Annotated in this window: 42 protein-coding genes, 1 tRNA gene and 3 pseudogenes (1 of these 46 only partly in view); 10 read left to right on the top strand and 36 right to left on the bottom strand. The window is 32.6% G+C overall.

Annotation, left to right across the window (positions count from 1 at the left end):
* Positions 1-53: 53 nt before the first annotated feature.
* Entirely contained in the window at positions 54-380 is a 327-nt protein-coding gene (locus B0E34_RS20525; RefSeq protein WP_123956726.1) for a hypothetical protein, read from the bottom strand.
* Positions 353-694 (bottom strand): annotated as a pseudogene (locus B0E34_RS21665) (IS1595 family transposase); the annotation flags it as partial. The gene B0E34_RS20525 and the pseudogene B0E34_RS21665, both read right to left, overlap by 28 nt.
* A 59-nt stretch (positions 695-753) precedes the next feature.
* On the opposite strand from B0E34_RS21665, the gene B0E34_RS20510 reads away from it, so the two are divergent.
* Complete coding sequence (locus B0E34_RS20510) at positions 754-1,257, top strand: TlpA family protein disulfide reductase (RefSeq protein WP_165763038.1); 504 nt, start codon at positions 754-756, stop codon at positions 1,255-1,257.
* On the opposite strand, the gene B0E34_RS20505 is transcribed toward B0E34_RS20510, so the two are convergent.
* The 3 genes from B0E34_RS20505 to aceB all read right to left on the bottom strand — a co-directional run bounded on the left by B0E34_RS20505 (position 1,249) and on the right by aceB (position 4,768).
* A complete protein-coding gene (locus B0E34_RS20505; RefSeq protein ID WP_087712416.1) occupies positions 1,249-1,635 on the bottom strand; it encodes an acyl-CoA thioesterase in 387 nt (128 codons plus the stop codon). The genes B0E34_RS20510 and B0E34_RS20505 overlap by 9 nt on opposite strands.
* A 98-nt stretch (positions 1,636-1,733) precedes the next feature.
* On the bottom strand, positions 1,734-3,014 hold the full coding sequence (gene aceA, locus B0E34_RS20500) for an isocitrate lyase (protein WP_087712415.1): 1,281 nt from the start codon (positions 3,012-3,014) through the stop codon (positions 1,734-1,736).
* 179 nt (positions 3,015-3,193) lie between these two features.
* The gene (aceB, locus tag B0E34_RS20495) at positions 3,194-4,768 is read right to left on the bottom strand and encodes a malate synthase A (RefSeq protein WP_087712414.1); all 1,575 of its coding nucleotides are present in this window, start codon (positions 4,766-4,768) and stop codon (positions 3,194-3,196) included.
* Between the two features lie 125 nt (positions 4,769-4,893).
* On the opposite strand from aceB, the gene B0E34_RS20490 reads away from it, so the two are divergent.
* Entirely contained in the window at positions 4,894-6,369 is a 1,476-nt protein-coding gene (locus B0E34_RS20490) for a helix-turn-helix domain-containing protein (RefSeq protein ID WP_087712413.1), read from the top strand.
* A gap of 342 nt (positions 6,370-6,711) precedes the next feature.
* Positions 6,712-7,362 carry a ComF family protein gene (locus B0E34_RS20485; protein ID WP_306460668.1) on the top strand — a complete coding sequence of 217 codons (651 nt, stop codon included), beginning with the start codon at positions 6,712-6,714 and terminating at the stop codon, positions 7,360-7,362.
* A gap of 40 nt (positions 7,363-7,402) precedes the next feature.
* Here the strand turns inward: B0E34_RS20485 and B0E34_RS20480 are convergent, their stop codons facing one another.
* The 6 genes from B0E34_RS20480 to der form a co-directional block, all read right to left on the bottom strand.
* The gene (locus B0E34_RS20480) at positions 7,403-8,602 is read right to left on the bottom strand and encodes a cytochrome-c peroxidase (protein ID WP_087712411.1); all 1,200 of its coding nucleotides are present in this window, start codon (positions 8,600-8,602) and stop codon (positions 7,403-7,405) included.
* A gap of 380 nt (positions 8,603-8,982) precedes the next feature.
* Positions 8,983-9,432 carry a Spy/CpxP family protein refolding chaperone gene (locus B0E34_RS20475; protein ID WP_087712410.1) on the bottom strand — a complete coding sequence of 150 codons (450 nt, stop codon included), beginning with the start codon at positions 9,430-9,432 and terminating at the stop codon, positions 8,983-8,985.
* On the bottom strand, positions 9,425-9,709 hold the full coding sequence (locus tag B0E34_RS20470; RefSeq protein ID WP_087712409.1) for a hypothetical protein: 285 nt from the start codon (positions 9,707-9,709) through the stop codon (positions 9,425-9,427). Before B0E34_RS20470 ends, B0E34_RS20475 begins: the two co-directional genes overlap by 8 nt.
* On the bottom strand, positions 9,699-10,226 hold the full coding sequence (locus B0E34_RS20465) for an RNA polymerase sigma factor (RefSeq protein WP_087712408.1): 528 nt from the start codon (positions 10,224-10,226) through the stop codon (positions 9,699-9,701). Before B0E34_RS20465 ends, B0E34_RS20470 begins: the two co-directional genes overlap by 11 nt.
* 134 nt (positions 10,227-10,360) lie before the next feature.
* Entirely contained in the window at positions 10,361-11,014 is a 654-nt protein-coding gene (gene upp, locus B0E34_RS20460; protein ID WP_087712407.1) for a uracil phosphoribosyltransferase, read from the bottom strand.
* Positions 11,015-11,096: 82 nt separating this feature from the next.
* Positions 11,097-12,407 carry a ribosome biogenesis GTPase Der gene (gene der / locus B0E34_RS20455; protein WP_087712406.1) on the bottom strand — a complete coding sequence of 437 codons (1,311 nt, stop codon included), beginning with the start codon at positions 12,405-12,407 and terminating at the stop codon, positions 11,097-11,099.
* Between the two features lie 302 nt (positions 12,408-12,709).
* Between der and B0E34_RS20450 the strand changes: the two genes are divergently transcribed.
* A tRNA-Gln gene (locus tag B0E34_RS20450) sits at positions 12,710-12,780 on the top strand.
* A gap of 241 nt (positions 12,781-13,021) precedes the next feature.
* Here B0E34_RS20450 and B0E34_RS20445 read toward each other — a convergent pair.
* From B0E34_RS20445 to B0E34_RS20335, 23 genes and pseudogenes are all read right to left on the bottom strand, one after another.
* A pseudogene (locus tag B0E34_RS20445) lies at positions 13,022-13,668 on the bottom strand (ATP-binding cassette domain-containing protein); the annotation flags it as partial.
* Positions 13,669-13,827: 159 nt separating this feature from the next.
* Entirely contained in the window at positions 13,828-15,003 is a 1,176-nt protein-coding gene (locus B0E34_RS20440) for a zinc metalloprotease (RefSeq protein WP_076551416.1), read from the bottom strand.
* Positions 15,003-15,686 (bottom strand): prenyltransferase/squalene oxidase repeat-containing protein, encoded by a 684-nt coding sequence (locus tag B0E34_RS20435; RefSeq protein WP_087712405.1) that lies wholly within the window; start codon positions 15,684-15,686, stop codon positions 15,003-15,005. The genes B0E34_RS20440 and B0E34_RS20435 overlap by 1 nt, the downstream gene beginning before the upstream one ends.
* A gap of 57 nt (positions 15,687-15,743) precedes the next feature.
* Positions 15,744-16,112: a hypothetical protein gene (locus B0E34_RS20430; protein ID WP_123956724.1), complete on the bottom strand. Its 369-nt coding sequence runs from the start codon at positions 16,110-16,112 to the stop codon at positions 15,744-15,746.
* A gap of 20 nt (positions 16,113-16,132) precedes the next feature.
* Positions 16,133-17,044 (bottom strand): IS481 family transposase, encoded by a 912-nt coding sequence (locus B0E34_RS20425; protein ID WP_087712428.1) that lies wholly within the window; start codon positions 17,042-17,044, stop codon positions 16,133-16,135.
* Between the two features lie 36 nt (positions 17,045-17,080).
* On the bottom strand, positions 17,081-17,869 hold the full coding sequence (locus tag B0E34_RS21515) for a hypothetical protein (RefSeq protein WP_185117473.1): 789 nt from the start codon (positions 17,867-17,869) through the stop codon (positions 17,081-17,083).
* Positions 17,859-19,007 (bottom strand): hypothetical protein, encoded by a 1,149-nt coding sequence (locus B0E34_RS20415; protein WP_028123564.1) that lies wholly within the window; start codon positions 19,005-19,007, stop codon positions 17,859-17,861. Before B0E34_RS20415 ends, B0E34_RS21515 begins: the two co-directional genes overlap by 11 nt.
* Positions 19,004-19,297: a hypothetical protein gene (locus B0E34_RS20410; protein WP_028123565.1), complete on the bottom strand. Its 294-nt coding sequence runs from the start codon at positions 19,295-19,297 to the stop codon at positions 19,004-19,006. The genes B0E34_RS20415 and B0E34_RS20410 overlap by 4 nt, the downstream gene beginning before the upstream one ends.
* 352 nt (positions 19,298-19,649) lie before the next feature.
* A pseudogene (locus B0E34_RS20405) lies at positions 19,650-19,934 on the bottom strand (transposase); the annotation flags it as partial.
* 41 nt (positions 19,935-19,975) lie between these two features.
* On the bottom strand, positions 19,976-20,572 hold the full coding sequence (locus B0E34_RS20400) for a hypothetical protein (RefSeq protein ID WP_087712402.1): 597 nt from the start codon (positions 20,570-20,572) through the stop codon (positions 19,976-19,978).
* Between the two features lie 60 nt (positions 20,573-20,632).
* Positions 20,633-22,765: a catalase gene (locus B0E34_RS20395; protein ID WP_087712401.1), complete on the bottom strand. Its 2,133-nt coding sequence runs from the start codon at positions 22,763-22,765 to the stop codon at positions 20,633-20,635.
* A gap of 62 nt (positions 22,766-22,827) precedes the next feature.
* On the bottom strand, positions 22,828-23,361 hold the full coding sequence (locus B0E34_RS20390) for a ferritin-like domain-containing protein (protein WP_087712400.1): 534 nt from the start codon (positions 23,359-23,361) through the stop codon (positions 22,828-22,830).
* A gap of 144 nt (positions 23,362-23,505) precedes the next feature.
* Positions 23,506-24,408: a magnesium transporter CorA family protein gene (locus B0E34_RS20385; RefSeq protein WP_087712399.1), complete on the bottom strand. Its 903-nt coding sequence runs from the start codon at positions 24,406-24,408 to the stop codon at positions 23,506-23,508.
* A 61-nt stretch (positions 24,409-24,469) separates the two neighbouring features.
* Positions 24,470-25,375, bottom strand: coding sequence for an IS1595 family transposase (locus tag B0E34_RS20380; RefSeq protein WP_087712398.1), 906 nt, complete (start codon positions 25,373-25,375; stop codon positions 24,470-24,472).
* A gap of 209 nt (positions 25,376-25,584) precedes the next feature.
* The gene (locus B0E34_RS20375) at positions 25,585-26,148 is read right to left on the bottom strand and encodes a hypothetical protein (protein WP_028123567.1); all 564 of its coding nucleotides are present in this window, start codon (positions 26,146-26,148) and stop codon (positions 25,585-25,587) included.
* Between the two features lie 5 nt (positions 26,149-26,153).
* Positions 26,154-27,008 carry a relaxase/mobilization nuclease domain-containing protein gene (locus B0E34_RS20370; protein ID WP_051259716.1) on the bottom strand — a complete coding sequence of 285 codons (855 nt, stop codon included), beginning with the start codon at positions 27,006-27,008 and terminating at the stop codon, positions 26,154-26,156.
* The gene (locus tag B0E34_RS20365) at positions 27,005-27,475 is read right to left on the bottom strand and encodes a plasmid mobilization protein (protein WP_076551422.1); all 471 of its coding nucleotides are present in this window, start codon (positions 27,473-27,475) and stop codon (positions 27,005-27,007) included. The genes B0E34_RS20370 and B0E34_RS20365 overlap by 4 nt, the downstream gene beginning before the upstream one ends.
* A gap of 136 nt (positions 27,476-27,611) precedes the next feature.
* Positions 27,612-28,499, bottom strand: coding sequence for a DUF8464 domain-containing protein (locus B0E34_RS20360; RefSeq protein ID WP_028123569.1), 888 nt, complete (start codon positions 28,497-28,499; stop codon positions 27,612-27,614).
* Between the two features lie 249 nt (positions 28,500-28,748).
* Positions 28,749-29,918 carry a VapE domain-containing protein gene (locus tag B0E34_RS20355; protein ID WP_028123570.1) on the bottom strand — a complete coding sequence of 390 codons (1,170 nt, stop codon included), beginning with the start codon at positions 29,916-29,918 and terminating at the stop codon, positions 28,749-28,751.
* A 47-nt stretch (positions 29,919-29,965) separates the two neighbouring features.
* On the bottom strand, positions 29,966-30,271 hold the full coding sequence (locus tag B0E34_RS20350; RefSeq protein WP_028123571.1) for a DUF3853 family protein: 306 nt from the start codon (positions 30,269-30,271) through the stop codon (positions 29,966-29,968).
* A gap of 196 nt (positions 30,272-30,467) precedes the next feature.
* The gene (locus B0E34_RS20345) at positions 30,468-31,421 is read right to left on the bottom strand and encodes a hypothetical protein (RefSeq protein WP_028123572.1); all 954 of its coding nucleotides are present in this window, start codon (positions 31,419-31,421) and stop codon (positions 30,468-30,470) included.
* On the bottom strand, positions 31,418-32,761 hold the full coding sequence (locus tag B0E34_RS20340; RefSeq protein WP_123956722.1) for a site-specific integrase: 1,344 nt from the start codon (positions 32,759-32,761) through the stop codon (positions 31,418-31,420). Before B0E34_RS20340 ends, B0E34_RS20345 begins: the two co-directional genes overlap by 4 nt.
* 243 nt (positions 32,762-33,004) lie before the next feature.
* Positions 33,005-33,601 (bottom strand): antirestriction protein ArdA, encoded by a 597-nt coding sequence (locus tag B0E34_RS20335; RefSeq protein WP_228423120.1) that lies wholly within the window; start codon positions 33,599-33,601, stop codon positions 33,005-33,007.
* Positions 33,602-34,696: 1,095 nt separating this feature from the next.
* On the opposite strand from B0E34_RS20335, the gene B0E34_RS20330 reads away from it, so the two are divergent.
* The 4 genes from B0E34_RS20330 (at position 34,697) to B0E34_RS20310 (ending at position 37,730) form a co-directional block, all read left to right on the top strand.
* The gene (locus tag B0E34_RS20330; RefSeq protein ID WP_087712397.1) at positions 34,697-35,710 is read left to right on the top strand and encodes a hypothetical protein; all 1,014 of its coding nucleotides are present in this window, start codon (positions 34,697-34,699) and stop codon (positions 35,708-35,710) included.
* Between the two features lie 476 nt (positions 35,711-36,186).
* On the top strand, positions 36,187-36,636 hold the full coding sequence (locus B0E34_RS20320) for a hypothetical protein (RefSeq protein WP_087712395.1): 450 nt from the start codon (positions 36,187-36,189) through the stop codon (positions 36,634-36,636).
* A 4-nt stretch (positions 36,637-36,640) separates the two neighbouring features.
* Complete coding sequence (locus tag B0E34_RS20315) at positions 36,641-37,018, top strand: hypothetical protein (RefSeq protein ID WP_087712394.1); 378 nt, start codon at positions 36,641-36,643, stop codon at positions 37,016-37,018.
* Between the two features lie 109 nt (positions 37,019-37,127).
* Positions 37,128-37,730: a hypothetical protein gene (locus B0E34_RS20310; RefSeq protein WP_087712393.1), complete on the top strand. Its 603-nt coding sequence runs from the start codon at positions 37,128-37,130 to the stop codon at positions 37,728-37,730.
* 60 nt (positions 37,731-37,790) lie between these two features.
* Here the strand turns inward: B0E34_RS20310 and B0E34_RS20305 are convergent, their stop codons facing one another.
* Positions 37,791-38,738 carry a DNA-methyltransferase gene (locus tag B0E34_RS20305; RefSeq protein ID WP_087712392.1) on the bottom strand — a complete coding sequence of 316 codons (948 nt, stop codon included), beginning with the start codon at positions 38,736-38,738 and terminating at the stop codon, positions 37,791-37,793.
* Positions 38,739-38,848: 110 nt separating this feature from the next.
* On the opposite strand from B0E34_RS20305, the gene B0E34_RS20300 reads away from it, so the two are divergent.
* Positions 38,849-39,598 (top strand): helix-turn-helix domain-containing protein, encoded by a 750-nt coding sequence (locus tag B0E34_RS20300; protein ID WP_087712391.1) that lies wholly within the window; start codon positions 38,849-38,851, stop codon positions 39,596-39,598.
* A gap of 34 nt (positions 39,599-39,632) precedes the next feature.
* Positions 39,633-40,682: a phospholipase D family protein gene (locus tag B0E34_RS20295; RefSeq protein ID WP_087712390.1), complete on the top strand. Its 1,050-nt coding sequence runs from the start codon at positions 39,633-39,635 to the stop codon at positions 40,680-40,682.
* A gap of 57 nt (positions 40,683-40,739) precedes the next feature.
* Here B0E34_RS20295 and B0E34_RS20290 read toward each other — a convergent pair whose 3' ends face one another.
* Positions 40,740-41,530, bottom strand: the end of a protein-coding gene (locus B0E34_RS20290) for a UvrD-helicase domain-containing protein (RefSeq protein WP_087712389.1). It continues 1,030 nt past the right edge of the window; 791 of the gene's 1,821 nt are visible here — the last part of the coding sequence; its start codon lies off the right edge, out of view; its stop codon occupies positions 40,740-40,742.

The following is a 41,530-nucleotide window of genomic DNA, read 5'->3' as shown; positions in this document are numbered from 1 at the left end:
GATATTTTGGAGAAAAGTTATTTGAAAGGCTGATTATTGCTAATATCACAGCTTTAGGTTAGAAAACGGATATTCAAATTTACTTTTGATTCTTTGTCTGTCTTAATCTTTTTATTAAGTTTTTTAAAAGCTAAAACACAAACTTTTATGGTACGCAATAAAATAGATTGGTTTTCAAGATAATCCAAAGGTTCGATTTTGTCTAAATCCCGCCCATTTTTGTTTAACTCTTGTAGCAAGTCACTATCTTTTATAGTATTCAGTACATACGTTTTAAAGAATTCGTTTATAAGGCTGTTATCTTTAAATTTCTTGTTGCATTGCTTCTTGTATTCTTGAAATACTCTTTCTTTCATGTCTTCGCTGTTAACGATTGCCAAGTTAATCTTTTTTGTTGAGTTTTTTCTAAGTACATTTCAAATCTTTTGTCTGTTCGTAGCTCTTTAGTATTATATCTAAATGTCATTTCATCAAGATATAACTGTAAATGCTTCTTACTTGTCTTGTAATACATACCGATAATAGAACGTTTCAAATGTGACCAAAAACATTCTATTGCATTGGTTGTTGTTCCTTCATCGGCTTATTGCTTCTTTCCGTGGTCAACATAAGTGTGATTGTGGAAATAGTCTCCTATATTTTTGTAAGCCGTCCATTCATCTGTCATTACATGAGAATCTTGTTTTATATGCTCATGTAATAATGGTTGATGTCACTGCCAAAATAATATTGAAGAAGAACCGTTACTTCATCATGAAAACAATAACCTTATTATTAATCTTTTTCAGCGTAATCTTTAATGCTCAAAAGAGACAGTTTTGGACTTACCCCGATCTGGAAAATAAAATAGGAACCCATTTTCCGATTGAAAACTATAAAAATTCTGAAGGAAAAAATTTCAATTCCAATGATTTAAAAGGGAAAATCTCTTTTATCAATTTTTGGTCAACTCACTGCGAACCCTGTCTTGAAGAGCTTCCCTATCTTAATAAACTGAAAGAACTTTCAGGAGAAAAAGTCAATTTTATAGCCATTACATATGACAGTAAAGAAAAAGTTAATCAATTTTTAACCAAAAAACCTTTCAATTTTCAGCACATTACAGATTCCGGACAGGAGCTGAAATCCTACTTTACACTGCTGAGAAATCCAATGACTTTTATGGTTGACAAAAACGGAAATATTCAGGAAATCACTGGAACCATCGAAGAAACAAAGTTTGAAATCCTGCAAAAAATTGTAAAGGAATCATTTTAGCTTTTCCAGCCAGTCACTTTCCAGTCTTTTGATTTTCTGCGTTTCGGCATCTACCAAAACCCACAATGTGGTAGAATCCACAACGAGTTGCCCGTTACAGTAAAACTCCACTTTTCTGGGCTGACGAATTCCTTCAGGAGATTTCGGATAGGTTTTTACGGTAATGATGTCGTTAAGATAGACCTGCTTTTTGTATTGAATATGATGATCCAGAAGCATCCAGATATCTTTCGGATATTCGGTTTTATGTTTTACAAAATCCCAGTGCGCTGCTGCAATTTCTTCCACCCAATGCACATACTGAACGTTATTTACATGATTATTTCCATCAATATGCTGCTCTGTAACCTGTATCTGTTTTTCAAAAATCAAACTCATCTCCTTCAAATATAAATTCAAAATTAGCACATAAAAATTAAAACCTTCCCAAAATCGAGAAGGTTCTAACAATTAAATTTAATTAAAAACGGAACTTTTTAGTGAAATTGTGCGGTCTCGGTAGAATCTTTCATGGCAACCGTTGCAGAAGAGCCGTTGGTAACAATATTCTGTACCTCATCAAAATAGCCAGTTCCTACAAACGACTGATGTTTTACTGCTCTGAAACCTTTTTGCTGCAACGCAAACTCACGCTCCTGCAATTCAGAATATCCTGCCATTCCTTTTTCTTTATAAGCTAAAGCCAGCTCGAACATCGCGGTATTTAACGCATGGAAACCCGCCAAAGTAATAAACTGGAATTTGTACCCTAATTTTGCCAGCTCTTCACGGAAATTCTGCATTTCTTCCACAGAAAGCCTTGCTGCCCAGTTGAAGGATGGAGAACAGTTGTACGCCAACATTTTATCAGGAAATTTCGCATGAATGCCTTCTGCAAATCTTCTTGCCTGTTCCAGATCAGGATTAGAGGTTTCCATCCAGATAAGATCAGCGTATGGCGCATAAGATAAACCTCTGTCGATTCCCTGCTCTACTCCGTTTTTTACGACATAGAAACCTTCTGAAGTTCTTTCGCCTGTTACAAATTTTTTATCTCTGTCGTCAATATCAGAAGTCAGCAAATCTGCTGCATCTGCATCTGTTCTTGCAATAATTAAACTTGGAACTCCCAAAACATCCGCCGCCAAACGAGCAGAAATTAATTTATTGATGGCTTCCTGCGTAGGAACCAAAACTTTTCCGCCCAAATGACCGCATTTTTTAGCAGAAGAAAGCTGGTCTTCAAAATGCACTGCGGCAGCTCCTGCTTCAATCATCTGTTTCATCAGTTCATAGGCATTTAAATTTCCGCCAAAACCGGCTTCTGCATCGGCAATAATCGGAACCAGATATTCTTTTTCTCCGCCTCCGTTCACAGACTGGATCTGATCTGCTCTCAATAAAGCATTGTTAATTTTCTTTACTACAGAAGGAACTGAATTGGCGGGGTATAATGACTGATCCGGATACATTTCTCCCGATAAATTGGCATCTGCTGCAACCTGCCATCCGGAAAGATAAATTGCCTGCAAACCTGCATCCACTTCCTGAACCGCCTGATTTCCGGTTAACGCGCCAAGTCCTGCAACGAAATCCTGAGTGTTGAGTAAATTCCAGAATTTTTTAGACATTTCAGTGGCAATGGTGTAATCCAGTTTGTAAGAACCGCGAAGCTTTAAAACATCTTCCGCTGTATAAGGACGTTTAACTCCTTTCCAGCGTGGGTTTTCCAGCCAGTCTTTTTCGATCTCCTGAATTTGTTCTTGTCTTGTTTTCATACTATTTTTTTTGTTTAGTTAATTGTTGTTTGTTGACGGTTGATAGATAATTGATGATTGATAATTGATAATTGATAATTGATAATTGATAATTGATGGTTGATCGTTGATCGTTGCAATTACATTAAACGCTCAAACCCTAAAACTCTCCCACTCTCCCACTCTCATTACTCTCCCTCTTAAATAAAAGGATACGCTTTCAGAGTTAAAAATTCATCAAATTTCTCACTGAAAATCAGCTCATTAAAAAGTTCTTTAGCAAGATTGAATTTCCCTTTACGGAAACGTTCTTCACCAACATACTTTTCAATTCTTTCCAGTTCTTCAAATTCCCACTGAAGAATCATTTCTCTGGTTAAAGTGCGGTCATCACTTAAAACGGCATCATTTTTCAGCCATTGCCAGATCTGGGTTCTGGAGATTTCTGCGGTTGCCGCATCTTCCATTAAATGATAAATGGCTGCAGCTCCCGTTCCCATTAACCACGATTCGATGTAAAGAATTCCGACATTGATGTTTTTTCGGACCCCTTTTTCAGTGATTTCACCTTTCGGAACTTCCAGTAAATCTTTTTCGGTGATATGGTATTGAACTTTTTTATCGATCTGATTTTTGGAAGGCATATATTTATCAAAAATATCTTTAGCCACAGAAACCAACGCAGGATGAGCCACCCATGTTCCGTCGTGTCCGTTTTTTACTTCCCGTTCTTTATCGCTTCTTACTTTTCCAAAAGCAATACTGTTCGCTTCATAATCATTTTTAACAGGAATCTGTGCCGCCATTCCTCCAATTGCATGAACATTTCTTTTGTGACAAATTTCAATAACACGTTTAGAATACGCACTCATAAAAGGAGAAGTCATGGTTACCTGATCTCTGTCGGGAACAATAAACCGGGGAAGATTTCTGAATTTTTTAATGAAAGAAAAAATATAATCCCATCTTCCGCAGTTGAGTCCGGAACTGTGGTCTTTTAATTCAAATAAAATTTCATCAATCTGAAAAGAAGCGGTAATTGTTTCTATTAAAACCGTTGCTTTAATGGTTCCCTGCGGAATTTCTAAGTAATTCTGTGCAAAAACAAACACTTCGTTCCACCATCTTGCTTCCTGATAATGCTCTAATTTCGGGAGATAAAAATACGGTCCGCTTCCATTTTCAAGTAATTGTTTAGCATTTCTGAAAAAATAAATTCCGAAATCGATTAATGACGCCGAAGCCTGTTCCCCATTAATTTCAATATGTTTTTCATTTAAATGTAAACCTCGCGGACGAACCAATAAAACAGCCGTTTTTTCATTTAGCTGATAAGATTTTCCCTGTTCAGTCGTAAAATCTATTCTTCGGTTCACCGCATCAGAAAGATTTAACTGACCTTCCATACAGTTCTTCCAGGTCGGAGAATTGCTGTCCTCAAAATCTGCCATAAAAGTGGAAGCTCCGGAATTTAATGCGTTGATGATCATTTTCCGGTCTACCGGTCCTGTGATTTCCACTCTCCGATCCAGTAAATCTTTCGGAAGCGGAGCGCAGATCCAGTTTCCGTTTCTTATTTCCTTGGTTTCTTCTAAAAATTCCGGAAGAATTCCTTTATCAAATTCATTTTGCCTGATTTCTCGTTCTTCTAAAAGCTTTATTCTTTTCGGATTAAAATTCTGATGAAGCTCAACCAAAAAATCGATTAAATCATTGGTAAAAACTTCTTCAAAATTTTGTTGTTCCTTGATTTTCAACTGAATCTTGGTTTCCATATTGTTTTAATTTTGTAATTGAACATTGCAAACATAAATAAAAATTTTCACAAATAGCGAACGTTCGCTAAATTATTTTAAAAATTATTATGCGAATAATCGCTTCTAAATATTATATTTGAATTATGAATTCGGACAGTGACTTTATTAAAACGGTTTTCGGGCTGAAACTGAAACAGCAGAGACAGAAGAAAAACTGGTCTTTACAGGATCTTGCGGTAAAGACTGGTTTATCGAAATCCTACCTTAACGAAATTGAAAACGGAAAAAAATATCCGAAGCATGATAAGATCATTCAGCTTTCGGAAGCGCTGAACTGCACTTTTGACGATCTGGTTTCCACGAAGCTGGACAAAAGCCTCACTCCTTTTAATGAAATTCTTCAGTCAGATTTTTTTAAAGAAATTCCTTTGGATCTTTTCGGGATCAATAAAAATAACCTAATCAGTATCATTAGTGATGCGCCAAAGAAAGTCACCGCTTTTATCAATGCCCTGATCGAAATTTCACAAAACTATAATTTAGGAAAGGAAAGATTTTACTTCGCCGTTTTACGTTCTTTTCAGGAGCTTTATGATAATTATTTTCCTGAAATTGAGGAAAAAGTTCAGTTTTTTGCTCAGGAAAACGGATTGCAGATCGACAAAAATTTACAGTCTGATGTTCTGGAGAATATTCTGAATGAAAAATTTAATTACCAGATTCAGTCGGAAGATTTTGAACGATACGGAACGCTGGATAATTTACGCTCGTTGTTTATCCCTGAAAAAAAACTGTTGCTTTTAAACCGGAAATTGGAAAAAGATCAGAAAACCTTTATTCTTGCGAAAGAGATCGGATTTAATGTTCTGGAGCTGAAAAACCGTCCGAATACGTATTCGTGGCTGGATTTCGGAAGTTTTGAAGAAATTTTAAATAATTTTTATGCTTCGTATTTTGCGGGAGCTTTGTTAATTTCAAAACAGAAAACAATTGAAAAAACTTCAGATTTTTTCCTGCAAAACGAATGGAATCCCCAGAATTTTGAAAGTTTAATCGATAATTTCACCAATTCTCCCGAAACATTTTACTATCGCCTGACGAATCTTCTTTCTTCTGAACTGGGAATAAAAGATTTGTTTTATTTATGTTTAGTCAAAAAGAAAAATTCAGATAAAATACAGATTTTAAAAGAGTTACATCTCAATCATCAACAGGCTCCTCATGCGAATGCAACCAACGAGCATTACTGCAGAAGATGGATTGCCGTGAAAAATCTTCATCATTTAAAAGAAAATGAAACATTAACGGAAGCCCAGATTTCTCATTATAAAGATCAGGGAATCAGCTATCTTGTGATTTCCACCTCACAGAAAAATCCTTTCTCAGATGGAAGCAACAGAAGTTATTGTTTGGGAATTTTATTGAATTCTCAGACCATCAAAAAAATCAATTTTATTAAGTCTCCCACCCTGAAAACCATCAATGTAGGAGTAACCTGCGAATCGTGCAGCATTGCGGATTGTGAAGTAAGGCAATCGCCGCCAATCCGTCTGGAGAAGGAATATTTTAATTCGGGGATGAAAAACGCAATTGAAAAAATCAGGAAAGACATTTTGTAATTTTTTATGATTATCCGTTATTGATCATAATGCTTAATTTTCACGCAAAGAATCGCTAAGATTCTTTTATATACCAACTGTTTTTAAGTTCGCAAAGGTACTTCGACAAGCTCAGCATAAAGCGAAGAACTCAAAGGTTTTCTAATTATGACAAGTTACGGACAATCATATTTTTTTCTATTTTTTAATTATTCACTTCATTTTCGGATGAAATGATTATTTTTACACCAATTAGGGATATAAAAAACAATTTAATTATTCGGGTTATTTAATCGAAAGAATTAATAATCTTTTATTCCTGTAAAAAATTAATAATCATTTTAGTTATTCAATCCGCAAATGATGCTCGATATTTTATTTCCGAATCGCTGTATTCGGTGCAGCCGCATTATTGATGCCAATTTCCCGGTCTGTAATCTTTGTTTTGAACAGATCCACTTTACCCACAACGATTATTCTGAAGATAATTTTGTTAAAGAAAAATGCAGTCTCCTTTTTCCTATCGAAAATGCTTTTGCACTCATGCAGTTTGAAAAAGAAAATGTGAGCCGGAAATTAATTCATGAACTGAAGTACAGGAGTCGGTACAAAATCGGGAAAACTTTAGCTGAATGGACGACGGAAAGACTTGATTTTAAAAATCAGAAGCCTGATCTTTTGGTGACGGTTCCGCTTCATCCGAGAAAATTAAAAGAAAGAGGATATAATCAACTGCATTGGTTCGCCGAAACGCTTTCAGAATTTTATGCTATTCCGTTTGATCATGATGTGATGAAGAGAAATCATTATTCCAAAGCTCAGGCTTTGAAAGATAAACAGAACCGGCTGAAAACGGAAAATGTATTTTCAATGACTAAAAATATTTCAGGTAAGCATATTTTGTTAATTGATGATGTTTTTACAACGGGAAATACGCTGGCTTCGATTGCATGGGAGATTCTGAAATCGGGAGATAATAAAGTAAGTGTTTTGGTTATGGCGATTGATGAATAAAAAAAGCTGCTCTACAAAGAACAGCTTTAAGAAATTGTAATTATTTAAAAGGATTACTCCATTTTTTATTGGTATACACATCGGTTCCGGAAAGTGTTTTCAGAAATGCAATCACCGCATTCACTTCCGTTGATGTAAGGTTTAGCTTTTGTCCGTTTCCGTTAGGCGCCAAACGAGGATCGAGATTGGTATTTCCCGGTGCAATATTGATATTTCCGTAATGACCAATCACCTGCTGAAGTGTTGTAAAATTTCCGGTGTGCATAAACTGTCCGTTTTCTATTCCGCTGCTGTTGGTAACGTTTCTTAAACTTGGGGCTTTGGTGTTAAAAACATCGATTCCGGTTCCGCTGATTTTCCCAATAATTCCGTTGTTTCTGGAATTCGGATCAATATCAAATTCCGGAGCGGCGTGACAGGCCGCACAACCCAATCCGCCACCGGTACGGTTTCCTGTGGCATCAAAAACAGGAGGAGCCAGAAATAGATTTTTTCCCTGATTTTCCTGTGCCGTAAAGTTTGCAAACGGCTGCTGATCATTTGCGCTTGCAGCTCTTCCTGCATCATATTTGGAATCAAAAGACTGAATACTTCTGATAAACTGCGCCAATGCATTCTGAATTCTTGTTTGATTAACGGTAGTATCTCCGTAAACAAATTTGAACATTTCCTGATAATATTTAATGTTCTGCAGTTTTGCAATCAGATCCTGAAGTGTTCCATCGCCGTTTGTTCCGCTGAAGCCCATTTCGTTATGATCCTGAATCGGGAACGTAGTCTGTGCTTCCAGATTAGCAGCTCTTTCGTCCCAGAAAAATTTCATTTCATTGCCGAATCTTGCATTTACCAGTCTCATGGAATGTCTGCCTGTTGTTCCGTTCACTCCGGTACTTGCAACTGCATTGTCTCCAAAAGCAAATTCCTGTTTGTGACAGCTTGAACATGAAATGGTGTTGTTTTTCGAAAGATTTTTGTCGTAAAAAAGCATTCTTCCTAAAGTAGCACCTTTATCTGTAATCGGATTTCCGGCTGTGTTATCTCTTGTAATATAAGCCGGTTTAGGCTGATTGGCATAATTTTCAAGACTGCTGAGATTGATATTGGAACCAAAAGCAGCCAGAATTCCGAGATATTCTTCCTGTGTAACCGGAGTTGCTTCATAGGTATCGCTGCCCGAACAGGAATATAAGGCTACTGCTGTGAAGAATGCAGGAACAAGCCATGATGTAAGTTTTTTCATAAGAGGTTTTTAGAATGTTTAGTTTAAAAGTTTTTAGAGGCTATTTTCGGAATAAAAAATTTGATTCTTCATGATTAATCGTAGTTCTTAACATCTGTGCTAATCTTTCAATTTTATAACACATTGTTTTTTAAAGCTGACAAAGACTGTTTTACTTTTTAAGCTTTCCGATTTCATTTTATTTATTCTTTACGCCATCATTATTTTCTTAGACGACAATACATTTATTTTCCTTCGGCTGATAAAACTTTTTTGGGAAATTATTTATCGACAGTCATTGTCTTTCCGAATTATTTTTCACTGACTTGTTTCCGGTAAATATTGTCTGTGAAAGAGAAAACCAAACCCACGAAAACTAAGTAAATCCGAAATATTTTTTTTCATCGTTCGTGTGGAGGTTTCGGTCCGGGAGCAAAAAGAGATTCAAATTCATCAATAAGATGATCGAAATCCTGCAACTGGTCGGGACGGCAAATTTTTCTGATGTCCTGAAAATGTTTAAAGTTAATTTTCTCGGTTTCCATACTTATCTTTCCGATCTGCTGTACCAAAGAATCTCCGTTTTTCTGATCTTTATTTTTTAATAATGAATAATACTGCGTTTTCGCATCCATCATTTCGTGTTCTTTTTCTCTGATCTGCATTCTGTGCTGTTGAATCAGCACGTCATATTGTTGTATCTGTTTTTCATCCAAATGCAGCCGTTCAATAATGAGATTTCTCGGCCCCGAATGATGCGGAGGTTTTCGCATGAGCATGAAGACAACCAACAGTAGATTAGAAATCAACAGACCGATGATGATAAAAATGTAAAACCTGTTTTTAGTCATACGAAAAAGTATTTTGTGATTTCATCATAAATAAGGTATCAAAATCTGATTTTGAATTATCTTTTGTGTTTTGAATAACTTTTACGTTCAAACTGATCAGAATAGCAATCACGGCTGCCGCGGCGAAAATCCATTTTGGGGAAACAATATCTTTCTTCTGATTCTCAATTTTACTGAGAATCTTTCCGTACAATTCTGAAGGAGCCTCCACGCTCTGAATTTTTTCTAATATCTGCAACTGATCTTCCATTACATACTTAGACGATTTATTTTTCATATTCCTTCTGTTGATTTAGTTTTTGGACAAGATTTTTTTTGGCACGTTGAAAAAGTGATTCCACCGCTTTCTGACTGATATTCATGATCTCAGCGGTTTCCTGTTGAGAATTGCCTTCAATTTTCATTAGGATAACCACTGTTTTCTGATCATTCGGAAGCATATTGATAAAGCTGAAAATTTTCATCACTTCTTCTTTCTGCTCAAGAACTACACCGGGATGATTGAAATCTACCGGTTCATTCTGTCTGTTTTCGGCATCCGAATCTCTGAAGAGACCGAAAAGGAATCTTTTCCTGGAATTTTTATGTTTAAGAAAATCTAAGGATGTATTGATTGCGATGCGGTAAATCCATGTTTTTAAGGATGACTCGTTTTTAAAGCCATCTATTTTTTGTGATATTTTTACAAAAACATCCTGAGTTATTTCTTCCGCATCTTCGGTATTCTGGGTATACTGCAAAGCAAGATTATACACCATTTTCTGATGCTGACGGAAGATAAACTCGAAATTCATATTCCGGTTTTCATTACGGTCACTTTTTATATTAGACGAGAAAAAATATTTTTTCCTTCGGCTTTTTCAGTTTCCGTAAAAATAAAAGAAATTCAGATGTAAAAATGATCCTGAGAAAGATTGATCAGATTATTTTATCGCTGTAGTTTTTCTCCGTAGCTTAAATCTCCTGCATCTCCCAATCCGGGAGTGATATATCCTTTTGATGTTAAACTTTCATCAATAGCTCCTACCCAGATTTTGGCATCGGGATAAGCTTTTTCTATGGTTTCAACTCCCTGCCTTGAAGCAATTGCAGCAACAATGTGAAGCTCAGTCGGCTTTCCATGGGTTAACAGATCTTTAATGGCTTCGATAAGAGAAGCTCCGGTTGCCAACATCGGATCGGCAACAATTAAAGGTCTGTCTTCGATATTGGGACACGTTAAATAGTCCTGTTTAATAGAAAAATAATCGTTGGCGTCGTGTTTTCTGTAAGCGGCAACAAATCCGCAGTCTGCTTTATCAAGATAATTCAAAATTCCTTCAAACAGAGGAACTCCGGCTCTCAAAATGGTTGTAATAACAGGCTGAACAGCAATTTCTTTCACTTTAATCGTATCCAGAGGAGTCTGAATTTCAATTTCTTTCTGCTCCAGTGTTTTACTGATCTCGAAAGCAGCAATTTCGCCGATTCTTTCCATATTTCTGCGGAATCTCATACGGTCGTGCTGGATTTCAACATTTCGAAGCTCATTGATCCATGAATTAACTAAAGAAAATTGTTCTGATAAAACGATTGTGTTCATTATTTTGAAAAGCTTTTATCTAAAAATATATATTTAATGAAGAATAAAATCCCTCTCAGAAAAATCTGAAAGGGATTACAATTTATTTTTGTCTGAAATACACTTCGATAGGAACTCCGGTAAACCCGAATTCTTTTCTCAGCTGGTTTTCAGTAAATCTTTTATATGGTTCTTTTACGTATTGCGGTAAGTTACAGAAGAATACAAATTGTGGTGACGGCGTCGGAAGCTGTACACAGTATTTGATTTTAATGTATTTCCCTTTGTTTGCAGGAGGCGGTGTCTGTTCAAAAATAGGAAGCATCACTTCATTAAGTTTTGAAGTTTTGATCTTTTTCTTACGGTCTTCATACACCTGCATTGCCATGTCTACCGCTTTCAGGATTCTCTGCTTCGTTAATGCGGAAACGAATAAAATAGGAATATCCTGAAACTGCCCGATTTTGTCTTTGATCTGTTTTTCGAAATCACGCATGGTATTCGTCTCCTTACCTTCAATCAAATCCCATTTGTTCACCAAAATCACAATTCCTTTTCTGTTTTTCTGAGCCAGACCAAAAATGTTCATATCCTGAGATTCCCATCCCTGAGTAGCATCCACCATGATAATTACCACATCTGAATACTCGATGGAACGGATAGAACGCATTACAGAATAGAATTCCAAGTCTTCGCTTACTTTGGATTTTCTTCTCATTCCGGCTGTATCTACCAATACAAACTCGTGTCCGAATTTGTTATAAAGGGTCTGGATACTGTCTCTTGTTGTTCCTGCCACATCTGTTACGATATTTCTTTCCGTATCCAGCAAAGCATTCGTCATGGTAGATTTTCCTACGTTCGGACGACCTGCGATGGTAATTTTCGGTAAACCTTCAAAAGGATCTTTGTATTCGGTGGTCGGGAAATCTTTCACCACATCGTCAAGCAAATCTCCTGTTCCTGAACCTGTTGCAGAAGACAAAGTGTAATATTTTTCAATTCCCAACTGATAGAATTCTGTAGCAGCGAGTTCTTCTTTGGAAGAATCTACTTTATTGATAACGATATATACCGGCTTGTTTGATCTTCTTAACATCTCGTGGATCTCGTAATCCGTATCTGTAAGCCCTTCTTCTACATTCAGCATGAAAATGATAGAAGTTGCCTCATCAATCGCCAACTGAACCTGCTTAGAAATTTCTCCTTGGAAAACATCATCGTTGTTTACATCATATCCTCCGGTATCAATCACCGTGAAATCTACTCCGTTCCAGTCGGATTTTCCGTAATGACGGTCTCTGGTAACACCGGCGGTAGAGTCTACGATAGCCTCTCTTCTTTCCAGTAAACGATTAAAAAGCGTTGATTTTCCTACGTTGGGACGTCCAACGATTGCGACAATATTCGACATAAAAAATGTTTAATAATCCTTCGACAAAGCTCAGGACACGTTATTAATGGGTTTCTCCAACTTTTGGAGCCCAATTTTTTGCAAAGATACGCTTTTTATTTAATTTGATATTTGTAGCAGAAAAGCTCTGATTTCAAATCATACTTTCTCATAATTAATATGCAAAGAAACTTTCATTCCGAATAAAAAAGTTAAAAAAATAAATCTTTGTAAATCAATTAATAATCGATTGCCACGCACTTTTCTTTTAATATCATTTTTATTTTTAAAATAATTTATATAATTTCGCGTCATAGAAATACAGACCCATGGTGTAGCGGTAACACTACTGATTTTGGTTCAGTCATCTGGGGTTCGAATCCCTGTGGGTCTACAATATCACTTGATAATCAGTGATTTAAATTAATTACAGCCAATTTTACAGCCAAAAGCAATGTAAAATTGGCTTTTTTATTTTTTTGATATTTCAAGATATTTTAGGAAACATAATTAAAAACCCCGTGAGTTTTAACTTACAGGGTTTTGATTTATTTCTTCTTCTAAAATGATTTAGCCCTTATTTTGTATTGATTTATGAATCAAGACGCCATAATTATAAAATCAAGACAGTTTATTCAGCTTCCTAATTCCAATTGATTTTTTACAAGATTATAATATTCACCTTTATTTGCTGTCAATTGTTGATGATTTCCCTGTTCTACAATTTGTCCATTTTTTAGAACAATGATTTGGTCGGCTTTTTTTACAGTTGAAAGGCGATGTGCTATAATCAGGACTGTTTTTCCTTTAAAGAACGATTGTAAGTTGTCATGAATTGTCTTTTCGTTTTCCGCATCCAATGCCGAAGTTGCTTCATCAAAAAAGATGTAATGTGGATTTTTATAAACGGCACGTGCAATCAGAATACGTTGTTTTTGTCCTCCTGAAATTCCATTTCCTGATGCTCCGATTTTGGTGTTATATCCTAAAGGAATACTGTCGATGAATCCTTCTATATTGGCTATTTTTGTAGCATTTTGTAATCTTTCCCTATTAATTTCTTCATCTCCTGTTGCAATATTTCTTTCGATAGTATCCGAAAAAATATACCCGTCCTGCATCACTACGCCACAATTCTCTCTCAAACTTTTCGGTGAGATGATCTCTAAATCATCATAGTTGTAAAAGATACTTCCCTTAACAGGTTTGTAAAATTTAAGAAGCAATTTCATTATGGTGGTTTACAACTTCCGGAAGCTCCTACTAAGGCAGTTACTTTCCCTCACTCTCCGCAAAAAAAGCCTATAAACAACGTGTTTATAGGCTTTTTAATTTTCGGGTGCTAATTTAGGTGCTAATTTTTCTATATGAAATTTCATTTTAAAAGTCAATTCTATAACTTTAAATTGTGCAATTATTTAGTGTGTTTGAAAAACAATAATTATCTCTTCATTATTCCTAAAATTATCTTGACACTTATAATGTAAAAAATTAAGACTGATAATAGTTTGAATAATTCATTAAAGCTTAAATTAAACTTCCATTGAAAGATTGAGATAACTATTTTATAAATTGTTATGGGAAAATTTATAATTGAATACCAATTTAAAAATATTTGATAATAGAAAAACAGAGCTATCATTACAATGTTAAAGCCCCCATATAAAGCAATAAGATAATCCTTTTTCGTTAGTATAGACTTTTCATTTTTAAAAGTAGATAATAGAATCAATTTTAAGTTGTTCATGGCATGGAAATTAAGATTAGGCTTGTTCAACAAGTCTGACAATATCCAATATCCATCAGCTCGCAAAAATGGGATTAGATTGTATAATGCTTTTACTGAAATAGCCAATGCCAAAATTTCCAGTATATGATATTTTGTAAAAAAACCAATAATTAATAGTAATAAGCAAAAAATAATTTCAAAATAAATACCTGCACTATTTACTATAATTCTTTTCCACTTACTTAATCTCCATATATCCGTCACGTCTGCAAAAAATGCTGGTATGAAATACAAGTAAAAACCAAAGCCAATTCCTCCATGTCTTGCCTTGAAAAAATGGGATGCACTTGCATGTCCCAGCTCATGAAAAATAGTACTTATAAAAAGTAGCAATATAAAATATGGCACAAAAGTATTAGAGTTGAGAGTCGGATTATTATAATAATTTGTATAAATACTATATCCAAAAATAATGATTGAAAAAAAAATAACCGAATAAAAAACTTTCCTGACAAACAATAGTTTCAAGAAGGGAACTATTGTTGAAATTACTTCTGGTTTAAGAAAAATGAAACCATATTTTATATAGTCCGGAATTTTTGATTGTTCTTTTATTGAATCATCGTGACCAAAAGTTCCATACTGTTTTAGCTGACCAAAAAGCAATATAATTTGTGAATCTGAAATAGGTACTTTATGGCTTTTTTGAAAATCCATATTAATTTGTGATACTGTTCTGCTCCCATCTGCTAAACTTAATAAATCATAGTATTTCTGATTCAGTTTAGTATATTTATTAAGTTTTACATTATGCAGTAAATATTCACTTTCATTGAATTTTGAAAATTCAATATCTGATGATAGTTTATATACAGGGCTTTCCTCCATTATAGTAAAGCCTTTAATGCGTAAGCAGTAGTAAGCGTCTTACTTTTGTAAGGCTCATGGGCTTTAGGTTTAATAAAATTTTCCGCCTTCCAACTACCATTTTCATGCTGATGTTCTATTAAAAATTGTTGTGCGCTATTTTTCATTTTCTCAAGTTCAGGAAACTCTAATAAATTCATGCAAAAAATAGCAAAAGAAGTTGACAAATTTTTATATTGATTCTCATCAAAACTTCCATCAGCATTTTGGAAACCAATCAAAAAGTCTTTTATTTTCTGCTTGACAGCTCCATATTGTGTAGGAAACTCATTAAGCAACCTCAGACAAACATATGTACCATAAAGTTTACCATAGTACCATCTGCTCTCCCAATACCCTTGCTCTTTTTGCTCTGAAGTAATATACTTGATTGCTTTTTCTATGGTGGACTTGTATTTTTCTGAATCTAATAAGGTTAAAGCATATACAAAGTTGGCTACAACTTCCACATCTGCCCCTTTTCCCCATTTGGTAGAATTGAATAAATCCTGTTTTTTCTGTTTTTCAGTAAGATTTACTTTAGGAAGAATCCAAGTTTCTATTCCACCACTAGGCTGTGTTCTTTCAGATACGGCAATACTAATTGCTTTTATACAATATTTATCTACCAATTTCCCATTTCCTGTTTTGATAAACTGTTGCATAATTTGCCCTAGATCGTCAATATCTGCTGCTATTTCCTGAACAGTTGGAAAATAAGACTAAGCTCCAATATTGTCCTTATTTTGTCTTCCTTCTATATATTGATTTTCTTTTTCAATAAAAACTTGAAGATTAAGATTAAAAGAATGTGCAATTTCCAACAAACAATCATTCAATAATGCTCTTTGAAAAGTATCTGAAGAATGGATATCAATTTCATTCTCGAATCCTTCCATACCTCCTAAATACATAAAATGCTTTAAATCAACATAATTTTGAAGAAAATCACTCTTAATGAATTGCAAGCCTTTAAAAAAAAAGTCTATTGTGACTTTATTAAAATCAAAAAAGTAATCTTCTTGAATTAATTTTCTTTTTGTATTTGCTTTTTCTTCTATTGTTTTGACATAACTGTCGTACTTCATCACTTCGTAGACTTTAAATTTAATTATTTTAGTTTAGATTTTAATATTTCGTAAGGAGTTTTTCCTTTAAAAGATCCATGAGGTCTATTGAAGTTATAAAAATTTTCCCATTCTTCTAATTTCTGATTTAAATCAACATCATCCGTATAGCTTAGAAGTTGATAAAACTCTCTTTTATCAGTTAGATGTGAACGTTCTACCTTCCCATTTAATTGGGGTGTACCAACTTGTATGAACCGATGTGTCATGCCCAGATCTTGAACATGCCAATGAAATTTTGATTGAAATTCATGACCATTATCTGTTTGGATTGTATTAATTCTAAATGGAAATTTTTCAACAACATAGCTTATGAAGTCAATAGAACTAATTTGATTGTGTTTTTCATAGATTTTAAGCGCTCTGATTCGTGTTGCATCATCAATGGCTGTGTACTGGAAACGTTTTATTTTGTTTCCTTTTTCATCATTAAAAATTAGGAATTTGACATCTATTTGAACATGATGGCCTGGTGTTTCCTTCTCGTATCGAATACTATGCATGGCTCTTCTTGTTGTTTTTCTATCAAGAGGACCTATGTTATTACGCTTAAGAATTCTATATACACTTGATTCTGAAATAAAAATATCATGATAACGCTCTAAATACCATTTGATACGCCAAGTACCCAGTTTATGTTCTCTTCGAAGCTGCAATACTTTTTCAATAACTTCTGGTTTAATTTGATTTGGAAAATTGTGAGGTATAGGTTTTTTCTTCAGCAATCCTTCTTCACCATGTGTATCATATGCCTTTTTCCACTTATAAAAAGTACTTTTCTTGATACCAAAGAAATTGTAAGCAATGGCGTTATTTCCATATTCTTTCGCATATTTTAGAACTTGCAGTTTCTTTACAAAAGTTAAATATGCCTTGATTTCTTTTGTCTTTTTCATTTCCATAAGTCTATATTAGTTTTTTACTAATTTAGTCTATGAAGATATGACGTAGTTACAATTAACTGAATCCTTGGTTTGAAGAATTGTTTTTTCAAAGTCGCAGATTGTATCCAGCCACAAACTATCCGGTGGCAATTTTTCAATTACTTTTTTAGCCTTCTCCAAATAATAAATTGATTTTTCAAAAAGAATAACACTTGTTCCATCTATATAAAACAACTTATTTAAAATATTTACATCATATTTATATTTGGAAAAGTCTAATGTTTTGGATAATTCATATACCGCCCAATTAAATTGTTTTTTGTTAAAGTCCTCTGTGAAATCTATAATATCATCATATAATTGAAACCCTATCGAAAAATATTTATGAGATTCGAGCAGTAAATTATAAATTTCGCTATTGTTACTATTTTCTGAAAAAATAAATAAACTATCAATAGCTACTTTTCCAAAGGCAGATTTCATATCTGCAACTTTATTATAATTCTCTTCACTTGGATTATTCCAAAGGTTTTTTTCTAATGATATTGCCTTGCGAAACTCTCTTTTTCTTGTTTCCCAAAGATTCCAAAAATTGTTACCATCTTCATATATTGTGGATAAAATTTTTATTGCATTCTCTTGTAAATCTAAAACATTAAATATTCTATGATTTTCTTGATTATCAATAACAGCATCTAATTGCAAAATAGATTGATAAAAATAAAAGCCTGCTTTTGAAAGCAGGTCTATTGTCACCTTATCTATATCTGGAAAATAATCGTGAAATAGTTTAGGATAATATTCGTAAAATTCTGGAGATTTCTTTTTATGGCTCATCAATAAATTTCTGTTCTTCTTTGGAAAGTAAAGTATTATTTTCTTTAATCTCTTTATTAGCAATATTTTCGGTTAGATTTTTATTTAAATCAATTTTATTTTTCAATCCTTTTTTATCTGATTCTAAAAATTTTTGAAAATTTATTTCTTGAATAAATGAAACGGGATACTTTTTTTCTTTGTATAGCGCATAACCTTTAATTTCGGTATAAACTAAAGCTGGTAGATATTTTCCGTCTTTTTTATAAAAATCATATTTGATATTATTTGAAGTGGCTACACCTTCGTAAGCTTCTCCTCGTTTGTTCTTGTTCTTGAACGACTGAGACATATTTGTTATATAAAGATCAAAACTACTAATGACTTTGTCTGTTTTGCTATATGTAAATTTTCCTTTATATGTATTTATTTCATCTTTTGTTTCAAAATAAATAATTTGAATGTTCTGGTTTTCTGAAAGTATTTTTGAAACAAATACACTATTTTTTGTATCATTTAAAAAACCAATAATTTCACTATTAAAAAATAACTTCTGAATAAAGTTTTTGGGAGTTATTTGAATATCTGTATTAAAGGGATAATCATTAGAAGATACTTTAGTTTTAAAATATTTAATGTTGTTAAAGCCGATTTGGACAAAAGAGTCGACATTATCTTGTGCCTTAAAATTATAGGCATTTGCTAAAGCCCATATGTCAATATTGGCTATTAAAAGGTTAATCATTTTCCCATCAATATAACCTTTTTGCTTTATTGTAGATTGATATAGAGAGGGCTTACTGTAATATATGCTTAGATAATCTTTTAAAGCATTTTGAAACATTTGCCTTATATCTATTTTGGATATTTTCACCTCTTCAATATCTTTATATAATGGCTTTAATTTTATAATAGGAGTTAAAGACTCCAATGTTAACTCTTCATATCCTTGAGCAAAAATATTCAGTGGTTTCTTATCATTTTTTAGTTCTACTTCCCCATCATCGTTACTATACAGCACCACATTATCAGACATAATTCTAACATTTTGAAGAGGTTTGTTTTCTTCAGAATCAATAATTCTTACTTTGATATTTTGAGGAAAATAAAATTGTAATGATAACCCCAAATAGGCTATTAAAAATAATATGGACTTCATTTAGTTGTATTATCTCTTTGATATATTAATGTTCTATCAAATCCATTTTGAAAATAAATCCGATTTGTAAAATTATCTCTGTAAATAACTTCTTTTTCTTTTCCAAGAGAAAAATTAAAACCACTCTTTTTTTGTGGTTTTTTAAAATCTATTACTATTTCTTTTTTGTTGCTTAATCCTAATATTGCAGTATCTTTTTTATATTTAAGAGAATCAGTATACTTTGGAAGTAACTGTGCGTTAATTTGTGAGGATATCAACAAAATTGTTGTAAAAAAAACTACTCTCATAAAAATTGAAATATAAAAACAGCTAATACATAGATTGTATTAGCTGTTACTTTTTAAAATGTCCAAGTGGCACTACCTCCAACGGCAGTAGTATTGGTTTCAATTGTTTCACCAGCATCAAACATTGTAGGTGCAGATACACTTACGTCCCAAGCCTTCATTTCAAATCTTTGTTCCAATTCTTCCATTTGGAAATTTTCTAATAATTCATTTTTTTCAACTTCTTGATCTAGTTGAGTAAAATTTTCTGCATTCCTAATATTTTTTTTTAAAATTTGACTATAGCAAATTTAAAATAAATTTTTAATTGTGCAATTTTTATATAAATTATTATTTGAATATCCGTTTTTAATCATAACCCTGTAATATTAGCAATTATAAGCCTTTCAAAGAGTCTGTCTCCAAAATATCTTCGATTTAGTTTGTAGATAAATTCGTTGAGATAGAGTTGGAGATATTTTCTTTTTATTTTGTGGTAATTACCTAGCAAATTTCTTTTGGCGTTGCTGATGGCTATATGAACCCATTTTAAAGTTTCTTCGGTAGTTTCTTTTGAACTTTTCTCCATAACATGAAGTTCCACGAAATCTGCAATATCCACATAGGAAGTGCTTTTGTCTGTAAAGACGATACTTTGCGATTAAGATAATATAATTCCTGAAATTCAAAGGACAAATCTCACATTTTTATCAATCCTTCAGTCAGAGATTTCCACTGGAATTTTGATCCGGCAATCATTCCGCCAATTGCCACTAAAAGATTTCTCGCTTTTTCCAGAAGATTTAAATTTTCAGTATTAGGTTCTTCATTTCTGCCATGAACTTCGGCGAAAATTTCTTCGCCAACGCGTCTGATCAGAAAGTTGGAAGTCGCCTTTTCATCAAAGAAATGAGCTACTTTTTCTTCTGGTTTTGTGGGATCGGACGATGGACGAACTCGAAGGTAAACACTTTCAAAATTTAAATTTTTCTCTTCCTTAACCTCCTCAATTTTCACCCAGTCGAAACCGTCTCCAGTCGGATTGTGTAGCCCTGGAATTTTAATTTTGATAAAATTTCCAACCGCGGGATGATCCAGAAGAAAGTTTCCGTTAGCATCTGTCAGCGAAAATGATGCTTTCTCTTCACCTGCAAATAGTTCCCAAGAATTCACATCAAGGAACCGTTTTCGCACCACTGTAAAATGTTCAATTGCCTGAGTTTCGTTCTCAAATTTGATGGAGGAAACCGTGTCACTAAATGCGCCTTCTTTCTGTTTTGGAATATCTGATTTCATATCATAAAATAAACTTTGCCAAAACTTTAAAATTTTGGCAAAGTTAAATATGTTTTAGTTTTACGCCGGAACTACTGGATGAAGTTCACGATCCCAATTTCTTCCCGATGCAATGGCTTTTACAAAATCTTTCGGAGTTGTATCCACCAAAAGAGCTTTGTCAGCTTTATCGGCAGGAATATCCGTGTTTTTTAACAATGTTTTCGCATTTCCTTCAATCGCAATTGCTTTGCAATGTTTAAAGGTTTCATTCAGCAAATGTTTTGCAACTTCGTGTTTTACAACTTCATTAGAAATTCCGTTTGGAACGAAAACCGCTTCAAAACAAACCGAAGTTACCGTTAGGAAATTTTCGTCTACTTTTATTTCCGTGCCTTTGTTTCCTTTTATTTTACCGCCTTTCGGTGCAATAATTTTGCAACTTGCACCTTCTTTTTCCAAAACTTTTTTGAACTGGTTGAAAGAATCTTCATCCACATTGTTATCGCATAAAATTCCAATGACTCTTGTTTTAATGTCACCTTTGTTATGCGCTTCCATTGAAAGTTTTTCAGATTTTTCTTTCACGAAATTGGCGTCTTTTGGTTGGTGATTTTTTGGATTTTCATCGGCACCAATCGCTTGATTAATCGGCATTTCTACTTTTCCCGGAATTTTAATACCAATTTCGTCTGCCACTTTTTTCGCGACGTCTTTATCGATCATGCTCAAGTGATGACAAACCCTTTCTTTAATATGGTCGTAATTTACTTTGCTTAATTCAAAAGCGAATGCATTGATCATGTGACGCTTCTCGTGCTCAGAAAGTGAATTCATGAATAATTTCGGCTGTGAAAAATGGTCGCTGAAACTTTCGCTTCGGTTTCGGATTTTTTGGGCATCAATTCTTTCGTTGAAACTTGCAAATCCGCCTTCCGCAATCATCGCCTGATAAGGACAACCACCACCCAAACTGTTTGGATGATAAGCGGTTTTTCCTTTATTCACCGTCATTCTCATGTGAGCATCACGCTGATTGTTATGAACGGGAGCAACGGAACGATTGATTGGAATTTCGTGGAAATTAGGACTTCCCAAACGCGAAAGTTGCGTATCGGTGTAAGAAAAAAGTCTTCCCTGAAGCAAAGGATCGTTGCTAAAATCAATTCCCGGAACTAAATGTCCCGGATGAAATGCAACCTGTTCTGTTTCGGCAAAGAAATTTTCAGGATTTCTGTTAAGCGTCATTTTGCCCACAATTTTTACCGGAACCAATTCTTCGGGAATTAATTTTGTAGGATCCAAAAGATCGAAATCATATTTGAATTCGTCTTCTTCGGGAACGATTTGCAAGCCCAATTCCCATTCCGGAAAGTTGCCTTGGTCGATGTTTTCCCACAAATCTCTTCGATGGAAATCAGGATCTTTCCCGGAAATTTTGGTGGCTTCGTCCCAACAAACAGAATGCACTCCCAATTTCGGTTTCCAGTGAAATTTCACGAAACTTGATTTTCCTTTTTCATTAATCAGTCTAAAAGTATGGATTCCGAACCCTTCCATCATTCTCAAAGATTTTGGAATTCCGCGATCGCTCATCACCCAAGAAACCATGTGCATCGTTTCCGGAACCAAAGAAACAAAGTCCCAGAAAGTGTCGTGTGCAGAAGCAGCTTGAGGCATTTCGTGATCAGGTTCAGGCTTAACGGAATGTATGAAATCAGGAAACTTCATCGCATCCTGAATGGCAAAAACGGGAATGTTGTTTCCAACAAGGTCGAAAATCCCTTCATCGGTGTAAAATTTCACGGCAAAACCGCGAACATCTCTCGCCAAATCCGTAGAACCTTTCGAACCTGCAACAGTTGAAAACCTTACAAAAACAGGAGTTTTTCGGGAAGTGTCATTCAGAAAGCCGGCTTTGGTAAATTCGCTCTGACTTTCATAAAGTTCAAAAATTCCGTGTGCGCCGCTTCCTCTTGCGTGAACAATTCTTTCAGGAATTCTTTCGTGGTCAAAATGGGTAATTTTTTCCCTTAAAATAAAATCTTCGAGCAGGGAAGGTCCGCGTTCTCCGGCTTTCAGGGAATTATTGTTGTCATTGATCTTTAAACCCTGATTAGTGGTTAGAAACTGGTTATCGGACACAGAAATGTTTTTCTCCAAATCCGAAAGCTTTTTGTTGACGTTTTTGTCGTCTTTCTTTTGATCTTTCATAGATGTTAAAATGATATTTATGGGAATAAGCCAAAAAAAGCGGTCATAAAACCGCTTCACATTTATTTCGCTTTAAGGTTGATTTCAGTTTTTGCGAGTTTGGTTAAATCTTTATCGCAGGTTTTTTCCTGTTTTAAAGTTTCCAGGAGGAGTTTCAAAACTTCTTTTTGTCCTAAAAGTTTGGCGTAGGTCGCCATCGTTCCGTAAGATGCAATTTCGTAATGTTCCACTTTTTGTGCTGCCGCTATAATCGCGGCATCGCGAACTGCACCCGGTTCGGTTTCTTCCAAAATTCCTTCAGCTTCTTTCAAAAGTCCGTCCATCGCGTCACATTTCACGGCTTCGGGTTTCAATTTCAATGCTTTGAAGACATCTTCCAGTCTTTTTACCTGACCTTTGGTTTCTTCCAAATGGCCTGCAATGGCAGCTTTTAGATTTTTGGATGTAGCATTTTTGTGCATTTTCGGGAGATTTTTTACCAATGCTTTTTCAGCCCAGTATAAATCTTTCAAACCGTCAATCATAAAGTCTTTAAGCTGATCCGCTGCATCAGCTTTAGGTTTTACCTTACCTGTCTTAGTTGTTTTGGTTGCCATAATTTTTATGTTTTAAATTAATAATTAAATGTAAATAAAGTAAAAATAATTAAAACATAAAAAAAAAATTTTTAACAAAAAATTAACAAATAGACTATATCTTTTGAAAAGTGAAAATAAAAGTGTGATATTTTATGGGCATCGCTACCATTTCTTCCTCCGAACATATATGAAAGTAAGCAGCGCAATAAATGCCATTAATCCCAAGGTGAAGAAATAACCATATTTTTGGTGAAGTTCGGGCATATTGTCGAAATTCATTCCGTAAATCCCCGCAATAAAAGTAATAGGGAAAAAATACATGGAGTAAATCGCAAGAACTTTCATTACCTGATTCGCTTTTTGGTCGCTTAACGCGAGATACATCGAAATTAAGTTGGTAATCTGCGCATTCAAATGCTCGAAATCTGCGATTACATCTTTATATTTATCTGTCAAATCCGTTACGGCAGCTTCTTCCAGGTTTAAAATTTTGAATTTATCCACCCAAACTGTGGAGATGTTCAATATTCTTGTGTTCAATCCAGATTTTCTTTTCAGCTTGTAAAGACGCCTGATTTGAACCGTATTGTTGGTGTTTTTTAGGAAAATTTCATTTTCTACATTGTCCATCGTTTCCATCAAATTTTGTGATTCGTCGTCGTAGGATTTCATCACTTTTAAGGCGAGATTCAGGGCAATTTTGTCGGGCGTGACTTCTTTATTCTCGGGTAAAAATATTTCTTTTTTCAGCTCATAGATACTGCGGTTTTTCATTCGGTGCGTCGTGATAATAATACCGTTGATAATAAAAACCCCGAGTTTTGTACTGATGTCACTGATTGTGTTGAGATTTTGGCGCTCTAGTTCCGTGTTTTCGCGCATCAGGAAGAACTTCACATTTCCGTCCTCCTCAAATTTTGGAAGGTGGTTCGGATCAATGGTGTCTTCCAGCAAAAGAAGGTTGATTTCATATCTTTGATGAAGAAACTGCAGGTCTTCTTCCGTGGGAGCTTCCACGTCAATCCATTCGCAATGATCGTTTCGGTAAATAATTTCTATCGGCATCCCACAAATTTAGATAATATTTTACATGAAATTTAAAGTTTTTTTGAATATCCGTTTTTAATCATAACCCTGTAATATTAGCAATTATAAGCCTTTCAAAGAGTCTGTCTCCAAAATATCTTCGATTTAGTTTGTAGATAAATTCGTTGAGATAGAGTTGGAGATATTTTCTTTTTATTTTGTGGTAATTACCTAGCAAATTTCTTTTGGCGTTGCTGATGGCTATATGAACCCATTTTAAAGTTTCTTCGGTAGTTTCTTTTGAACTTTTCTCCATAACATGAAGTTCCACGAAATCTGCAATATCCACATAGGAAGTGCTTTTGTCTGTAAAGACGATACTTTGATTGTCAAGTGATTCTTTAATGGTTTCACTGATTTCTTCCCCACCGTGTCCATCCAAAACCTTCGCTTTAAAGAAGCGGACCTGTTTCTCTTTTCTTCCGGTATCGATATCTTCTAACGGCGTTGATTCCGCCATCATTGCGACGTTTTGTTTACCGACTGCACCTTTCCCGCGAATTCCCTTTTCGTGTTCTACTTCGCTGGATGCTACTGTGAAATAGGCTTCGTCAAACTCTATCATTCCTTCCAAAGTGTATTTCGCATCCCTGTTTCCCATGGCTCTTCTCAACTTATGGACCATTGCCCAAACCGGTTCATACCTCTTCAGTCCCAATTGTTTCTGGATTTCTTTAGCAGAAAATCCTTTCTTGGTAACGCTCATCAAAAACATGGTCTTATACCAAATTAAAAAAGGCAAATTTGAATTTTCCATGACTGTGCCACTTTTCAGGGAGGTTCTACTCCTACATTTCTTGCATTCATAACTCAACCTGCTCTTGATCCAAAAATGCTCCCTACTTCCACATTTGCATATTATCCCGATCTTGTCTCTTTCGGATTTGAAATGGTTCCTACAGTCGTCTTCTGTCCCAAAATGTGCTGAAAAACTGAATAAATTCATGCCTAACTATTTGATTTAAACCAAATATACAAAATTTATGATAAATTACGGATATTCAAAAATTATTATGTATGATTTAAGACTATTAAGAATAAATTTTCAAATATTTACCGTTTTAATCTACTCTTTTGGTTCTGTTTATTTTTAATATTTTCCAACCCACTTACTATTTTGTTTTCCAAACTTTAAAAAAAATAAAGACAATAGACCTATTTAGCTTCGTAACCATCTTTGAATCTCAGGAATTTCTCCGCATCTTTCGGGTTTTTATTAATCCATTTTTGTACAAGTTCGGTGTTGTTTTCTAATTTTTGAATGTCGTCTTTAGGATATAGCAGTTTTCCATCCTTTTCAAATTCGGAAAGGATTTCCTCTCTAAGCTCGCTTTTGGAACGGATACTTTCGGAATACCATTTGAATGCAAGATTTCCACTTATTAGAATTGTCGAAAATGACAGTAAAATTGCACCAAAAATACCCCAAACAAGATTCGATTTTCGTAAAGCTTCAATACTTTGCTGAGATAATTCCGCAATAATTATTTTCGGGATTTGACTTACGGTTTTCTTAAATATTTCATTTTCTTTTTGATAAGTTCTTGATGTTTCATCGATTATATTTATCAAAGCCGATACAGATTGTTCAAGTTCTGAAGATACATTCATATAATCTTCAACTGAAGCTTTAGTTTCTGTGTTAGATTCAATATTTGCTTTACAGGATTCTATAACTTGATTCAAAATCTCCATTCCGTCTTTTTGTGTATTGTCCATAATTTTTAACGTTTAAATTTTTTATTGTTCTCTATTTTCATTTCATTATTTCTCAAATCCTCATTCCGTTTATTTTGTCTAAGAAATTCCGAATCATTTGATGTTTTCAATTGTTCCGAGCGTTTTGTTTTATCTTCAAAGATTTTCTTTATTTCCGATATTTTCAGCTTGCTAGTAATTTCCGAAAGCTTGTATCCTGCTTTATACTGACGTGAGGTTTCATCGTTGATATCTGTTTTAAGAACGATTCTCATTCCCGAAATCCCGACCTTGACATTGCTCGACAATGAAACCAAATAACCCCGATTCGACATTTCCAAAACCAGCTCTTCAAAATTTTTAGAATTTCCGATACTGGCAACCAGATTCTCATACATCTCATTTCTTTTATCAATGCCTGTTTCGATGTCTGTCTTTATACCCAAATCTCTACAGATTTCCCTTACAGCCTTACCGAAATTCTCCCCGATATTGTGGGATTTGACCGTACATTTTCCAAAAGTGTCAATCCGGTTTACCACGAAATGAATATGCTTTTGTTTCGTAGAATTGTGGACATCCAAGCGATATTGGTTGTTTTCCGAAACTCCGACTTTTGCAAGAGCCTGTATCGTGATTTTCGCCAGTTCTGCATCAGAAAGTTGGTCGCCTGTTTCTTTTGGTGGTGAGATATAACCTGTCAAAGCCCATTTTTTGACATTGGAATTTCTTTTTGCTATTGCTTTCATTTCCAAAAATTGTTCTTCAGGACTGCTTCCGAGAAGATTGTTTGTTCCAAGCATCTTCGCCGTTCCTTTGTCAGTTCCGTTGTATTCCAAAGCGATTTTGGAAATCAGTCTTGTTGTTGCCGAATTATTCATAATTCTTCATTCATCAGATTCTCCCGTTCGTGAATCTTTTGATAGAGGTATTGTTTTATCAATGTCAAAACGGTTTCGATTTCCAGCAGGATATTTTTTTTATTTTCAAAAGCAGACCATTCGGAATTTCGCAAAAGGTTGGTGATTCGGATAAAGTTATTGCCATATTCCAAAAGGATTTTATCAGTTTCAAATTCCTTGACTTTCAACTCCTCTTTTGTTGCTACCATTCGAAGAAGGGTCGAAATTTTCAAACTGTATTTATTAGCTTCGTCCTCCAGAAACTTAAATTCCTTTTCGGTAAATCGCACGGAAACAACTCGTAAAAGATGGTTCGCACTTTTCTTTTTCAGCCCTCCTTTTTTTCCGAGTTCACGGAAGTATTGTTTCCTTTTTTCCGTCTCTTTTTTTTGTTCCTGCTCACGGGAGACTTTCAGGACAAAACTTTTCAAAAAATCATTCTCCATATTTTTGTGTATTTATTATTTATCAACATTCAGTTTGTTTTTCAAGACGTTTTTGACGATAGGAAAAAACCAAAAAGTTCCAATTTTACAATTAGCGTCCACGCTTTTTGTAAACATTGGGTACTTTTTGCACTCACTATCTGCCATATTTTGGACGACGTTCTTCTTTAATTTCATTATTCATCAAAAACGCATTCAAATCTTTGTGATTTTTGTAGAGCAAACGTTCGTCTGTGATATTTTTATGTAGATTGATTAATTGTTCGGTTGCCAAATTTCCAGCTTCATCATTATCAAAATAGAGTTCAACTTTTTGATGGTTTTCAAGTTCAGTTTTAGCTTTGAAAAGTATAGAAACCGAATTTAAAATCAGGTAATCCGAAGGTTCTTTTTCGAGTGATTTTTCCAAAATTTTGAATGATAAATAATCCGTAAATCCTTCAAAAATTCTCAACGTTTCACTTCCGTTTTTAATCGTAGAAATATCCTTTTTTCCGAGACAGATTTTTGAATATTTATTGCGGATTTCGTAACCGCTTGAATTGTTTTTGAAACCAAGTCCGAAATAATTTTTGTCATGAAGCAAATAATAAATTTCCTTTAAATCCGATTTTTGACTTTCCAGATTTCGGGATTTTAAATAACTCAAAAGTGAAGAACGTTCTACATTTTTAATTTCCAAAATCTCATAATTGGTTTTTGATTTTTTATCAGAATTTTGTTTATTTTTCGAATTGTCATTTCTATCAAAACTTGAAAATTCAAATTGTCTCAGATATTCCAATGCTTCAGAAACCGAACACTTTTTAATGGCTTGAACCAAAGAAACATTATCGTATTGTTTGCCAGTTCCAAAATCGAAAGCTGTATTTTTTCCAAAATTGACGATTACACTTGGTGTCCGTTCTTTTCGGTCAAAAGCAAAATAAAATGCTGATTTCAAATTTTCTTTGCTTGGAAAAAGAGAAAAACTATCCAAAATCTCTCTAATATTAATATTTTCGTTTGCGGTTTTACAGTTCATTTTTTTAATATTTTAAAGTTTTGTAAGTTTTTTCAGAATCTTCTTACCTTTCTACCAAAGTCTTTGTTAGAAAGAGTTTTGGTTAATTTTTGTCAGTTACCTTTTTCTACCTATTTACCTTTTCAAAGTTTATAAATTGGTAACTTAGGTAAGAAGAAATTTTAATGTTACCTTATTAGAAAAACCTTTATTAATAATAGTTTTAAAAGATTTTAGGTAAGTTGGTAATTGAGGTAAGTCGATTTGCTACTATTCGTTTTTTGATTCTTCGATTTTTCGTTTGATTACATAACCATAGACTTGTCTTTTGGAATGTTTTATCCGTTCATAATTTAAAACCGTTAATGCTTTTCCGATTTTTATAATGTTTAACCGAACTCCCAAAGCATTATTCATCGCCAACATAATATCAGTTGCAGTGAGGAATTCATTTTTATTTTCAGATTTTTCAAAATGAGTGATAATAATTTCCTGCTCCAAACTGATTTGTTTGTATTTTTCATTCCGTTTCTCGTTTTCCAGAATGTCTTCAGCAGTGAGTTCCGGATTGTAGTTTTTTCTTTCAAAAGCATTGAAATATGCTTGAGCCCAAACTTGATTAATATTGATTTCCTTAGAATAATTGAAATCAATTTCCAACACTTCAAAAATTTGCCAACGCACACTTCCTGTTTCATCGGTTAAAAAATCAGAACGATTAGTGGAACCACAAAAAGAAGCCGTTCTGTGCATTAATGACGATTTTCTGTCGTAAGGTAATCTTGCATTAATAGTATTTTTGGAAATAAAGGATTTCAGCGTATTCACATCAATTTTAGACATCACCGAAAGTTCATCAATGTTGATAATCAAAGATTTACAAAGAGAAATCAATCCATCTTTATCAATTCCAATATCTTCGGTATAATATTTTTCTAATTCGGTTGGAATCAGGAATCTCAAAAAACTTGTCTTTCCAGAATTTTGTTTGGTATTGAACAAAACGAAACATTGTTTGTTGACGTACCCTTTCTTTAGTGAACACAAAACCGCTCTCGTTAACCATTTTTCAAAATGATTTTGAAACGATGCATTATCGGTTGTCGTGATGTAATTTGCTAACTTTTGAATATGATTCTCACCGTTCCATTTTGGTAGATTTTTAAAGTAATTTTCAATCGGATTGTATTTCTCTATCCAATGACTTTTCAGCAAAATCTCCAACTTATTCAAAGTGATATTAATCCCAAATTGAATCAACTCAATAAACAAGGAATTGATATTGAGTTCGTCCCAATCTTCATTTTCGGTACGGATTTCAAATTCTAAAGCAACTTCATTGTACCGGACTTTGTATTTTTGGTTCAGATATTTGATGACCTTATCAAAGACCGTGACTGAACCTGCTTCTGTTTGATACCGTTTTTGAGCTTTTCCCATCTACTTCAGTTTAACAGCCTGATTTTTTTTAATGAATAACCTGAGTTTTATTTTTTCTCACTGTCATTAAATAATTTGAGGGCTTCGTCTGCATTTACGACTATGGTTCTGTTTCGTTGGAAAATTGCCCCATCAATTACACCACTTTTTTTAATTCGATTTGCAGTTGCAATAGAACAATCAAAAAGATTTGCAATTCCACGAATACCATAAACCAATTTTGGATTTGCTTTCGCTGATGATTCAGACTGAATCTTTTCTGTTTTGTTCTGGTTTTCTGTTTTTGTTAGTGTCAAAAATTCCTCCCCCGTCATTTGCCAAATAGGCTTTGATAATAAATTTTGTGTATCCATTGTTTTAAAATTTTCTGATACAAAATTTGGAAGTTTTTGAAATTCAGAAAAATTCAAAATAAAAATCAGCACAATTATTTGTGCTGATTTTCAATAAATTATAATATTTTAAACTATTTTGAGATTCTATAAAATTCTAAGTGTGTCAAAATGTGATTTTTTGAAATGTTTATTGATTTTAATCAATTTTATGAGATTAAAAGGAGTTCATTTTTGCGAGAGAAATAATGTCGTCAATTTCCTTGTCAATTTCGTTTTTATTTTCTTCAGAAGGATTGATTTTCTTTTCAAAATCTTTTATTTCAAAATAATCTACCATATCTTTTTTCCAATTAGTGGCTGATTCAGGTAAAATAAATTCATTTGCAATGCAATTGATTGCATAAGCGATATTTCTGTCTTTTTTTTGCTCTTTTTCCAATGTCATTATTTTACTTTCTAATAGTTGATTAGAAAATTCCACATAGCCGATATGCTTGATTAATTTTAATTCGACAAAAATTTTATGGATAAAATAAACCAATCTTTCTTCTTTCAACAATTTTTCGGAATATTTCTCGAAATGATCAAGTCTTAAAAGTTGATTTTCAATCTCATTAATTTGATTGGTAATTTCAATAGGATTAATGTTTAAAAGATAAGACAAACCACGTTTTTTAGATTCCCATTTTTGATACAAAGAAGAACTAATATTTTGTTCATTGTTGTATTTTTTCTTAACTATTTCGTATTCATCATTTAATTGCTTAATTTCAATTGAATCATTGGCATATTTGTAAGCCCAACTTTCTAATTTGGAATTCAGTTCTCTTTCTTCTGAACTAATTTCACGTAATTGCTTATAGTGAAAATCATATTCGCTTTTTTCTTTCGCAGATTCTTTATCTATTAGATTTGAAATTTTATTAAATCCTAAAACATCCTTTTTATAATGAATAAGAAATTTCAATCTCTGTATGGAATTTTTGTATTCTTTGTAAATTAAACCAGGTCTTTTGTGTTCAAATAATTCACTAAATTCAATTTCGTTCAAAGATTTTGAATATTCAAATAGATTATCAATCAAAGATTTTGATAGATTATCTCTGTTTAAATTATTTAGTGATTTTTCTAATTTTAGTGTTGTATCAAGGTGTTCAGATATTTTCATATGATGTTAAGTTTTTGCATTTGAACTTCTCTTGTGGAATCTACTACATCAATATAAGGTTTCATCGATTGATAGTCCGAATGTCCTGTCCATTTCATAACGACGTGAATTGGAATTCCTTTTGAAATACAAAGGCAAATAAATGTACGTCTGCCAATATGTGAAGAAAAATATTCAAATTTTGGTTTGGTGTCATCTTTTCTACTATTTCCGATAAAGTAAGTGTGATTTATCGGTTCATCTATTTCGGCTAAACGTCCCAACTCTTTCAAATATTCATTAATTTTTTGATTTGAAATTACTGGCAACGCCATTTCTGTTTCGATTTCTGAATATTTTTCTAATATTTCTTTGGAAATATCATTTAACTCAATTGTGATGGAATCAGACGTTTTCTTGGTAACAATATAAAGTTTATCATTTTTGATGTCTGTCTTTTTTAGTTTTTGAACATCGGAATATCTCAATCCTGTAAAACACGTAAAGAGAAGGACGTCACGTACTCTTTCGAGATATTTTTTGGTTTGAGAGATTTCTAAATTTTTAATTTTAAGAATTTCTTCTTCAGACAAGAAAACCACAACTTTGTCCGCCGTTTTTATTTTTGGTGCAAACTGTTGAAAATATTGATTATCACAATAATTATTTTTCACAGCGAATCTCAAAAACCATTTTAGATTTTTCAAATACTTTTTCGTTGTAACATTGTTTAACTTCAACGTATTAGAAAAATAAGAAAGTAATTTTGGAAGACCTTCGGAATTGAGATTGTCAAAAGTAAGATTTGGGTTGAATGAAAGTAAATGATTTTTTAGTGCGTCAAATTTTTTATACGTATCAATCGTCCAATTATTTACTTTTCCAGAATAATCTGTGAATTTATCAAAGGTATCGAAAAAAGTTTCAATTTCCATTTCCTTTTCATCAGTTTTGATAGCTTTTTTCTCTTTTGTATTGCCTTTATTTTTAACCTGTCCAAAACTAATTTTCAATTCATCTAGATCAGGAATTCTATCTTCAACCTGACATTTAATGAAAAAAGCCTGTAAATCATTCTCAAGATTACTCAGTTTAGTGTTAATCTCTTCAATAGTTTCCCCATTAATATTAGAAATACCTTTCTTAATTTGAGATAATTTCTCGTCCCAATTATTTCTATCAACACGAAAACCTGTAAAAAGATTCACTCTATTTGAATTGAAAGTTACACGGAAGAAAATCGGAACATTATGATTAACTATTACACCGTCTTTTTTTCTTTTCTCCAAAACAATGTTGATTTTTCTTTTTATATTTATCATCTCAATATTAAAATAAATTACAGCCAAAATTACAGCCATTTTTTATGATATCCAAATAGATTTATTGAATATCATAAAATTAATAAAAATAGTAATTCATTGAAAATGTACAATTTATATATTTATTGAGGCTTTAAGCAATGGTAGGTGAAAATCCCTGTGGGTCTACATAAAACCTTGTTAATCGGTTGATTTTCAAGGTTTTTTATTTTTTTACTCCCGACTTTGTTCCCGACTTGAAATATTTTAACTTATTTGAATGTATCTTAATCTAATTATATTCTATGAACGGAAATAATGTCCGTCACTTTCAAAATAATCAAACATTATACTCCGTGCGGTTGCGCTCCAATCAATCACAACCCAATTAGGAATATTAAACGTATCATCTTCATATAAGTATTGTACAAAATCTTCATCACTCGAAAATTCACCGTAATAAAAATTGTTTACATATTCGTACAGGCTTTGAAAATCCATTCGGCCAAGACAATCAATACAAGCTATAAAAACTTCGATATTATGTCCCGAATCATCTATTTGCTGCGCTATTTTGTAAATCTCAGGTGATAAATGGCATTCGCTAATCAATCCGAGTTTTTCAAACAGTTCGCAGTTTTCGTAATCGGAAAGCATGAACTCTGGATCTGATTCGTCTTTGTGTAGTTCCCGCATTGTTTCTAAAAGATCTTCATAATCCGAATAGTCTCCGAGATTTAACCATTTACCGTAAAGGCTTGAATTGTTGTACTTGGCGTACGTTGATACATAGATACTAGCAGTATCAAGACAATTTCGTAAATTTGTCATGTTGATAAGTTTTAAGCGTGATTTAAAATTTATTGATTCGCCTAGTTGTGTTCCCGCACTTCTAGGCATTTTTTGTTTTATATTGAACCTTGTACATAAAGAAACAAGGCTGTTTTAAGTAGTAAAGTACAGCATAAATATACAACAAAAACCCCATAAATACAAGTGTTTACAGCACTTTTCAACCAAAATATCAACACTTGTTAAAATCTTTTTAACCACTCGGAACGCAGGAAAACAAAAACAGGTGTCAAAAAATAACATTATGCAGGCAGGGGCGGATCAAAAAAAGATCTTTTAACCCCATACCAAACGGAATTAGTACCCATCGTCCCGATGCCTATACAAAAATTTTGAGTTTTAGCATAGGGGATACTTTTATATACTAAATTTTGACGGGGTTGGTGTAAATAGTAACCTATGTATTAAACACTTTCTCGGACTACGCAGAAAAAAAACTATCACAGTCACCCGAAAAGTTAATTTAGGGTTGTTAGATGTATTTATAGATATAATGATAGATATGAATGATATATATAGGTACTATGTTGCAGAAACTTCGAGAACACCTCTTTTCATGCTAGTTTACAGATTGCAGATATTAAAAGAATATAATAAAATAGTGTCTGAAAATTTATTTTTTCATCCTCTGTGTTTCTAAAATCCCTCGTTCTTTTAGGGACTTTTTTGTTTTTTTGGGTAAATTGGCAGATATATATTGACAAAAGTATGTCCGTAAAAAAATTATTTTTCTACACCCGCCAAAAACAGTAAAGATTACTTACCTAAGTCACAATAGACTTGTAATAATTTACAAAATGAATCAAATTTTGTAGTTTACAGCGAATGTATAATAAAAAAGGAAATTGTAAATTACTATAAAACTATTGCAGATAGAGTCATATCCTCAGTCGCAGTACAGATATGATATAATTTCCATGTAGTGCGTTTTAATGAAAAATAGTATAAATATGCGCCTACACAAAAAAGCATAAAAAAACTCCATCCGTTATTATTACTGAAGAATCAAATTATTATCTATACTAATTCATAAAGATTAAAAAAATTGCGGAAATATCTATTGTTATTATTGATGCAATACGTAAATTAGAAAGTTGTACGTTATTTTAAAAATGCTCTGCAAATTAAAACAGTTAAAATTACATGACTAACAATACACAAAATATATCAGAAAAATATAAAAGTCTAAGAATAGAAAGAGTGAATTCCTGGAAGCCTAGATTAGAAAATGACAATTATGATTTTCTATTTCCTATTGAATTCTATTTTTTAACACGAATAAGGGAAAAATTATCAAACAACAAATTAAAACTCTTTGCACCCTTAAAATACCCTTATGAACTTGATAAAGATTACCATATATACATTTCTTATTTAATTGAATCATTGGATGTTTTACCCTTGAAAATGGATTTAGCATTTGATTTCTCATGGAAGGGTTTGGAATTTTATATGGGAAAAGCATACGAGTTACATAAAGGACAGAATTGTATAAATGCATCCGATTTGATAAAATATTCTAAATCTAACTATTGGTTCGATGTTATTTCTAATAATCAGAATATTAAAAACTCTGTTGAATCCTTTTTGGAATTAATGCCTTCTCAGTCCTATGAATATTTGGCAAAAAGAATGTTAGATAATTATTCAATTACAAATCCGAAAGCAAATCCTTTATATACTAGAATTGCTATGAGCAATGGTAACCTAGATATAAAACTAGATAACCTTTTAAAAGATTTATATACTAAATATGGTAATCTTACAAATGGAGAAGACACTAGAAAAGTCGGAAGAATTGTGTTTAAATTATTAAACGGAGAAAACATTAATTTAGAAGATAGCTTAAATAGTACACAAATCAATACATATTTCTTTGATTTAAAAGAAAAAATTGATTTGGTAGTAAATGGTCTAATATACACATATCGAAATGAACGATTTCATGGAAATACATTCTCACCATTTAAAAGTAGTAAAGCGTCCCTTCAAACCTATTCACATGCTCAATATCTCTTTTTTTGGACTTACTTCTTAGTAAACATTACCAAGCTTTACATAAATAATATAAATATATCTATTCAAGAGGTTAGTGAAAATATGTCTACCAATATAGAATCTTTCAAAAAATTATATGGAAGACATCTAAAAAAATAAAAATGAACTCGCAACAAGCAGTTTGGCAAAATGGCAGGTTCTCGGTTAATTGAAACTTTCTACACATTATACCACCAAATACTGCGAGCATTGGCTACGTTTCTGCTATTACAGGTTGATCATAGAGATAGAAGAGACTTTGATAAGAGTCTCTTTTTTGTGGGTGATGATGTGCGAACCGTTGCATTTCCATCAAAAAAAACAGACTGTCATATAATTACAAAAATTCTTATATTAGCACCTCAAATTTTATCGAAAAACAGAAGCATAGCTTTTATTTTGTTAGCAGAAATCTGACAGTTTCAAAAAACGATACAAAATAAATGGTTTATGACTCGTGCTATATGGCACGGGTTATTCCTATTTGTGTCGTTTGGCTTTGTCAGAGCCTCTGCTAGCAAGTATGGTTTAATCCCGTGCTTTCTGCATTTATTAACCTTTCACTTTTCGGGATTGAGTGATGTAACAAATCACTTATGATAAAAACATTATTACCACTAATAGCTGTATTATGTGTTATTTCCTGTGAAAAACCTAGACCAAAATTCAAAACTGAGGATGATCCGCACATTGATTCTATGATGGCTAAAATCAAAGCCAATCAGAAAGTACAGTTTGATGAGATTGATCGTAAACTGGAAGCACATTCCAAACCTCAAATGCAATACCTATTTGTAAGATTATCCGTTACGGAAAACAGAATAAGTCAAATGCAGGAATCTAATATCGTGTCTCAGATCCAAGAACTTAATCGTATTGATGATGAAGTAAAAGCCAGAATCGAAGATCAGGTAGTTGGCGAGTATCTTAACTCACCTAGTGCAAAAGTTTATCAAGGCAAAATAACCCAAAAAGAAACTTTTGTATTCAACAGCTATACCGAAGCAAGTGAAAAAAGAAATAGTTTTTTAATCTCTGAAAAATAAAGCGATGAAAATAAAAATTATTGCAGGTTTGATATTGATTTCTGCTGTACAAACCATTTCTGCACAGATAAAAACATTGAATTATAATATGATTCAGGTTGTTGAAAAAGGTAACTTAACCGATCTGATTCCACAAAAAGCAAAAATTACAATTGATAACATCAAGAAAACTGTGAGCATCAAAGATTCAGAACTTCTAAAACCTTATATTTTTAAGATTGACCCTAAAAGCAGATGCGACAATTTCGGCAAATTTGGAGAATCTGTAAGTTGTTTTTTGCGAAGCCGAGAAGACAAGCTATATATTTTCTCTTATAACAAAAATAGATTAGAGATTATGAACCTTGCAGGAGATGGAACAAGATATATAAATATAAAATAAATCTTAAGATAACTATGTAACAATTATAAAATGGAAGCTATATGAAGTAAGTTCGCAATAAATGTTCTCCTTATATTTGGTTCTTTTATTAACAATAAATTTATTTCAAATGGAAACTTGGATCAATACACTTGAATCTGCTTTACTAAAATTATTTTCGGATTATCAGAAAAACAGGAATCTTATTATAACAGAGGGTGATTTAGAATGTCTAATTTTTTCTTATGCTAAATTAAGGGGTTTACCAATCCATTCACAAATATCTTGGTTTAAGGATGATAAAAAAAGTGGTTTTGAGCTCGATCTAACAATTCTTAATGAAGAAAAGTTATCTGTTGAAAAATTTGATGAAATTGACAGATTAATATATGATTTCAATTATCCACATAAGGGGTATTTTTATGATGGTGAAACTATTGGAATTGAACTAAAGTTTATTCGAAATGCCGACAAATTTAACCACAATATTTTATGTGATATAATTAAAATTAATGAATCTATAATACCTAGTAAAGTAAAAAACATCAATAATGGGGTATATAAAATCAGTACTCTAGATACTACCAAATTTTATATTGTTTTAGGTTTTAAGGAAGAAAGATTGCTAAAAATTGCATTGTCAATATTACAAGAGTATATTAAAATCCATTTAAGATATAGAGAAATGATTAAAATATTTTTATTTTGTCCAAACTGCTCAATAGAAATATAAATATAAAAAGCCTTAGATTTAAAGGCTTTTTATTTAAAAAATTCAAACTTATATTGATTATTAAAAATCAATACTCTGTTCTAATATTACTCTATTATAAAATTCAATGGAATTGCTAGTATTATCATTTAAAAATCGAAATGTAGATGCAGCCACATACTCCCTATCTAATTCAAAAGAATACCAACGTCTATTTAATTCTTCACAAACCTCTCCTGTAGTATTACTACCTCCAAAAATATCTACTACCAAATCATTTGGATCAGTAAGAAGATTTATAAAAAATTCTGGTAGCTTCTTTGGAAATCTTGCAGGGTGTGTCTTTAGACCATTTACCTTACAGAATTTCATATACTTTGAATTTGAATCCGAGTTAGAAAAATTTAATAAGTTTGATGGTATAGCTCCCCCATTATCATTTCCAAAACTCTTACCTATATCGTGACCTGATGGACGCTTTGCAGGTTTGTAAAATCCTTCAGGGTTTTCAATGAGCTTTTTCATCCTGTCACTATATGGAGTTAAAACCTTTTTAACATCTGATTTAGGAAATTTACTTTTGGAAAACCACCACACAGTATTTACAGAATCCTTTACTCTAATTTTTCGTTTGTTCACCCATTCTATTGGACTTGGTAATTTTGAAGGATTATTCCAAAAAAACTCTTCAGCCAAATTGAAGCCAACTTCTTCACAAAATTTTATTAAGACTTTATAGTTATACAAGCTTCTAACGGGAAAACCCCTTTCATAAGCTCCTCCTAAATCAACTACAAAACTACCTGTCTCCTTTAATTTAGGGAGTATTTTATATGCAAATTGAGTCAACCACTCAACGTATTCATCTTGTTCTTTGTTTCCGTAATCTTTTTTTCTTAACAAAGCAAAAGGAGGACTTGTAAAGCATAAATCTACACTATCATCATCTAAATGGTCAATTAATTCTAAAGAATCCCCAACAAAACATTTACCTAGGTTTGTTGAATAAGCATATTGTAAGTTCCGCATCTCCGTATATATTAAGAGTAAAGTATTTAGCAAATATTAAAATTCCGAATATATTCGGAGAGATTTTTTACTAAATATTTTGATTTTTATAGGCAGCAAATATAATAAAAATGAGTGATGCAAATGAAGACATTTTACCTCTATTAACTACAATAGCGAAAAATGTCTTATATTATAGAAAGAAAAAAGGTTTCACACAAGAAGATTTAGCAAATGAAGCCGATATTGATCGAACATACATTGGGTATATTGAAAACGCTAGGCACAATGTTACTCTAGGAATGCTACAAAAAATAGCCACTGCACTTGAAATTCCTATTCAATTTTTATTATCAACTAATGAGCTTAACACTCCAATAGAAAGACTTAATCATTTAATACCATTTATTAGGGAGTATCAAAAACTAGCTACAGAAACTAATAATATAAACGACATATTTCAAGATAATGGAGGCAAGCTCTTACAGGTATTACTAGTTACAGGTCTTGAAGATCTTCCAGGAAGAGAAGGAAATGATGCGGTAGATAAATATGGTAATGAATACGAATTAAAATCTCTAAATGTTTTACTTACAAAAGGATTTTCAACACATCACCATATGAATCCCACTATTATTGCAAAATACAGATTAGTAGACTGGATATTTGCAGTATATGAAGGCGTAGAGCTAAAAGAGATTTATAAATTAACTCCATCCGATTTAGAACCTTACTATTCTACGTGGCAACAAAAGTGGTATGATACAGGAGGAAAAGATATTAATAATCCAAAAATTCCATTGAAGTATGTCAGAAGTATTGGAAAGCTTTTATATAAGGCTGACGAAACAGGAGTATTTAAAAAAGCAGAATTGGAGTAAGAACTAATAATTAATTACTACATTTTCGGGAAGAATGATAATAAATAATCTTACAAGAAAAAATCATTTAAGCTATCTTACTGATATTTTTAAATCAGCAAAAGAAATAGTTATAATTAGTCCATTCATTACAAAAAATATAGATCTCTTTAATTTTAGTAATTTATTTAATTTGCAAAAGGTTACAATAATTACAACGCTAAAACCTTACGATTTAGATCAGTATTCAAAAATAATATACTTTAAACAATTATACAATATTTTCAATCTTAAAAATATTGAATTTGAAATATTAATTGATAATTCACTTCATGGAAAAATTTTCATTGCTGAAGAAGACTATCAAGCAAAAGCAATCATTACCTCTGCCAATTTTACTGACAATGGATTAAGAATTAATAATGAGTGGGGAATCATAATTGATAATTACAATGAAATTAAGGAAATTAAAAATAGCATCATAAATAGTATAAAATATAAAAGTTTAAATGAACTAAATATTGATCTTTTTCTTAGCCATATCCAACAAACACCTAAACCGAAAATCGAAAAAAAATCGATAAAATTAAATTTATCTTTGCTCTTTGAGAATAAAGATAATTATTTTAATATTGATTCAAAAACAACTTTTTGGCTTAAACCAATAGGTGTAACTGGTAATATAATCTCTCTAAGCGAAAAATTTGATGAAATTGAAAGCGATTTACATTTTGCTAAACAACCTCATGGTATTAAAAAAAATGATATTATAATCTCATATGCTGTTGGACATTTAAAGATTCTTTCAATATCGAGAGTAAAGTCTTCTATAAAAAGTATTAATAGTAATAGCCGATGGCCCTTTTATCTTATTGGCGAAAACCTAACTCCTAATTATGGTCGAAATTGGGCAAATAACAATATTACTATCTCCAATCAAAAAGCAGAATTTCTCGTAAAAACAATTTTTAACATTACCCCTAGTGGTAAAAATAGTTATGGAAGCCTTATGCGAGGTGCTGACAAATTAAAACTAACGCAAGAATTCGGAAAGTATTTAGTAGATAAAATTTTTAAAATAGATATTGAATTACAAAAAGTCTAACCATCAAATGATTTCTAAGTTTTTGACTAATTCAACTAATTAAAACAAGCTTATCCTTTATATAAATTCCAGCAAATCAATTACATTATCTTTTCCAAACCATTTTTTAATATTTTCGAATGTTGCATCATCAATTTTAGATAACATTAACACAACTAAATTCTCTTTTGCTCTAGAACATTCTACATAAAAAAGGTTTCGTGTGCGTAATTTTCTTTCTGGTTTTTCTTCTGAGTCATTAAAAAAATTATTGAAGTTATATTCTTGTTTCCACTCGGTATCATCGATTACAGTTAAGACGTTTCTATATTCGTCACCTTTGGTTCCGTGCTTGGTAGAAAAGACAGTTTCATTTTGTATATGTTTCCAGAAATTTAAAATTTCTTTATAAGGTAGATTTATAAAGGCATCATAGAACTTTTTATCTTTTTCTATTCTTTCTTTAGCATCTTGATCTAATCCTTCTGAATCTTGATTTATCCTTTTTAAATATTCATTAAAAGAATTTGATGAAATTATTTCTTTATCGAATACAATTTTTAAAACTTCTTTGATTGTTTTTTCACCTCTAGTATTATTTAAGTTATCTAAAGTTTCAGATATTATTTTCTTTTTATAATGCTTAAATTCACTTAATAGAGTACCATTTTTCTTAATAAATCGAATTACTTCGTTATGGTTGTTCTGATTCCAATAAATCAATAAATGCTCTAATCCAACTGGTCTTTCTTGAGAGTTTTTCTTATCAACATAACCTGCAACTAATCTTATAAGGATATGATTTCTGTCTAAAAGCCTTTCCTTAACTGATTGCCCAAATCTTTGGGAAAACAATTTATAAAGATTCG

Source organism: Chryseobacterium mucoviscidosis (assembly GCF_002177115.1).
Lineage (GTDB): Bacteria > Bacteroidota > Bacteroidia > Flavobacteriales > Weeksellaceae > Chryseobacterium > Chryseobacterium mucoviscidosis.
The sequence above is the reverse complement of the archived record's forward strand: the minus strand, read 5'-3'. Positions and strand labels throughout refer to the sequence as shown.

What these genes read in the sequence shown, in the direction of transcription:
- B0E34_RS20410 (WP_028123565.1), bottom strand. Translation starts at nt 19,297, where the DNA reads ATGAGAGTAGTTTTTTTTACAACAATTTTGTTGATATCCTCACAAATT.
- B0E34_RS20310 (WP_087712393.1), top strand. Translation starts at nt 37,128, where the DNA reads ATGGAAACTTGGATCAATACACTTGAATCTGCTTTACTAAAATTATTT.
- upp (WP_087712407.1), bottom strand. Translation starts at nt 11,014, where the DNA reads ATGAACACAATCGTTTTATCAGAACAATTTTCTTTAGTTAATTCATGG.
- B0E34_RS20360 (WP_028123569.1), bottom strand. Translation starts at nt 28,499, where the DNA reads ATGAACTGTAAAACCGCAAACGAAAATATTAATATTAGAGAGATTTTG.
- B0E34_RS20490 (WP_087712413.1), top strand. Translation starts at nt 4,894, where the DNA reads ATGAATTCGGACAGTGACTTTATTAAAACGGTTTTCGGGCTGAAACTG.
- B0E34_RS20385 (WP_087712399.1), bottom strand. Translation starts at nt 24,408, where the DNA reads ATGCCGATAGAAATTATTTACCGAAACGATCATTGCGAATGGATTGAC.
- B0E34_RS20355 (WP_028123570.1), bottom strand. Translation starts at nt 29,918, where the DNA reads ATGGGAAAAGCTCAAAAACGGTATCAAACAGAAGCAGGTTCAGTCACG.
- B0E34_RS21515 (WP_185117473.1), bottom strand. Translation starts at nt 17,869, where the DNA reads ATGAGCCATAAAAAGAAATCTCCAGAATTTTACGAATATTATCCTAAA.
- B0E34_RS20335 (WP_228423120.1), bottom strand. Translation starts at nt 33,601, where the DNA reads ATGCCTAGAAGTGCGGGAACACAACTAGGCGAATCAATAAATTTTAAA.
- B0E34_RS20365 (WP_076551422.1), bottom strand. Translation starts at nt 27,475, where the DNA reads ATGGAGAATGATTTTTTGAAAAGTTTTGTCCTGAAAGTCTCCCGTGAG.
- B0E34_RS20350 (WP_028123571.1), bottom strand. Translation starts at nt 30,271, where the DNA reads ATGGATACACAAAATTTATTATCAAAGCCTATTTGGCAAATGACGGGG.
- B0E34_RS20505 (WP_087712416.1), bottom strand. Translation starts at nt 1,635, where the DNA reads ATGAGTTTGATTTTTGAAAAACAGATACAGGTTACAGAGCAGCATATT.
- B0E34_RS20340 (WP_123956722.1), bottom strand. Translation starts at nt 32,761, where the DNA reads ATGGCTGTAATTTTGGCTGTAATTTATTTTAATATTGAGATGATAAAT.
- B0E34_RS20510 (WP_165763038.1), top strand. Translation starts at nt 754, where the DNA reads ATGAAAACAATAACCTTATTATTAATCTTTTTCAGCGTAATCTTTAAT.
- B0E34_RS20300 (WP_087712391.1), top strand. Translation starts at nt 38,849, where the DNA reads ATGAGTGATGCAAATGAAGACATTTTACCTCTATTAACTACAATAGCG.
- B0E34_RS20375 (WP_028123567.1), bottom strand. Translation starts at nt 26,148, where the DNA reads ATGGACAATACACAAAAAGACGGAATGGAGATTTTGAATCAAGTTATA.
- B0E34_RS20315 (WP_087712394.1), top strand. Translation starts at nt 36,641, where the DNA reads ATGAAAATAAAAATTATTGCAGGTTTGATATTGATTTCTGCTGTACAA.
- B0E34_RS20425 (WP_087712428.1), bottom strand. Translation starts at nt 17,044, where the DNA reads ATGAAAAAGACAAAAGAAATCAAGGCATATTTAACTTTTGTAAAGAAA.
- B0E34_RS20305 (WP_087712392.1), bottom strand. Translation starts at nt 38,738, where the DNA reads ATGCGGAACTTACAATATGCTTATTCAACAAACCTAGGTAAATGTTTT.
- B0E34_RS20415 (WP_028123564.1), bottom strand. Translation starts at nt 19,007, where the DNA reads ATGAAGTCCATATTATTTTTAATAGCCTATTTGGGGTTATCATTACAA.
- B0E34_RS20470 (WP_087712409.1), bottom strand. Translation starts at nt 9,709, where the DNA reads ATGAAAAATAAATCGTCTAAGTATGTAATGGAAGATCAGTTGCAGATA.
- B0E34_RS20465 (WP_087712408.1), bottom strand. Translation starts at nt 10,226, where the DNA reads ATGAATTTCGAGTTTATCTTCCGTCAGCATCAGAAAATGGTGTATAAT.
- B0E34_RS20330 (WP_087712397.1), top strand. Translation starts at nt 34,697, where the DNA reads ATGACTAACAATACACAAAATATATCAGAAAAATATAAAAGTCTAAGA.
- B0E34_RS20345 (WP_028123572.1), bottom strand. Translation starts at nt 31,421, where the DNA reads ATGAAAATATCTGAACACCTTGATACAACACTAAAATTAGAAAAATCA.
- B0E34_RS20320 (WP_087712395.1), top strand. Translation starts at nt 36,187, where the DNA reads ATGATAAAAACATTATTACCACTAATAGCTGTATTATGTGTTATTTCC.
- B0E34_RS20475 (WP_087712410.1), bottom strand. Translation starts at nt 9,432, where the DNA reads ATGACTAAAAACAGGTTTTACATTTTTATCATCATCGGTCTGTTGATT.
- B0E34_RS20435 (WP_087712405.1), bottom strand. Translation starts at nt 15,686, where the DNA reads ATGCAACAGTTTATCAAAACAGGAAATGGGAAATTGGTAGATAAATAT.
- der (WP_087712406.1), bottom strand. Translation starts at nt 12,407, where the DNA reads ATGTCGAATATTGTCGCAATCGTTGGACGTCCCAACGTAGGAAAATCA.
- B0E34_RS20395 (WP_087712401.1), bottom strand. Translation starts at nt 22,765, where the DNA reads ATGAAAGATCAAAAGAAAGACGACAAAAACGTCAACAAAAAGCTTTCG.
- B0E34_RS20295 (WP_087712390.1), top strand. Translation starts at nt 39,633, where the DNA reads ATGATAATAAATAATCTTACAAGAAAAAATCATTTAAGCTATCTTACT.
- B0E34_RS20380 (WP_087712398.1), bottom strand. Translation starts at nt 25,375, where the DNA reads ATGAATTTATTCAGTTTTTCAGCACATTTTGGGACAGAAGACGACTGT.
- B0E34_RS20440 (WP_076551416.1), bottom strand. Translation starts at nt 15,003, where the DNA reads ATGGAGGAAAGCCCTGTATATAAACTATCATCAGATATTGAATTTTCA.
- aceB (WP_087712414.1), bottom strand. Translation starts at nt 4,768, where the DNA reads ATGGAAACCAAGATTCAGTTGAAAATCAAGGAACAACAAAATTTTGAA.
- B0E34_RS20370 (WP_051259716.1), bottom strand. Translation starts at nt 27,008, where the DNA reads ATGAATAATTCGGCAACAACAAGACTGATTTCCAAAATCGCTTTGGAA.
- B0E34_RS20485 (WP_306460668.1), top strand. Translation starts at nt 6,712, where the DNA reads ATGCTCGATATTTTATTTCCGAATCGCTGTATTCGGTGCAGCCGCATT.
- B0E34_RS20390 (WP_087712400.1), bottom strand. Translation starts at nt 23,361, where the DNA reads ATGGCAACCAAAACAACTAAGACAGGTAAGGTAAAACCTAAAGCTGAT.
- B0E34_RS20480 (WP_087712411.1), bottom strand. Translation starts at nt 8,602, where the DNA reads ATGAAAAAACTTACATCATGGCTTGTTCCTGCATTCTTCACAGCAGTA.
- aceA (WP_087712415.1), bottom strand. Translation starts at nt 3,014, where the DNA reads ATGAAAACAAGACAAGAACAAATTCAGGAGATCGAAAAAGACTGGCTG.
- B0E34_RS20400 (WP_087712402.1), bottom strand. Translation starts at nt 20,572, where the DNA reads ATGAAATCAGATATTCCAAAACAGAAAGAAGGCGCATTTAGTGACACG.